The sequence below is a fragment of the Erythrobacter sp. MTPC3 genome (assembly GCF_042854385.1).
In the GTDB taxonomy this organism is placed as follows: Bacteria; Pseudomonadota; Alphaproteobacteria; order Sphingomonadales; family Sphingomonadaceae; genus Erythrobacter.
This window is the reverse complement of the sequence record NZ_BTGP01000002.1, coordinates 282050-339720: the sequence shown is the minus strand read 5'-3', so window position 1 is coordinate 339720 and position 57671 is coordinate 282050. Positions and strand designations below refer to the sequence as shown.

At 58.7% G+C, this 57671-nt stretch carries 50 protein-coding genes and 2 tRNA genes (2 of these 52 running past the window's edge); 27 read left to right on the top strand and 25 right to left on the bottom strand.

Translation table 11 applies throughout. The features are described from left to right. The 7 genes from ACGHU1_RS04370 to ACGHU1_RS04340 form a co-directional block, all read right to left on the bottom strand. Nucleotides 1-755, bottom strand: the start of a protein-coding gene (locus ACGHU1_RS04370) for a solute:sodium symporter family transporter (protein WP_390583809.1). 949 nt of this gene lie to the left of the window's left edge; the window shows 755 of its 1704 coding nt (coding positions 1-755); the start codon lies at nucleotides 753-755; its stop codon lies beyond the left edge, outside the window. After that, nucleotides 752-1675, bottom strand: coding sequence for an NAD(P)H-binding protein (locus ACGHU1_RS04365; RefSeq protein WP_390583807.1), 924 nt, complete (start codon nucleotides 1673-1675; stop codon nucleotides 752-754). Before ACGHU1_RS04365 ends, ACGHU1_RS04370 begins: the two co-directional genes overlap by 4 nt. A gap of 52 nt (nucleotides 1676-1727) precedes the next feature. Continuing rightward, nucleotides 1728-3311 carry a sodium/sugar symporter gene (locus tag ACGHU1_RS04360; protein WP_390583806.1) on the bottom strand — a complete coding sequence of 528 codons (1584 nt, stop codon included), beginning with the start codon at nucleotides 3309-3311 and terminating at the stop codon, nucleotides 1728-1730. Nucleotides 3312-3376: 65 nt separating this feature from the next. Further along, nucleotides 3377-5776, bottom strand: coding sequence for a glycoside hydrolase family 3 N-terminal domain-containing protein (locus tag ACGHU1_RS04355; RefSeq protein WP_390583804.1), 2400 nt, complete (start codon nucleotides 5774-5776; stop codon nucleotides 3377-3379). A gap of 104 nt (nucleotides 5777-5880) precedes the next feature. Then, nucleotides 5881-7083: an MFS transporter gene (locus ACGHU1_RS04350; RefSeq protein ID WP_390583802.1), complete on the bottom strand. Its 1203-nt coding sequence runs from the start codon at nucleotides 7081-7083 to the stop codon at nucleotides 5881-5883. A 24-nt stretch (nucleotides 7084-7107) separates the two neighbouring features. Further along, nucleotides 7108-8160: a LacI family DNA-binding transcriptional regulator gene (locus ACGHU1_RS04345; RefSeq protein WP_390583800.1), complete on the bottom strand. Its 1053-nt coding sequence runs from the start codon at nucleotides 8158-8160 to the stop codon at nucleotides 7108-7110. A gap of 153 nt (nucleotides 8161-8313) precedes the next feature. Further along, complete coding sequence (locus ACGHU1_RS04340; RefSeq protein WP_390583798.1) at nucleotides 8314-11640, bottom strand: TonB-dependent receptor domain-containing protein; 3327 nt, start codon at nucleotides 11638-11640, stop codon at nucleotides 8314-8316. 264 nt (nucleotides 11641-11904) lie between these two features. Here ACGHU1_RS04340 and ACGHU1_RS04335 point away from each other — a divergent pair, with 264 nt between their 5' ends. The 5 genes from ACGHU1_RS04335 (at nucleotide 11905) to ACGHU1_RS04315 (ending at nucleotide 21213) form a co-directional block, all read left to right on the top strand. Continuing rightward, nucleotides 11905-13419, top strand: a complete 1515-nt coding sequence (locus ACGHU1_RS04335; protein ID WP_390583797.1) for a tryptophan halogenase family protein — start codon at nucleotides 11905-11907, stop codon at nucleotides 13417-13419. 108 nt (nucleotides 13420-13527) lie between these two features. After that, entirely contained in the window at nucleotides 13528-14655 is a 1128-nt protein-coding gene (locus ACGHU1_RS04330) for a hypothetical protein (protein ID WP_390583795.1), read from the top strand. A 93-nt stretch (nucleotides 14656-14748) separates the two neighbouring features. After that, nucleotides 14749-16026, top strand: coding sequence for an amidohydrolase family protein (locus tag ACGHU1_RS04325; RefSeq protein ID WP_390583793.1), 1278 nt, complete (start codon nucleotides 14749-14751; stop codon nucleotides 16024-16026). Between the two features lie 229 nt (nucleotides 16027-16255). Beyond that, the gene (locus ACGHU1_RS04320; protein ID WP_390583791.1) at nucleotides 16256-19552 is read left to right on the top strand and encodes a TonB-dependent receptor domain-containing protein; all 3297 of its coding nucleotides are present in this window, start codon (nucleotides 16256-16258) and stop codon (nucleotides 19550-19552) included. A gap of 128 nt (nucleotides 19553-19680) precedes the next feature. Further along, the gene (locus tag ACGHU1_RS04315; RefSeq protein WP_390583789.1) at nucleotides 19681-21213 is read left to right on the top strand and encodes a tetratricopeptide repeat protein; all 1533 of its coding nucleotides are present in this window, start codon (nucleotides 19681-19683) and stop codon (nucleotides 21211-21213) included. Nucleotides 21214-21323: 110 nt separating this feature from the next. Here the strand turns inward: ACGHU1_RS04315 and ACGHU1_RS04310 are convergent, their stop codons facing one another. Then, complete coding sequence (locus ACGHU1_RS04310; protein ID WP_390583787.1) at nucleotides 21324-21986, bottom strand: cistern family PEP-CTERM protein; 663 nt, start codon at nucleotides 21984-21986, stop codon at nucleotides 21324-21326. Here ACGHU1_RS04310 and ACGHU1_RS04305 point away from each other — a divergent pair. The 3 genes from ACGHU1_RS04305 (at nucleotide 21970) to ACGHU1_RS04295 (ending at nucleotide 26382) form a co-directional block, all read left to right on the top strand. Beyond that, nucleotides 21970-22320, top strand: coding sequence for a hypothetical protein (locus tag ACGHU1_RS04305; protein WP_390583785.1), 351 nt, complete (start codon nucleotides 21970-21972; stop codon nucleotides 22318-22320). The genes ACGHU1_RS04310 and ACGHU1_RS04305 overlap by 17 nt on opposite strands. A 42-nt stretch (nucleotides 22321-22362) precedes the next feature. Continuing rightward, nucleotides 22363-25725 carry an autotransporter domain-containing protein gene (locus ACGHU1_RS04300; protein WP_390583783.1) on the top strand — a complete coding sequence of 1121 codons (3363 nt, stop codon included), beginning with the start codon at nucleotides 22363-22365 and terminating at the stop codon, nucleotides 25723-25725. Between the two features lie 105 nt (nucleotides 25726-25830). After that, a complete protein-coding gene (locus tag ACGHU1_RS04295; RefSeq protein WP_390583781.1) occupies nucleotides 25831-26382 on the top strand; it encodes a pseudouridine synthase in 552 nt (183 codons plus the stop codon). Here ACGHU1_RS04295 and ACGHU1_RS04290 read toward each other — a convergent pair whose 3' ends face one another. Both ACGHU1_RS04290 and ACGHU1_RS04285 read right to left on the bottom strand, forming a co-directional pair. Then, nucleotides 26383-27537, bottom strand: a complete 1155-nt coding sequence (locus ACGHU1_RS04290) for a JmjC domain-containing protein (RefSeq protein WP_390583779.1) — start codon at nucleotides 27535-27537, stop codon at nucleotides 26383-26385. It abuts the gene before it with no gap. Beyond that, nucleotides 27534-27803, bottom strand: coding sequence for a hypothetical protein (locus ACGHU1_RS04285; RefSeq protein WP_390583777.1), 270 nt, complete (start codon nucleotides 27801-27803; stop codon nucleotides 27534-27536). The genes ACGHU1_RS04290 and ACGHU1_RS04285 overlap by 4 nt, the downstream gene beginning before the upstream one ends. 108 nt (nucleotides 27804-27911) lie before the next feature. On the opposite strand from ACGHU1_RS04285, the gene ACGHU1_RS04280 reads away from it, so the two are divergent. Continuing rightward, nucleotides 27912-29783, top strand: a complete 1872-nt coding sequence (locus ACGHU1_RS04280; protein WP_390583775.1) for an ABC-F family ATP-binding cassette domain-containing protein — start codon at nucleotides 27912-27914, stop codon at nucleotides 29781-29783. A gap of 1 nt (nucleotide 29784) precedes the next feature. On the opposite strand, the gene ACGHU1_RS04275 is transcribed toward ACGHU1_RS04280, so the two are convergent. Continuing rightward, nucleotides 29785-29860: transfer RNA gene (locus ACGHU1_RS04275), tRNA-Thr, on the bottom strand. Between the two features lie 26 nt (nucleotides 29861-29886). After that, nucleotides 29887-29960 (bottom strand) — tRNA-Cys (locus tag ACGHU1_RS04270). Between the two features lie 183 nt (nucleotides 29961-30143). Here ACGHU1_RS04270 and ACGHU1_RS04265 point away from each other — a divergent pair. Continuing rightward, nucleotides 30144-30923 carry an acyl-CoA thioesterase gene (locus ACGHU1_RS04265; RefSeq protein ID WP_390583773.1) on the top strand — a complete coding sequence of 260 codons (780 nt, stop codon included), beginning with the start codon at nucleotides 30144-30146 and terminating at the stop codon, nucleotides 30921-30923. A 9-nt stretch (nucleotides 30924-30932) separates the two neighbouring features. On the opposite strand, the gene ACGHU1_RS04260 is transcribed toward ACGHU1_RS04265, so the two are convergent. The 7 genes from ACGHU1_RS04260 to ACGHU1_RS04230 all read right to left on the bottom strand — a co-directional run bounded on the left by ACGHU1_RS04260 (nucleotide 30933) and on the right by ACGHU1_RS04230 (nucleotide 35482). Continuing rightward, nucleotides 30933-31751: a crotonase/enoyl-CoA hydratase family protein gene (locus ACGHU1_RS04260; protein WP_390583771.1), complete on the bottom strand. Its 819-nt coding sequence runs from the start codon at nucleotides 31749-31751 to the stop codon at nucleotides 30933-30935. An 80-nt stretch (nucleotides 31752-31831) separates the two neighbouring features. After that, on the bottom strand, nucleotides 31832-32236 hold the full coding sequence (locus tag ACGHU1_RS04255; protein ID WP_390583769.1) for a winged helix-turn-helix domain-containing protein: 405 nt from the start codon (nucleotides 32234-32236) through the stop codon (nucleotides 31832-31834). Then, nucleotides 32233-32655, bottom strand: a complete 423-nt coding sequence (locus ACGHU1_RS04250; RefSeq protein ID WP_390583767.1) for a JAB domain-containing protein — start codon at nucleotides 32653-32655, stop codon at nucleotides 32233-32235. Before ACGHU1_RS04250 ends, ACGHU1_RS04255 begins: the two co-directional genes overlap by 4 nt. Beyond that, the gene (locus ACGHU1_RS04245) at nucleotides 32652-33179 is read right to left on the bottom strand and encodes a hypothetical protein (protein ID WP_390583765.1); all 528 of its coding nucleotides are present in this window, start codon (nucleotides 33177-33179) and stop codon (nucleotides 32652-32654) included. Before ACGHU1_RS04245 ends, ACGHU1_RS04250 begins: the two co-directional genes overlap by 4 nt. 17 nt (nucleotides 33180-33196) lie before the next feature. After that, nucleotides 33197-33544, bottom strand: coding sequence for a hypothetical protein (locus ACGHU1_RS04240; protein ID WP_390583763.1), 348 nt, complete (start codon nucleotides 33542-33544; stop codon nucleotides 33197-33199). A 28-nt stretch (nucleotides 33545-33572) separates the two neighbouring features. Further along, on the bottom strand, nucleotides 33573-34097 hold the full coding sequence (locus ACGHU1_RS04235) for a hypothetical protein (RefSeq protein ID WP_390583761.1): 525 nt from the start codon (nucleotides 34095-34097) through the stop codon (nucleotides 33573-33575). Between the two features lie 185 nt (nucleotides 34098-34282). Next, nucleotides 34283-35482: an LL-diaminopimelate aminotransferase gene (locus ACGHU1_RS04230; protein WP_390583759.1), complete on the bottom strand. Its 1200-nt coding sequence runs from the start codon at nucleotides 35480-35482 to the stop codon at nucleotides 34283-34285. 169 nt (nucleotides 35483-35651) lie between these two features. On the opposite strand from ACGHU1_RS04230, the gene ACGHU1_RS04225 reads away from it, so the two are divergent. Further along, nucleotides 35652-37595 carry a PHA/PHB synthase family protein gene (locus tag ACGHU1_RS04225; RefSeq protein WP_390583757.1) on the top strand — a complete coding sequence of 648 codons (1944 nt, stop codon included), beginning with the start codon at nucleotides 35652-35654 and terminating at the stop codon, nucleotides 37593-37595. Nucleotides 37596-37647: 52 nt separating this feature from the next. Here the strand turns inward: ACGHU1_RS04225 and ACGHU1_RS04220 are convergent, their stop codons facing one another. Beyond that, complete coding sequence (locus tag ACGHU1_RS04220) at nucleotides 37648-38160, bottom strand: hypothetical protein (RefSeq protein WP_390583755.1); 513 nt, start codon at nucleotides 38158-38160, stop codon at nucleotides 37648-37650. On the opposite strand from ACGHU1_RS04220, the gene ACGHU1_RS04215 reads away from it, so the two are divergent. The 6 genes from ACGHU1_RS04215 to ACGHU1_RS04190 all read left to right on the top strand — a co-directional run bounded on the left by ACGHU1_RS04215 (nucleotide 38135) and on the right by ACGHU1_RS04190 (nucleotide 42724). Further along, the gene (locus ACGHU1_RS04215) at nucleotides 38135-38575 is read left to right on the top strand and encodes a phasin family protein (protein WP_390583753.1); all 441 of its coding nucleotides are present in this window, start codon (nucleotides 38135-38137) and stop codon (nucleotides 38573-38575) included. The two genes, ACGHU1_RS04220 and ACGHU1_RS04215, sit on opposite strands and share 26 nt — an antisense overlap. Before the next feature lie 211 nt (nucleotides 38576-38786). Continuing rightward, entirely contained in the window at nucleotides 38787-39194 is a 408-nt protein-coding gene (gene clpS, locus ACGHU1_RS04210) for an ATP-dependent Clp protease adapter ClpS (protein WP_390583751.1), read from the top strand. A 15-nt stretch (nucleotides 39195-39209) separates the two neighbouring features. Next, a complete protein-coding gene (locus tag ACGHU1_RS04205; RefSeq protein WP_390583749.1) occupies nucleotides 39210-39716 on the top strand; it encodes a DUF427 domain-containing protein in 507 nt (168 codons plus the stop codon). 135 nt (nucleotides 39717-39851) lie between these two features. Then, a complete protein-coding gene (locus ACGHU1_RS04200; protein ID WP_390583747.1) occupies nucleotides 39852-41096 on the top strand; it encodes an LptF/LptG family permease in 1245 nt (414 codons plus the stop codon). A gap of 15 nt (nucleotides 41097-41111) precedes the next feature. Beyond that, nucleotides 41112-42209 (top strand): LPS export ABC transporter permease LptG, encoded by a 1098-nt coding sequence (lptG, locus tag ACGHU1_RS04195; protein WP_390583745.1) that lies wholly within the window; start codon nucleotides 41112-41114, stop codon nucleotides 42207-42209. Next, nucleotides 42206-42724, top strand: coding sequence for a GNAT family N-acetyltransferase (locus tag ACGHU1_RS04190; protein ID WP_390583743.1), 519 nt, complete (start codon nucleotides 42206-42208; stop codon nucleotides 42722-42724). Before lptG ends, ACGHU1_RS04190 begins: the two co-directional genes overlap by 4 nt. Before the next feature lie 19 nt (nucleotides 42725-42743). On the opposite strand, the gene ACGHU1_RS04185 is transcribed toward ACGHU1_RS04190, so the two are convergent. Then, the gene (locus ACGHU1_RS04185) at nucleotides 42744-43847 is read right to left on the bottom strand and encodes a fatty acid desaturase family protein (RefSeq protein WP_390583741.1); all 1104 of its coding nucleotides are present in this window, start codon (nucleotides 43845-43847) and stop codon (nucleotides 42744-42746) included. A gap of 143 nt (nucleotides 43848-43990) precedes the next feature. On the opposite strand from ACGHU1_RS04185, the gene ACGHU1_RS04180 reads away from it, so the two are divergent. Both ACGHU1_RS04180 and ACGHU1_RS04175 read left to right on the top strand, forming a co-directional pair. Next, nucleotides 43991-45151, top strand: a complete 1161-nt coding sequence (locus ACGHU1_RS04180) for an N-acetyltransferase (protein WP_390583740.1) — start codon at nucleotides 43991-43993, stop codon at nucleotides 45149-45151. A gap of 383 nt (nucleotides 45152-45534) precedes the next feature. Further along, a complete protein-coding gene (locus ACGHU1_RS04175) occupies nucleotides 45535-46329 on the top strand; it encodes a response regulator (RefSeq protein WP_390583738.1) in 795 nt (264 codons plus the stop codon). A gap of 10 nt (nucleotides 46330-46339) precedes the next feature. On the opposite strand, the gene ACGHU1_RS04170 is transcribed toward ACGHU1_RS04175, so the two are convergent. Further along, nucleotides 46340-48076, bottom strand: coding sequence for a CHASE domain-containing protein (locus tag ACGHU1_RS04170; RefSeq protein WP_390583736.1), 1737 nt, complete (start codon nucleotides 48074-48076; stop codon nucleotides 46340-46342). Nucleotides 48077-48215: 139 nt separating this feature from the next. Between ACGHU1_RS04170 and ACGHU1_RS04165 the strand changes: the two genes are divergently transcribed. Together ACGHU1_RS04165 and ACGHU1_RS04160 are read left to right on the top strand one after the other, a co-directional pair. Further along, a complete protein-coding gene (locus ACGHU1_RS04165) occupies nucleotides 48216-48425 on the top strand; it encodes a NepR family anti-sigma factor (protein WP_390583734.1) in 210 nt (69 codons plus the stop codon). Continuing rightward, nucleotides 48425-49048: a sigma-70 family RNA polymerase sigma factor gene (locus ACGHU1_RS04160; protein ID WP_390583732.1), complete on the top strand. Its 624-nt coding sequence runs from the start codon at nucleotides 48425-48427 to the stop codon at nucleotides 49046-49048. The genes ACGHU1_RS04165 and ACGHU1_RS04160 overlap by 1 nt, the downstream gene beginning before the upstream one ends. Here the strand turns inward: ACGHU1_RS04160 and ACGHU1_RS04155 are convergent. Then, nucleotides 49045-50322, bottom strand: coding sequence for a dicarboxylate/amino acid:cation symporter (locus ACGHU1_RS04155; RefSeq protein ID WP_390583730.1), 1278 nt, complete (start codon nucleotides 50320-50322; stop codon nucleotides 49045-49047). The two genes, ACGHU1_RS04160 and ACGHU1_RS04155, sit on opposite strands and share 4 nt — an antisense overlap. 102 nt (nucleotides 50323-50424) lie before the next feature. On the opposite strand from ACGHU1_RS04155, the gene glmM reads away from it, so the two are divergent. Genes glmM through thiD form a run of 3 tightly spaced genes read left to right on the top strand, consistent with a single transcriptional unit; the run spans nucleotide 50425 to nucleotide 52806 of the window. Next, nucleotides 50425-51762: a phosphoglucosamine mutase gene (gene glmM, locus ACGHU1_RS04150; RefSeq protein WP_390583728.1), complete on the top strand. Its 1338-nt coding sequence runs from the start codon at nucleotides 50425-50427 to the stop codon at nucleotides 51760-51762. A 19-nt stretch (nucleotides 51763-51781) separates the two neighbouring features. Further along, on the top strand, nucleotides 51782-52006 hold the full coding sequence (locus tag ACGHU1_RS04145) for a DUF1272 domain-containing protein (protein ID WP_390583726.1): 225 nt from the start codon (nucleotides 51782-51784) through the stop codon (nucleotides 52004-52006). After that, complete coding sequence (gene thiD / locus ACGHU1_RS04140) at nucleotides 52003-52806, top strand: bifunctional hydroxymethylpyrimidine kinase/phosphomethylpyrimidine kinase (protein ID WP_390583724.1); 804 nt, start codon at nucleotides 52003-52005, stop codon at nucleotides 52804-52806. Before ACGHU1_RS04145 ends, thiD begins: the two co-directional genes overlap by 4 nt. Nucleotides 52807-52819: 13 nt before the next feature. Here the strand turns inward: thiD and ACGHU1_RS04135 are convergent, their stop codons facing one another. Together ACGHU1_RS04135 and ACGHU1_RS04130 are read right to left on the bottom strand one after the other, a co-directional pair. Next, nucleotides 52820-53692 carry an LOG family protein gene (locus ACGHU1_RS04135; protein ID WP_390583722.1) on the bottom strand — a complete coding sequence of 291 codons (873 nt, stop codon included), beginning with the start codon at nucleotides 53690-53692 and terminating at the stop codon, nucleotides 52820-52822. Nucleotides 53693-54498: 806 nt separating this feature from the next. Beyond that, complete coding sequence (locus ACGHU1_RS04130) at nucleotides 54499-54870, bottom strand: hypothetical protein (RefSeq protein ID WP_390583720.1); 372 nt, start codon at nucleotides 54868-54870, stop codon at nucleotides 54499-54501. Between the two features lie 74 nt (nucleotides 54871-54944). Here ACGHU1_RS04130 and ACGHU1_RS04125 point away from each other — a divergent pair, with 74 nt between their 5' ends. The 3 genes in view from ACGHU1_RS04125 to ACGHU1_RS04115 are tightly spaced (each overlapping or abutting the next) and all read left to right on the top strand, a layout consistent with a single transcriptional unit that may run on beyond the window. Then, nucleotides 54945-56513, top strand: a complete 1569-nt coding sequence (locus ACGHU1_RS04125; protein ID WP_390583718.1) for a recombinase family protein — start codon at nucleotides 54945-54947, stop codon at nucleotides 56511-56513. Further along, entirely contained in the window at nucleotides 56510-57394 is an 885-nt protein-coding gene (locus tag ACGHU1_RS04120; protein WP_390583716.1) for a plasmid partitioning protein RepB C-terminal domain-containing protein, read from the top strand. Before ACGHU1_RS04125 ends, ACGHU1_RS04120 begins: the two co-directional genes overlap by 4 nt. Next, nucleotides 57391-57671 carry the start of a plasmid partitioning protein RepB C-terminal domain-containing protein gene (locus ACGHU1_RS04115; protein ID WP_390583714.1) on the top strand. The gene runs 622 nt beyond the window's last position, so the window shows 281 of its 903 coding nt (coding positions 1-281); it begins with the start codon at nucleotides 57391-57393; its stop codon lies beyond the right edge, outside the window. The genes ACGHU1_RS04120 and ACGHU1_RS04115 overlap by 4 nt, the downstream gene beginning before the upstream one ends.

The window sequence follows — 57671 nt, the reverse complement described above, 5'->3', positions numbered from 1 at the left end:
GTGAAGATCGTGCCGAACGGCGTCGGGTCGGATGCCGAACCGATGGCATTCAGTTTTTCCGTGTTTTCGGTGGTCAGCTGCGTCAGGCCTGCACCGAAGTCTCCGCCCCCCAACGCGATCAGGCCAAACACCGGGACAAGAATGCCGATGATCAGCAGTCCTATGCCGTTCAGCGTATCCGAGATTGCAACCGCTCTTAGCCCGCCGAAAACCGCATAGATTGAACCGGTCACTCCGATCACGACCACCATCGCGACCAAAGCCTCAAAATCTCCGAGCCCGGTCAGGGCGGGCACATCGAACAGTGCGATGACCGCAAGGCTGCCTGAATAAAGCACGCTGGGAATGGTGACGAGGCCGTATCCCAGCATGAACAGCACCACAGACATTCGCCGCACAGTCGGGTCGAAACGGTCATTGAGGAACTGCGGCAGCGTGGTGAAAGCGCCAGCAAGATATCTGGGCAGGAAGACCAAAGCCATCGCGATGGTCGCCACCGCTGCCGTCACCTCCCACCCCATGCTAGACATGTTGAACCCGTACGCCGATCCGTTCAGCCCGATCAGCTGTTCTGCCGAAAGGTTCGTCAGCAGCAGGGACCCTGCGATGAAGGTCGCCCCCAGGCCGCGCCCGGCGAGGAAATAGCCGTCTTTCGTATCTGCGGTTCCGCGCGTTTTATACCAGCTGATCCAGCCGACCAGCCCCATGAAGAACGCGCAGCTTGCCAGCGTGAAAATAAGGTTGTCACCGGTCACGGCCTGTCGCCCTCGTCCAAATCCGCAAGCAGCGTCTCGTAATGCTCACCGAGCGTGTCTTCGCCAAACTCGGGCGTCAGTTCATCGCGGTATGTGCCGGTTTGAGAATCGAACACAAGCATGCTTTGGGTGGCGTAATATTTGGCGATCCGCGCATATTCCGCCTTTTCAGCGAACCAGCCTGAAAACGGCGCACCAATCGACAGCAGCCGCGCTGCCGCATCAAACATGGCGGGCGAAATCGACCGGAATTTCGGCTCAAGGCCAGCCTTGGCAAAGATCAGCTCGCCCTGTTCTCGAAGCGAAATCGCCGGTCCGGGTCCGCCAATTGGGAGCACCTGATTGCGCGAGGCACTGCCGGAAACGCAATCTGCAACGAAGCGAGCAAGGTCGCGGTCACTGATCGGCTTGCACCGTGTCAGCTCTCCGTTGCCGAAAAGCAGAAAGGCTTTTCCCTTTGCGACGCGCGCGACCTGACCGGAGAGTGATTTGAAATATGCCGTGGGGCGAACGATGGTGTGGTCAATCGCGCTCGCGATCAGTTCTGCCTCGAATGCAAGTTTGGCATGTTGAAACGCGAGCTGCGGTTTCTGCACACAGATTGCAGACAGCAGCACGAAATGCTGCGCGCCGCCCGCCACGGCAGCGCCCAGCAGGTTGGCGTTGGCCTGATAATCAACTGCGAGCGCATCTTTTGGGGAGCCACTGCGCGAAGCGATGCAGGATACGACCGTATCGATATCGCCGATCTGTAATCCATCAGACAGCTCTGAAAGAAAAACATTCGCCCCAGCTTTTTCCAGCGATTCTGCCGCCGCGCGGCCCGATGCGCTGTCGCGCAAAATGCAGGTCACGGCGTGCCCATCGGCCAGCAACGCGGCCGCCGTCGCCCGGCCAATCGTGCCGCTGGCTCCGGCCACCAAAACCCTAAGATGCTGCGCCCCGTCCTTCACGGGACGAGGCCTTAGCGCATCACCACAGGACGATATAGAGGCCGACGAGAATCGCTACTGTGGTTGCAGCGAGCGTGTTGAACAGCGGAGTTGTGCCAAAGGCGATATCTTTGAGCTGCACGGTCCGTTCTTCTTCCGGCGCGCCTGTCATCCGCGACACGATTGCCGCAGTAACGATGCCGACAACGAACACGATCCATATCCGCACCACGAATGGCAGATCAGGGAACGCCGCATTGACGATAAGGTTGAGCACGACCGAGCCAACGAGCGCGGTGTAAGCACCGACGGTGTTGGCCTTTTTATCAAAGAAGCCCAGCAGGAAGACAATGACGATGCCCGGTGCGATATAGCCGGTGTATTCCTGAACCGTCTGGAACGCGCTTTCAAAACCGCCGATAAATGGACGCGCCAGCACCAGCGCAATCGCCATCGCTACAAAAGCGGAGATCCGCCCGACGGTGACGTAATGCTGTTCGGCGCGGTCTGGCCGCGCGCTGCGATACAAATCCATCGTGAAGATCGTCGAGATCGAATTCATCATCGATGCGAGCGAGGAAACCACGGCGGCAATCAACGCCGCGAACACCAGTCCGCGCAGACCCGCTGGTGCAAAGCCCATCAGTTCACCGTAAGTCCGGTCCGATGAAGCAGAAAGCGCGGCTGCATTGAGATCGCCCTGCTGCGCAAGGATCACCGCAGCGATGCCGGGAACCACCACGATAAATGGCACCAGCAGTTTTAGAAACGCGGCAAATGCCAGCCCCTTTTGCGCCTCGCCAAGGTTTTCTGCGCCAAGCGCGCGCTGGATGATATACTGGTTGAACCCCCAATAGCTGAAATGCAGCACCCACAATCCGCCCAGGATTGTCCAGATACCCGGCAGGTCGAAATAGGCCGGATGGTCCTCATCCAAGATCATTTCAAAATGGCCCGGCATTTCCTGCATCAGGAACGCCATGCCCCCGGCAGCGCCATCTGCTGGCAGCGCGTCGAGCGCAAACCACGTGATCGCCAGACCGCCGATGATCAGAATGACCACCTGAATAATGTCCGTGAGCGCCACCGCTTTCAGCCCGCCATAGAGCGAATACAGCGCAGCGAACGCCGCCAGCGCCATCATCGATCCCATGACGCCCCAGCCGGTGAGCGAGTCCACTGCCAGCCCGCCGAGCCACAGCACTGTTGTAAGGTTCACGGCCGTATAAAGCGCGACCCAGAACACGCTCATGAGGTTTTTCACACCCTCGCCGTACCTCTGGTTGAGGAATTGCGGCATGGTGTAAATCTTGCGTTTCAGAAAGATCGGAAGGAAGTATTTCGCCACAATCAGCAGGACGATCGCCGCCTGCCATTCATACGCTGCAATCGCGACGCCAACGGCAAACCCCTGTCCAGATTGGCCAATGATCTGCTCTGCCGAGATATTGGATGCGATCAGCGATGCACCGATAGCCCACCACGGCAGCGCGCGCCCGGCGAGGAAGTAATCTTCCGTGTTCTTTTCATGCCCCGCAGGTTCGCGGCTTACGAATAGCGCTATGCCCAGCAATGCAAGCGCATAGCCCGCAATGATGATGATATCGATGGTCTCGAGTGTCACGTTGCATACTCCCCCACAGGCTCTGGCTCTTTGCGGCCCTCACCCGATCCGTTGTTATTATCAGCTCAGAATGAGCATTCTGCCCCCTCGGCAGCGTCTTCCTGGGCAATCTCGTAAACCTGCATGGCGAACGGCGCATCGGACCGGATCGTCAGCGCATTGCCAAGCCCCGCGATACAAGCTGGCGTCAAAACCATTTCGCGCCAGCCCTTACCCGCTGCGACGGAGAATTCCTGCGTCACGTCCAGGGTGCTGCCGCCGCTGGCAATCACAACCGGGCCTGCCGGGCGCTGCTGCACCTGATAGGTGATACGGAATGCATTGCCGCCTTGCGGGCCGCTTAGGTCGAGTGCGGTTCCGGGACCGAAAGTGATGGCGCGCGCATCTTCCTGCGCGTTGCGGTCAATCCCGCGCGCGGCGATGCCGCCAGCCTCTCCGCGAAGATCGGGAAGTTCGGTGCCTTTGGACAGCGCCTTTACCCGGTCGGCAAGCCGGCCTGCGGTGAACCAGTCCGATCCGCCGCCAGCCGTCAGCGCAGCGCATTCTTCGCTGAGCATGGGCAGCGGCGCGGCGCTATCCAATGATGCGCCAAAACCAACCGGGAATAGCGCGCCTTCTGCGCTGTTGAGCGGGGCGCCGTTGCAATCGGAAGGCCAGCTGAACGAAAGTTTGCCTGTGGCCGGCACATTGCCAAACAGCACGTCGGCCACCCCTGCGCCTTCGCTGCCGGGCAGCCATGCCGCGACGAACGCATCGGCCACGTTAAGCTCGCGGTTGACCCACATCGGGCGGCCCGAGAGGAACACCGCGACGGTAGGCACGCCCTCAGCCTTGAACTTGCGCAGCAATTCCAACCCTTCGGCGTCGCGGTAAGCCAGGTCTTTCCGGTCACCGACAAATTCTGCGTAGGGTTCCTCGCCAAAGATGACGATCGCCGCGTCCGGCTTGGCCGAACCGGCAATCTCGCCATCTTCTGCAAGGAACGCGCTGCTGCCGCCTTGCGCTGCGACATCCTTGATCCCTTGAAGGATGGATGTCGCGCCGGGGAAGCTGGCATTGGTCAGCTCGCCGCCGCCTTGCCAAGTAATGGTCCAGCCGCCCGATTGCTGCGCGATGCTATCGGCTGCGCTGCCCGCAACAGCGATGTTCGCCCCGCTTTTCAGTGGGAGCACGCCGGTGTTTTTGAGCACGACCATCGATTTCGCTACCGCTTCGCGCGCAATCGCGCGGTGTGCGTCGGAACCAAGCAAATCCCAGCGTCCGCCATATGTTCGCTGCGACGGCGCGACCTCTCCGCCCAAGATACCGGCGCGCTGTTTCAGCCGGAGAACGCGCCCGACCGCCTCGTCAATGCGCGCAAGCGGGATTGTCCCGTCACGCACCTGCGCCAGAGTGTTCTCGTAAAGACCTTTCCAGTCTTCGGGCACCATGTAGACATCCAGCCCGGCGATCATCGCCTGCGGACAATCGGTGTTCGTGCATCCCTTGATCTGTCCGTGACCGTTCCAGTCCCCGACGACCAAGCCTTCAAATTGCATTTCATCGCGCAGCAAATCTGTCAGCAAAGCCTTGTTGCCGTGCATCTTCTTGCCATTGATCGAGTTGAAGCTGGCCATCACCGACCCCAGCCCCGCTTCGATTGCGGGCGGATAGGGCGTTACGTGAATGCGTTTAAGATCCTCGATATTGCCGTTGACTTCGCCCTGATCGACGCCTTGCGCTGTGCCGCCATCGCCAAAGAAATGCTTTGCCGTGGCGATCACATGACCATCACCCAGAAAGCCTACCGTACCCGGCTGGCCCTGCAACCCTTCCACCATGGCGATGCCCATCTGGGCAACGCGCGCGGGGTCTTCGGAATAGCTTTCGTAGGTCCGGCCCCAGCGATCATCGCGGGCCACAGCCACCGTCGGAGCGAACGTCCAGTCGATGCCCGTTATTTCGATTTCGAGCGCAGTCGCCGCGCCGATGCGGCGGATGAGATCGGCATCGCCCGTCGCGCCAAGGCCGATATTGTGCGGAAAGATCGTCGCACCGATTACGTTCGCGTGGCCGTGCACCGCATCGGTGCCCCAGATCGTGGGAATTACCGGCTCGTCCCCGTCCAGTGGGCCTGTCGAGGCCTCCCAGAACTCGTCAGCCAGTTTCAACCAGTCTTCGGCAGGGGCAAAATCATTGTTGTAAGGGCCGGAATTGCCGCCGTTCAGAACCGTGCCAAAGCGATATTTTTCGACATCGGTTGGCGTGATCGAGGAAATGTCAGGCATGATGAGCTGCGCGACTTTTCGCTCCAGCGACATGCGCGAAAGCAGGTCCGCGATTTGCTGCTCATCGGCGGATAGCGCCGTATCGGGTGGCGAAGTGTTCGCCGCTGCGCCCGCCGAGGTTTGAACCGGGGTTCCGGCGCATGCAGAAAGCAGCCCAACACTGGCACTTGCAGCCAGCAGCCGCACAAAAGTACGCATTTCGGTAGTGTCCCTCCCAAGACATGGCACGTTCTTCGAAAACCCGATATGAGAACGTTCACAATATCGCTTTGGTCGCATGCGTGAAAGCAAAAATCAAGACTTCATGCACGTCTGGAAACCGTTGCCAACAGGATCGCAGCAAGGCCAGCAAAACACGCAAACAGGACAAAAAGCGCGGAAAATCCGAAACCCGGCACCAATGTAAGGGTGAGCCACGGCATCACGATAGACGGGACGGTGTTGGTAAGGTTGAAAATGCCGAGATCGCGCCCGCGATGCTGCGGCAATGGCAGCACGCGCAAAGTCTGACTGGAATGCAGCGACAAGAACACCGACGCTGAAATGCCGAACAAGACATAGCCCACAATCGCCAGTGGCAGATCGGCGGCTCCTGCCATCGCCGAAAGGCCTACCCCCGCAAAAGCCGCACTCGCTACAAGCGGAGCAAGCGGGCGCTGCACCCGGTCGGACCAGCGCCCCAGAAGCAAGGTGAGCGGCACAGAAACGATCAGCACCGCGCTGAATATATTTGCAGCCGTGTTCTCATGAAAATCGGGCACGATCGAACGCAGCCAGAACAACAGGAAAGCGAACAACCCTGCCTCGGATATCTGCACCAGAAAGCGCGCAATCCACATCTTGCTTACTGCGGAGCGCGATGCGGCTTTTTGGTCCGTGCTCAGGGCTTTTGCAGCAACGGGCCGCATCAGCTCCTCCCGCTCCTTTCCCCGACCAAAAATGACCACGGGCAATACGAGAAGCGCCACCAGAACCACATTAGTCGGCAGCCGGTATTCTGTGGCCACCAGCATCTCGAAGGTGACAAGCGATCCGGCCATTCCGCCAAGTGCGGGCGCGATTGCAAACAATCCGCCTAGCAAACCTTTCTGGCTGTCAGGTACACAGTCGCCCGCCCATGCAAGCAGCGGCGCGAGCATCATGTTCAGCCCGATCTGCCACGCCATTACCAGAACGATCAGCATCTCAACCGATTGCGCCCGGCCAATCGCAACCAGCAATGCGCTGGATATAATCAGGCCGGTGACGATCCACGGAACCCGTGTTCGGGTGCGGTCGCTCACCATCCCGAACGCGATGTTTGCGATGCTGGCGATGATCGCGCCGAAAAACGTTACCCGCGCCAATGCCGGCACGTCTTGCGCGCCTATCAATCCGGTGATTTTCAGCGGCAAAAGGACGGTGAGCAGCGGCACGTAGGCAACCGCTCCGCCGCCCACCGCCAACGCAAGCAGGGCAAGAAACCAAAACGGCTGGCGATCATCGGGCGCGGCGCTGCCTGTCATGGTCACTGCCCGCGCGGCGCAGCGTCAGCCGCGAGCGACCGGTCCGGTAGAGGCGCGCTCCACCAGCTGCGCCGGCACATCGATAACGTCGGTGACCGGCGGCGCTTTACGGGAATTGATCAGGTGCTCCACCGCAATCGAAACCGTTTCTGCGATCGGTTGGTCCACCGCCGACAGCGGCGGCTGGGAAAACCGCACGATGGGTGTGTTGTCGAAAGAGATCAGCGATATATCGCGCGGCACGTGCATCCCGCGGTCACGCGCCACTTCCAACGCGGCGAGCGTCATCTGGTCGCTACTGCCAATGATGGCGGTCAGACCCGGCTCCCGGTGCAGCAACGTGCGCGCCGCCTGAGTGCCGGACTCGTATCCGAAATCGCCGGTTTCGCACAGTCCTTCGGCGCTAAGCCCGTGTTCTTCCATCGCACGGCGCCAACCATCGACGCGCCATGCGCTAAGGCTGTATTGATCCGGCCCGGCGATCATTGCGATCTTGGTATGGCCCAATTCTATCAAGCGCTTTGCCGCGTCGTAAGCTGCGCCTTCATCGCCCATGGTTAGGCGGATGCCCGGCCCGTCATCAGTTGATCCGATCCGGGCAAACGGGATGTTGCGCTGCGCCAGCAGACGTTTGATCTGCACGTTTTCCGAGTGCGGCGGGGTCAGGATTACGCCGTCAGGCTGCAATGCGGAAACGGTGGCGCCCAATTCGCGCTCGACATGATCCGCATGCGTATCGACCAGCTCCACAATCATGCGGTAGCCATGTTTTGAGCAGGTCAGCGTCCCGCCCAGCAGCATCTGGTCCACCCAGTCTGTACCGGTCCGTTCGCGCCAGTCCGACAAAGTGCGTTCGCGGTCATTGATCGCAAGGATCAGGTAGCTGCGCGACCCGCTCATCCTTTGCGCCGCGAGCGACGGAACATAGCCAAGGCGGTCGATCGAGGATTGCACCCGCTCGCGCATTTGCGGGCGGACATTGGGTTCATCGTTGATGACGCGGCTCACGGTTTGCAGGGACACTCCTGCATCCTCCGCAACTTCGCGGATCGTGACTGAATTGCGACGCCTAGCCATGAATGTCCCGTCAATTGCCGCCTTAACCAAACCCCGTCAGGGGCTATAGCAAGGAAATCTAGCCTTGCACGCGGCGACTGCAACTAAATGAGAAAGAGGGGACTCTGCCCCCTGCAAAGCCCCCTCCTCATCTCGTTCGCTTGGTCTCTCCCCTTAGAAATCGAAGCGAGCGAGGAAAGTGAACCGGCGATCATTACGGAACGCCGAGCGGGTGATGCGTGTCCCGTCAAAATCGACCACCTGGCTGGTTTCCGTGATCTCATCGAGCAGGTTCACACCTTGGACGCCCAGTTTGAGATATTCGGTCACCGAATAGAAGATCGAGGCATCGAGCTGCCCGGAATCTTCCTGCCAGATTGGCGAGAACGGGAAGATGTCATCACGCGGTGTGATCAGGAATTCCGACCGCCAGTTATATGCAGCACGCGCTGCGAACGGTCCTTTTTCATAAAAAACCGTCGCGTTGAACGAATGCTTCGAAATGCCTGCCAGCGGTTGCTGGTCGACAAACGCACCGCCGCCCAGTTGGTCAGACGCCGATGTGATGGATGATTGCCCCACTGCCGAAAGGTTCGGGTTGGAGAAATCGCTGCCATCGACGTACGTGTACGTGCCCTGGAAACCCAGCCCGTCGAGCGGGCCCGGAAGGAAATCGAAAGTTTGCTGGTAGGCAAGCTCGAAACCCTTCAGCAATCCGCTCTGCGCGTTGGTCGGCCCTTCGACGGCAACGACAACCGGCACACTCGCTTGGTAAGTAACCGTATCGAAATCGGTATCAATGAACCCGTCGACATCTTTCAGGAAGCCGGACAGGGTGATCGAACCCACATCGTCGAAATACCATTCGACCGACAGGTCGTAGCTCCAGATATCAACCGGAAGCAGGTTCCGGTTACCGGTCGAAAGCGCGAACAGCGGACCGTTTGCCAGCGCATCAGCGCCCGCATTTGCCAGTGCAACGGTGTTATCGCCAATCCCGCCGCCAGCTCGGAACAGCTGAAGATCGGGGCGTGCGATGTTACGCGAAGCCGCTGCACGGAACAGCAGCCCGCCACCTACATCAAGCTTGGCATTGAAGCTTGGCAGCCAATGATCGAAAGTGATGTCACGGTCATCGACTAGGACTTCGCCTGTAAATGCCGAGGCAAATTCAGCCAATCGGGCATCCGAAAGCGCACAAATACCGGCAAGGCTGATCGGCGGGGGAGCATTGCTTCCACCCGGGCTACAGCCGACGGTCAATTCCGACACCTGCACGACGCCATCACCATTGCCGCCGCCAACTTGCACGCCGTTTTCAATGACTGGTGTGTCAAAGCGGCTTGGGTCCGGCAGGCCGATCTGGCCCCGCGTGCTGATTTCGGTTTCGACATAGCGAAGACCGAAATTGCCCTCGAGATTCCAACCATTGTTGAAGTCATGCCCGAAATCGATCCGGGCGTAGGCTGCCTTGGTCGTCTCAGCAACGACCGACACTTCGCCGGGGCAGAACACGCCTTCGATATCACAAGGCACAACTTCGCCAGTCAATTCATCGGCAAAGAAACGGCCGTTGACGCCATAATTGAAACGCTCTGGCGACTGGCCGAATTCCTGGACTTCCGCGAATTGCTGATCGGTCAGGCCCGACAGATACTCGCCAAGGAAATCATCCCCGCCGAAATAGAACGCGCCGCCATTCTGGATCGGGACGGGCGAATTGCCGCGCTGGAAATTATCTCCGAACGGAGTGCGGTATTGCGAGAAGCCCGGGAATTCATCGACGAAGGCGCCGCCTGCAATCGCGGATTCCTGACCCGGCAGGCCGGTGTAATACCGTCCCGGAATGAAGCCGTTGCCGAACGGACCCGGACCGCTGGCACCGCAGCCAGACCCTTCACCCCATGGCGCACAGCCTGCGCGGCCCGCCCACGGAGCGGACAAGTTGCCCCAGGTGCTGAAATTGGTGTTGCGGGTGGTGCGATCACGGTCTGCCCAGCGCGCGCCGAAACGCGCAGCTTTGAAGAAGCCTTCGTCGCTGATGTCGTATTCGGCATCAAAACGCAGGCTGTCGAGGCCGCCCTCGTTCTGCTCTCGGCTATCAAGACCAAACCAGTAATAGGTGTTGAAACCGGACGTGAAGTAATCCGCCTCTGCCCCCGGAGGCGCGAGGAACTGGATGTTCGGAACGCTGCCAGTGAGGTCAAGATCGATGTTAGCCCAGGTGCTGAGAGCACCGAAGACGGAATCGCGCGAAAGATCGGAGCTGATGGTCTGCGCTTCAAAATTGACGCGGAAACGGTCCGTGACATTCCACTGCAGGTCGAGCGAGAAATCTTCCGTGGTGGATTCAAGTCCGCGCTGGAAACGCAGCGAGTCAATCGGAATACCGCCGCGGCCAAATGGCGTTGCATAGGCATCGCCGGGACGCTGCGTCAGGATGCCGCTCTGGAAGATACCGTTTTCGTCGAATTGCAGCGTGCTGCCATCGGCCGCGACCGGGAACAGCAATTCGTCATCGACACGCGCGATTAGCGCGAACTCGTCGGTATCGAATGTGGTATCAGAACGAAGCCATTCAAATGTAGCGATGAAATCGCCGGTCGGATCTTCGTATTGGACCACAGCTGACCATGCCTCGCGGTCACGGTCGAGATCGGTCGAGCGTACGCCAGCACCTTTCGGCACGAGGACCGACCCTTCTGGCGGGAAGTTCGACGCGTCGAAGTTCGAATCGCCAACAAAGCCGCCCGATCCGACGGAAAGAGCGCGCAGACATGGCCCGTCGAGCGAAGCGTCACGGAAACAAGGATCGGCGACCTGCGATGCGTCCGTGCGGCTTTTCAGCTCCGACTTGGCATAGGCAAGCTGGAAGCCGAGCGACCCGGCAGGGCTTTCATATGTGGTTGAACCAAGGACGGAAAATTCAGGCGACCACTCTTCGCGAAGATCACCGTAATTGTATCCGACCGTTCCAGCCAGACGCGTGCCGGGATTGTCGAGCGGCTTGCGCGTGACAAGGTTCACGGTGCCCGAAGGACCGCCCTCGACCATGTCGGCGGTAACGTTCTTGAACACTTCAACCCGGCCAAGCAGCTCTGGCGAGACATCGTTGAAGCTGAGCGTACGGCCGCCCGTTGCGGAAAAGATGTCGCGGCCGTTCAGTTCGGAACGGGCAAACGGCAGACCGCGAATGATAACGCCGGTACCTTCGACCGAGAAACGGTCAGGGTCGGTGGTCTTTTCAAAACGGCCGATCGTGATGCCGGGAATACGCTGAAGCGTTTCAGCAACCGAGCGATCCGGCAATGCGCCGATGTCTTCTGCGGTCACCGCATCGACAAAAGTATCCGAATCCCGCTTGATATTCTGGGCATTCTCAAGCGAAGCACGGAAACCGGTAACGATGATATCGCTGGAATAATCCGCTTCATCAGCAACCTCGGCCTCAGCCGGATCAGTCTGATCTGCATCCTGCGCCATGGCAGGAGCAGCGATCATGGCAGACATCGCTAGACCGGATGCCGTGCTCAACGCGAATAAGCGCCGCGTAGGCGCAATACGTGCCGTGTTCATGTAAGTTATTACCTCCCCAAGACCCCATTTAAGGGTTCATGCCCTTTATGAGCTGTTGCAGGCGTAGCGAAAAATGTTAGCGTTCACAAGAGTTGCAATATATTGTTCACAAAGCGGCGATGCAGTGTGGGATTTTCCCCACACCTGCGATGATGTAGAAGCATAAAAAAGCGCACTGATGAGGATCGAATGGCAATCAAGAATATCGTGATCGTGGGTGGCGGGACCGCCGGATGGATGGCAGCAGCGGCGCTTTCACGCCTGCTTAAAGGAAACCATCTGGCGGTTACCCTGATCGAATCGGAGCAGATCGGCACGGTCGGCGTGGGCGAGGCGACCATCCCTCCGTTCGTCGAGTTCAACGACCTGCTCGATATCGATGAACGCGAAATGCTCTCCGAAGTGCAGGGCTCTTTCAAACTCGGCATCCAGTTCGAAAACTGGAACAAGATCGGTGACAGTTACATCCATCCGTTCGGCGCATACGGCTATCCCATGGGCGGCATCTCGTTCCACCACCTGTGGCACAAACTGGCGCAGAGCGGCGACAACCGCCCTATTCAGGTCTTCAATGTCGAAACAATGGCAGCGTATTTCGGCAAATTTGCGCGGACAGAAGATTATTCGAAAGACCGCGGGGACCTGCCGCCAGTCAATTATGCCTATCACCTTGATGCCGGCAAATATGCAGCATTCCTGCGCAAATATGCAGAGCGTCGCGGGGTCGTGCGGCAGGAAGGCAAAGTCGGCGATGTCCAGCTTGACGGCGACACCGGCAACATTGCGTCGGTCACGATTGAAAACGGCCCGAAGATTTCAGGCGACCTCTTTGTCGATTGCTCTGGCTTTCGTGGATTGCTGATCGAGCAGGCGTTGGAAACAGGGTATCACGATTGGAGCCATTGGCTGCCGTGCAACCGCGCCGTCGCCCTTCCCTGTCAGCGCGAAGACGGTGGCCCGCCGCCGCCCTTTACCCGCGCCACGGCCCATAAGGCAGGCTGGCAATGGCAGGTTCCGCTGCAGCACCGCAACGGTAATGGCCATGTCTATTGCAGCGACTTTATGGAGGATCAGGAAGCCTTGGACATTCTGGTCGGAAACATTGCGGGCAAACCGCAAGCTGACCCGAACTTCCTGCGTTTCACCACCGGTCATCGCAAGAAATTCTGGAATAAGAACGTGGTGGCCCTTGGCCTGGCCGCAGGTTTTATGGAGCCGCTGGAATCCACCTCGATCCACCTGATCAACACCGGGATCGACAAGCTTGTATCAATGCTGTCGCTAACCGGGATCACACAGGCCCAGCAGGATACCTACAACCGCCTGACAGAGCGAGAATATGCGCGCATTCGCGACTTCCTGATCCTGCATTACAACGCGACATCGCGCGACGATTCCGAATTCTGGAATTACGTGCGGACTATGGATGTGCCCGATACGCTGACTCAGAAAGTCGAGCTGTTTCAGGCCAGCGGCCAAATCTTCCGCGAGGAAGATGAGCTATTCACCGAAACCAGCTGGGCGGCCGTCATGCTTGGCCAGGGCATCGACATGAGCGGCCATAACGCCATGGCAGATACTCTGCTGCAGGCTGGCACCCGCAAGGAAATCGACGAGATGGAACAGTCCATCAAATTCCTCGTGCAGCATATGCCGGGGCACGGCGATTACCTCGCGAAATATTGCCCCGCCAAAGCGGCATAGGGCCGAGGTTTGCGGGCCGCGTGATAGATGAAAGGCTTGAGAACGTTATCAAAACGGATTGAATGTGACCGCATCAACGCGGCACGATGGCGGGAGAGGGATGCCTCTATGAAATCGAAGTTTTTTGGTGCGGGCGCAGCCGCGATCCTATCGTGCACGGCAATCTTCGCACCGCCTTCCGCCGCGCAGGATGACGCTGCGATCCGCGCTCTGGATGACCAACTGCCCGGCGACCTCGTCAATGATCCGTCCCGCATTGACTGGCAGAGTTACGGCGCAGACCTTGAGGCAAGTTCGGTTGTCGATGAAAGCATCCCCGGCGGCGGCGCAGCGCGGCGGTTCGAGGTAAAGCGCGCCTCCGAACGCATCTACACCGCCGGGACCAACATCCCTTTGATCAGGAATGTGTCACGCGGCGACATCATTACGGTCGGTTTTTATGCGCGGACGCGGTCTGCCGATACCGAGGATGGGCGCGGCGTCGTGCGTGTTCGGTTTCAACGAAATGCAGAACCGTTCCCCGGGTTTGGCGAGCAAACGTTCACAATCGGGACGGAATGGGCGTGGTACGAAGTCTCCGCCGAAGCAGAGCAGAAACTTCGGACCAAGGACGGGATCATTGCCCTGCAATTTGGCCGGACGCGTCAAACGCTTGAAATCGGGCAGGCGATCGTCGTCACCGGAGCGCCGAAAATCGCCGATCAAGGCCTAGTCACCGTGGCTGCTGCGCGCGCCGATGTGCCCGATCTGGAAATGCCCGACGGGCTGGCGCAAACCGGCACCCTGCTTAACAATCCTGCGCAGGCTACATGGAAATTCGGCGGATCGGCGGGCACCTATTTCAACCGTGAAGAACCCGAAATCTGGATGATGAAAGCCACCCGCTTCGATGTCACAAGCCCCGGCACCGAACTGACCGATCTATATGCCACCGTGCCCATCGCACAGGCCATAACAAAGGGCGACAATCTCACCATTGCGATTGCCGCCAAGACGGTGGGAACGGATGCTGCTGATGGCAAAGCTGTTGCCGCGTCACGCATTCAAGGCACTGCGCCGCCATTCGAAGCTTTCGCCTCCAACCGTTTCAAGGTTGGCGAGAAATGGCAGCTCATCAAGATCAAGACGCAGGCGCCGCGTGACTACACGGCCGGCGGTGCGGAACTGCAGCTGTATTTTGGTGGTTCGCAGCAGTCGGTCGATCTTGGCCCTGTATACATTTTCCGCGATCAATAGCCCCTCATGCGAGGTCGATATTGCCGTTTACCGTAAAGCTGTTACGCCTTGGCCATTAGTCCAATACCCCAGCTTTTCACGGAGACTGCGATCTTGAAACCCGTCTGCCTTGCCCTCGCCTCGACTGCCCTCGCCCTTGTTCCGGCAGCGGCGCTTGCCGATACGGTGGTTTTGACCGCAGACGCGATGGTCGATGTGGAGCGAGGCGAGATCGTGGCCGATCCGGTTGTTACGATAATCGACGGAATAATCACGGATGTCGCCACGGGCGAAGCGCCGCAAATCGATGGCGCTGACTATATCGACCTTGCGGGCAAGACGATCCTGCCCGGCCTTATCGATATGCACGTCCACCTTACCAGTGACAGCGACCTTCACGGGTATAAACGGCTTTCTGTGTCGGACGAGGCAGCGACCATCACCGGGGTCGTAAATGCCAAGACGACGCTGATGGCGGGGTTCACCACGGTCCGCAATGTCGGCGCCGGCAGCTTCGGCGATGTGGCTCTGCGCGATGCCATCAACGAAGGCGATATCCCCGGCCCGCGTATGCTCGTCTCTGGCCCTCCCATCGGTATCACGGGGGGTCACTGCTCCGATAACAATTTGCTGCCACCGGAATACGAAGCATCGGGAGAGAACGTCGCCGATGGCCCGTGGGCGGCACGCTCCGCTGTGCGCAAGAACCGCAAATACGGTGTGGACCTGATCAAGACTTGTTCAACCGGCGGGGTGCTTTCCAAGGGGACCAAGGTGGGGGCGCCGCAATACACGGTCGAAGAATTGACTGCGCTAACCGAAGAGGCGCACAGCCACGGCCTCAAAGTCGCAAGCCATGCGCATGGCAGCGAAGGTATCGTCAACGCGCTGAAAGCGGGTGTCGATACGGTTGAACACGCCAGCTTTATCGATGATGAAGGTATCCGGCTCGCCAAGGAAAGCGGCGCGTATCTTTCCATGGATATCTATGTGACCGAATTCATTCTGGGCGAAGGTGAGGCGGCAGGCATTCTCCCTGAAAGCCTGGAGAAAGAACGGCTGGTCGGCCAGACCCAGCGAGACAATTTTCGCAAAGCGCATGATGCCGGTGTCAAAATGGTCATGGGCACGGATGCCGGGGTTTATCCGCACGGCGACAATGCCCGCCAATTATCGCGCATGGTGCAATTCGGCATGACCTCTGCCGAGGCAGTCCGCGCTGCAACGCTGAATGCCGCCGATGCTTTGGGATTGTCCGGCACAGTCGGCATCATCGCGCCGCAGGCTTCTGCCGATATCGTCGCGGTGGATGGCAACCCGCTGGCGGACATCTCAACCCTTGAAACCGTAACTTTCGTCATGAAACGGGGCGAAGTCTTCAAGAGTGAATAGCGCACCGCGAGTGTGCGAATGGCTCCGAAACCTTGAATAATCGGCTTACGTCTAACGTAATATAATTGCGCCAAGTCGATCTTTCTGTTCCGCCCTTGCGCAAAACACTGGTATATTTGCAACATAAGGCTTGGAAGCGTGATCCAAAACGCACTTTCCAAGGGCCGCGATATTGACTTCCACATTGCAGCGCAGCGAACATATTGCGTCGCAACAACAAAGGATCGTCATGTCCCCACTTACGAACACTGTCGCAATCAAGCTCTCTCGCAATGCTCTGCTGCTGGCCGCAGCGAGCGCAATGCCATTCGCTGCACACGCTCAGGAAGCTCCGCCTTCTGATGATGTGACCGAAGGCGAAGCCATCATCGTCACCGGCTCGCGCATCGCGGTCGATCCGAACATCGGCTCCCCTGCGCCGGTGATCGCAATCGATGCCGAAGCTTTGACACAAGCTGGCACATCCGATGTTGTTGATATTCTGCGAGACATTCCTGCCCTTTCGACATCCACCACGGCAGAAGGCTCAATCGACGGTGTTTTCGGTGAAGCGGTCGGTCAGTCGATCCTGAACCTGCGCGGACTTGGCGCCAACCGCACCCTCGTCCTCGTCAATGGTCGCCGCCATGTATCCGGTGTTGCCGGTGAGCAGGCGGTCGATATCAACTCAATTCCGACGGCTCTGATTGAGCGGGTCGAAACCCTGACCGGCGGCGCTTCATCGCTGTATGGTGCCGACGCTGTCACCGGTGTTGTGAACTTTGTCCTGCGCGAGGATTTTGAAGGGCTAGAAGGCAACGTCCAGTCGGGCATTTCATCCGAAGGTGACGCCTTCCGCATCAACGCAGACCTGACCTGGGGCACCAATTTTGCCGATGGGCGCGGTAATTTCAATATTTCCGGCGCATATTCCAAGGCAGATGAACTGCAGTTCGGTGATCGTTCGTTCTCCCAGAACAATGGAATTTTCGATGATCAGGGCAACCCTGCTCTGCGGTTCCAGACCGGAGACATCACTGCTGATACCCCGAACTTTGCAGGCAGCGCGCCCGGATCGCTGATACCCACAACCGATCTCGGTTTCACGCCGACTGCAGCCGAGCAGATTCTGATCGACCGTGCGGCAGGGGCAACCACGCGCTTTATCGCTACCGATCCGCGCTTCTCGCTTTCATCGGCAGGCGGCATTGTCGCACCGGGCGATATCGGCCTCAGCAATGGCCCTGACATCAACGGCAACGGGATTGCCGACTGCCTTGAATCAGCGGTCGGTTTCAACAGCACGTTCGAGCCAGGCGCATTCGGTCTGGCTGGCGGCTGCGCTGTCATCAATGGCGATGGCAGCCTGTCCGTTTACGAGGACGGCCTTGTCACCGGTATCTTCAACCAGTTTGGCGGCGACGGAATTCAGAACAATTTCGACGTCAATTCCCTGATACCGGAAACCGAACGCTGGTCGGTCAATGCCAACCTTACCTATGAATTTTCGGATGAGGCGACGTTCTTTTTCGAAGGCAAATACGTATCGAACTCGGCGGAATTTCAGGCTCAGCCGAACACCTTCTATGACCTTCTGACCATCCGGGCCGACAACCCGTTCATCACAGGCGATCTGGAGGATTTTGTTGCGCCGCTGTTCTTTGGCGACGGTGTTGAAGAAGGTCTCTATCTGACACGCGATCCGGCTGATCTTGGCCCGAACCGTGACCGCAACGAATTTGAAACCGTCCGCTTTGTCGCTGGTCTGCGCGGGGATATTACGGATCATTTCGCTTACGAGATCAGCGGGAACTACGGCAAATTCAAACAGACCACCTTCGATAACAACCGCGTTATCATGGACCGTTTCTTCGCGGCCATCGACGTGGTGAGCGACCCTGTTTCGGGTAATCCGATCTGCCGTTCGGACATTGATTCCACCCCGCCCGCCACCACGCCTTTCGGCATTCCCGTGGGCGATCCCGGCTTCTTCACCTTCAATCCAGGTGATGGCTCATGCGCGCCTGCCAACGTGCTTGGCGGAATTGGTGCGATCAGCGACGACGCAATCGATTTCATCACGGCCACCATCGAAAACGAATTCGAGCTGGAGCAATTGGTCTTCAGCGCGATTTTCACTGGCGACACCGGCGCGGTCCTTGAACTGCCGGGCGGCCCAATCGGTTTTGCGACCGGTTTCGAATTCCGCGAAGAGCAAAGCACGTCGAATTTCGACCCGCTGGTTCGCGGTGTTGTCCCGGTTACGACAGCCGATGCAAACGCCGGCGATCTGCTGCGTGATCTGGATAATCCCCAGAACTCGCTCGTGTTCGACCCGGAATCGATCATCAACAATTCGTCCGGCGAATTTACAGTGTACGATCTGTTTGCAGAAGTCCGTTTGCCGATCCTGTCGGGCGTCCCGTTCGCAGAGGCGTTCGAAATCACGGGTGCAGCGCGCTATTCGAACTATTCGACTGTTGGCAGCACGTTCACATGGAATGTCGGCTCCGTTTGGGCTCCGACAAGGGATATCCTGTTCCGTGGTAGTTACGCCCAGGCCGTGCGCGCGCCTAACATCAACGAACTGTTCGATCCGCCGCAGGGCACCACCTTCCGCCCTATCGATCCATGCGATGTGGATGAACTTGCGACCGCAGATGATCCTGCACTGCGTCAGGCAAATTGCACCGCGTTTTTCAACACGCTCGATTTCGATCCGACGTTCGGCACAGGCACATACACCTATGTCGATCCGCTGACCGCGCGTTTCTCCGGTTCGATCGCGGGCAACCCCGATCTTGAAGAAGAAACGGCAACCACATGGACGGTCGGAACGCAAATCACGCCGCGCTTCCTGCCCGGCTTCATCCTCAGCGTCGATTACTACAACATCGAAATCGAGGATGCGATCGACCCGGTGGGATCACAGGATATCGTCGATAACTGCGTCGATAGCTCGACCATCGATAACGAATTCTGCGCAGCAATCGACCGGCGCGAAGACAATGGCGGGTTTTCTTTCCTGCGTCAGGTTCCACTGAACTTTGCGCGCCTTGAAACCTCTGGCGTCGAAGTGTCGGCTGCATACCGTTTCGATATTGGCGAGCACGGCTTTACCCTCAATGGCAGCGGAACCTGGGTGGAAAAGCTCAATTCGTTCTTCGACCCGAGCGACATCACCAAAGTCGATCCGGAACTGGGCGAATTGCAGCGTCCCGAATGGGCAGCCCGGGCATCCGGGACGTGGGATTATGACCGCGTCAGCTTCACCTGGAGCACGACCTTCCTCGACAGTCAGGGCCTGCGCTCTGTCGAAATCGAGTCCGTCGGTGTTGGCAACACGTTCCAGTTCACCGAAGAAAACGGCATATCCAGCAATGTGTTCATTCACGACATCGCGTTTGATTTCGAAGCGAGCGACATGCTGAATGTCTATGGCGGGGTGAACAACGTGTTCAACCGTAAGCCGTTCGTGACCGAGCAGGGTTATCCAGTCAGCCCGGTTGGCACACTCTTCTTCCTCGGCGCGCGCGTTACCCTTTAACCGCACCTGTCGGAGGCACACCGGAAAGGCGGGGCGGCACATCGCTGCCCCGCCTTTTTCGTGCCCGCTGCATTTTTGAATGCGGCAATTTAGCGAACTTTCATCAAATCGCGCTAACCGGTGCAGCCATGAAACGTGTTTGCTCCATATTGCTGCTTGCCCCCCTTGCGCTTTTGGGAGCATGCGGCCTTGCGCCCGAAGAGAAACTTGCAGAGGCGCACGGCAGCCTTGCCGAGCATGATTACACCGGCGCAAAAGTCTACTTGGTCTCTGCGCTCAAGGATTTGCCGGGCGATACAGATGTGCTGGTTTTGCTGGCGAAAACACAGATCGCAATGGGCGATGGTGACGGCGCGCTGGCATCTCTGGATCAGATCGACCGGCAAGCTGTGCCAGCTGGATCAAACGATCAGCTGAGCTCGCTTCGCGCCGAGGCTGAATTGCTGCGCGGAAACTTTACAAAGGCGCTTGATCAACTGGGCGAACCGGCAAATGCCGACACCGCCCGGATCGCAGCGTTAGCGATGCTGGGCCTTGGCGAGGTTGCGAAGGCCCGCTCAGCGGTCGAGGCGGACATGGAATTGCCGGGCAACAAAGCGGGGCTGTTAGCGGTTCTCGCGCGGATCCAGCTTGGCGAAGGTGACGTCGATTCTGGTCAGGAGACGGCGCAGGCCGCGCTCCGCGCCGATCCTGAAAACATCGACGCGCTGCTGGCATCGGCGGCGGCGGCACGCACCGCCTATGACATTCCGGCGGCGCTCGACGCGTTCGAAACCGCAAGCGCGCTATACCCGCAAAATCTTGCAGCGCGCATCGGTATCGTGGCCGCGCTTGCTGATATGGGCCGGCTGGATGATGCGGGGCAGGCCATCGGGCAATTGTCCGAAATGGCGCCCAAATCGATTGATGTCATTCACATGCGGGGCAAACTGGCACTTGCCGAGGGGGATTGGGAAAAAGCGCGCGCAGTGCTGCAACCGCATGAGCGCGCTCTCATCGAAAACCCGTCAATGCGCGCCACCTATGCAACCGTATTGCTGCGCGCCGGGCAGGCGGCACAGGCGCTGATCCTGCTGCAGGAACTGGTCGAGCAAAACCCGGCAATGCGCGAACCACGCACGCTTTTGGCGGAGGCGCAGCTGCGCTCTGGCGAACCCGGCGCGGCCCTTTCTACAATCAGGGTGCTGGCAATGCGTCCCGATGCGCGGCCAGAGGAACTCAAACTTGCCAGCGAAGCGGCAGCAGCGGCGGGCGACAGCTCGGCTAAACGATATGAGGGCCGGATCGCAGCAGCAACGCCCGAATGGATCGGGGGTGAACTGGCAAAAGCGGACGCCGCGCTACGCAACAAACAATGGCAGGTCGCCGCCGACAGTTATGAAGCGATCAACGATCGTTCGGCGCGGCCGAATGCGATGGTCCTCAACAATCTTGCCTTTGCGAAATCACAGATGGGGCAAAGCGAGCAAGCGGCCGAGATCGCGTTGCAGGCAGTAGCAATTGCGCCGGATCACCCCGCCATTCTGGATACCGCCGGCTGGCTGCTGGTCGACACCGGCAAAGACAAGGCGCGCGGCCTAGCGATGCTCCAGAAAGCGAGCGAACTGGCGCCTCAAAACACCGCAATCGCCCGGCGCCTCAGAATTGCCAAGAGCCGCTGATTGCGGCGCCCGGATACGGGTGAGGCCGCCCCGGTATTGCGCAATGCGCAGTGCCCGAGCGGCCTCTTGATCGAAGACTGAATACACAGCCTTGAACGGTAAAATGGAATTTAAGCGAACGCAGGTTGGCCCTCGAAAGCCGATGCTGCGCGCGGGCGGCGACGCACCAGGCCAAGGCCGAACAATGCGATGGCGAGCAATACGAGCATTCCGCCCGGTGCAGGAACAGGGGTCCCACCGCTGCTGGTGCCACCGCTGGTGCTGGTGCTGGTTTGCTGGCCGCTGGCCGAAGACACGTGGCCTGCTCCGGTGATCGACTGATAACGGACGAAGAAATCGTCTAGCGTCAGCGATGTTGGTGCGCTCAGGAAATTCAGCGTCAGCGAACCTGTTCCGGTTTCGCCGTTAAGGACGCCGTTCTTATTACCCGCACAAGAGCCTGAAAAAGCGGCCTTGAAGCATACATCGACCGAACCGATCCCGTTCGGGTAGTTCGATCCTGTCAATGCCGTGTCGAAAGCGCCTGTCGAGACCGCACTGCTAATGTCGGGGTCTGTATTAAACGCGAAGCTGGAAATGCGCGACGAAACACCGTCGCTTGACGTGTTGGTGACGGAATAATCGAATTCATAGGTTGTTCCGTCCACCCCTGTCAGCGTGAAGACCGTGAGCGCGGAAAGCCCATCAATCGTCTGACCGTCGGCAAAGCCATCATACTCGATAGTAAAGCTTTCACCGACATCGCCCGCCCCCAGCATGATTGGTTCGGCCATTGCTGGTAAAGCGAAAACTGCGCCTGCGAATGCGAATATTGCTGAAAGTTTTCTGATCATCATGCCAGTCACCCCGGTTCCGTCCTCAAAAAGGTTTACGAACATGAGAGCAAGTGCCGTGCCAAACGGGGTTTTGCTATTAGCACAATGGTTAACGCCGTTTCGGCCCAAGCTGAAGTGTAAAGAAATCCGACAACTCGAATTCAACCGCTCATCTGGTGCATTTAACCGAATTAAGTTTATTGCAAAAGAATCAACAACAGCCATGCGACAATCCATTTGCCATTTTTTAAAGAAAATGCGCATTGCCCACTTGCAGTTTGACTTGTTTTAGGATCACTCTGTCGCACGTTGATTCGTAGACAGGGGAAATTTCATGGGCAAACTTCGTTACCTCATCGGCACCGGCCTTATCGGTATCGCTGGCAGTCTGGCTGCCACACCAGCCTTCGCATCAGAAGCCGAGGAAGAAAATTCCGCCGAAACTCTTGCCCTGGAGGCGCGCGGCACATTCGACGGATTGTGGCTGGAGCCGCGACTGCGATCAGTTACCGCCCCTGAAATTGGCGTGATGCCCGATTTTTCGATCCCGCGAAATCTGGATGCGGAACTTACGCCGCCAACGCCTGAAATCCTCTCGCGCGATGATGTCGGTCTGTCCGGCTCCGTCGACGTGAACAACACCCAGCCATCTGTGGTGCAGATGTTCATCCAGGACAATGCGACCGGAGGCGTATTTTTCAATTGCACGGGTTCAGTGATCAATCCGCGCACTATCCTTACCGCAGCGCACTGTCTCAACAGCTCTTCCTCTGAATCATACGGAGTGCCGGGGACAGGCGATCAGGCGGTTCTCATTTCGACCGGCGTCGATAGTTCGGTGCGCTTGTTCAACTATTTCGGCACTGGCGCAAATTACGCTAATGGCGGCGTTGCGACGAGCACTGATGTGATTATCCACCCTTCGGCCAACCTTGATGATGGCGGGCTGGAATTCCCCTGGGCAGACGTTGCGCTAATCGCGGTCGACACCCCGATTACGGACGTACCTGCGCTGCCAATCCTGCTGACACCGCTCACCGAACTTACACATGTGGTGCAAGTCGGTTACGGCACGTTCGGCACGGCGTCTGATGGCAACCAAGGGATCGGTTTCCTGCGCCGGGTCGGTGAGAATATGCTGGGCGCAATCGCCTCGCCATCGGACCTTGGCGACAGCCTCTTCCCCGCATTCGCCCCGACTTCCAACTTCGGCTTCGAAACCCAGGCATATTATTTCACCGATTTCGACAACCCGGATCGCACAGAAGAGGAAATTGCAGGCTGCGTATTCTTGCCGGATGGCCCAAGCTGTAATAGCCTGGAGGCGGTGCGTGCGATCGACTATTTCGATGACGATGCGCTGCCAAACGAAGTTGCGACCGCTGGCGGTGACAGCGGATCTCCTCTGATTGTCGATGAACTATACGATTTCCCCATCGCCACTGCTGTTCTGTCGGGCGGTTTCGACTTTTTTGGCGTGCCGGAAGGGTACGGCGACATCAGCTTTTACAACCCGCTTTACCCGTTCTTCGAATTCCTGACCGAAAACACGCCGTATAAATACGTCTCCGCAGCAAGAGGCTCCGGCGTATGGTCCGATCCTACCCGCTGGACGCAGGATCTTGATCCGGGCTTCTTCATTGACGACGGCACCGGAACATTGGTCAATGGAATTCCCGAAGGCAGCGAACTTGGCGTTTACGAAGCCGGGCCGAAGCTGGGCACGATTGTCGGCATCGACATTTCGGGCAATCCAACCACACCGTCCCCGTTCCTTCCGCCAGAAGGCACACCGAATTTCGGCGGTGAGATCCCGGAAAGCTCTGTCCTGCTAGGCCCGGGTTCAACAGGCTTTGTGCCGCAAAATACCGAGGGCACACCGGGGACTTCATTCGAAAATCCGGCGCAATATTTCGACGTCATTCTGAACCGTGAAGGCGCGACCAAGGTCGACATGAACGTAGAAATCGACCGGCTGACACTGAACAATCGCGGTGCGGCGCTCTCCCTGCCCAAGGCATATACGTTCAACGCAATCATCGGCGTTGAGCAGCTCGCCGGGACAACGCGTATCGACGGAACGCTGGATACCGGCCTGTTCGCGCTGTTTGGCGGGACGTCGGGCGGTAAAGGGACAGTGCGCACAGACGCCTTCTTCAACGTGGCAGGCGGTGTCGCGCCCGGCCACATAGGGAAGATCGGCACCTTCACAATCGAGGGAGCTTATGTCCAGACGAGCAGCGCGGCGCTGGTTACGGATGCCAAGTTCCGCGGTAAGCGGGTTACGACCGACCTGCTGAATGTCGTCGGCGATGCCAGCCTTGGCGGCGCTTTGCTGATCGATGCGGCAGGTCGCCCACAATTCGGCACGCGCTACACCGTGCTCACCGCAGACACAGTTGTCGGCAATTTCGATGAAGTCTTCCTCGATGCGCCGTCGGTTGTGCTGGTTGCGTCGACCCGTGTGGATGGTGGCGATGTTATCGTAGAGATCGATGCGCGCAGGCTCGGTGATATCTTCCGGGACGAGCACACCTTGGGTTCGGTCGGCGCCGCGCTCGATACGCTTCGTTTCGACGGACGCTATTCGCAGTTCGCGGGCATTTTCGACATTGTCGACAATGCAGGCATCGACACCATTGTGCCAACGCTGACCACGCTCGCACCGCTCAACGCGTTCAGCCAATCGGCAATTGCCAATGGGTTTTCTCAGCGGTTCACAGGCCAGATTGCGCAGCGCACCCTCTCCCTACGCGGAGCGGGCAAAGGCGCAGCCGGGTTCTCCTCGGCGGGCAATGCAGCCTATGCAATTGCGGAAACCGGCCAGCAAGAGGCGGGCAAGCTGGGCTTTTTCAGCACCGCGAGCGGCATCTTCCTGACCGGCGGAGCGGACCGCAATTCCGGTGCGAATGCGCTGGAAGAGGCAGCCTTTACCCAGGCTGGCGAGCTGACCATGGGCGCTGATATGCGCGTGTCGGACAGCTTCAGCTTTGGCGTTGCCATGACCAATGTGCGCAACAGCGGCGCGAACGTAGGCACCTTTGCAAAACAGGAAGATACCAGCGTCGCCGGATCAGCCTATGGCGCAGCGCAGTTCGGAAAAGGCTTTGCCGATTTCTATGTCGGCTTCGCCGAGCAGAACTATGGTACGCAGCGTCAGGGACAGGGCGATTTTCTGGCTTTCTCCGCCGCACAGGGTTCTGCTGAAGGAAACCAGACCTTCGCCGGAATGCGGCTTGGTTACGCGATGAAAGTCGCACCGGGCGTGCAATTCGGACCGGTCGCCAGCATCGATTACGTGAAGAGCGAGATCGGCGGATATGACGAATTCGGCGCAAGCCAGTTCGGACTGTCAATCCGGGCCCGTACCTTTACATCGGTCGGGAGCAAGCTGGGCCTGATGGGCTCGCTTGATGCGCAGCTGGGTGAAACCGGCACGCTTAGTGCATTCGGATCGGTCGCTTATGCGCACGAGCTGGCCGATACGCAGGATATCGTGACAGCCAGCTTCATCGGAGCATCCGATGTGCCGTTCTCGATCATCAATGATCTGGACCCGCAGTGGGTTTCGATCAATGCAGGGGCTGAACTGTCGCTCGACAACCGCATGAGCCTGAGTTTGAGCGGGACGTCCGATCTGGGCCGCGGCGTGCTTACCAACAATCAGGCGCGCATGACGCTGAACTGGCGTTTCTGAGCCTGACAGGAGCCGGTCCTGCATCCACCTTGCCGATATGGAACAAGGACGGATCGGGGCCGGCGGCCTTGCTAGCCGCAACGTGATGCGGCAAACCCAGCGCCAATGGCGCGGCTTATTCTTTTCAACAAACCGTTTGGTGTGCTCTCGCAGTTTACTGACCGGGGCAGCCCAACACAGCGTCAAACGCTGTCGGATTTTATTGATGTGCCCGGTGTCTATCCCGCAGGTCGGCTGGACCGCGACAGCGAAGGGCTGATGCTGCTGTGCGATGATGGCAAGTTGCAGGCCCGGATCGCTGATCCGCGGTTCAAACTTTCCAAGACATACCTCGTTCAAGTCGAAGGCGAGCCGGACGAAGCTGCCCTCGATTTACTGTGCTGCGGGATAAAGCTGAAAGATGGCGTAACCCGCCCTGCCCACGCCGAGATTATCGCAGCGCCCGACCTGTGGCTGCGCGATCCGCCGATCCGAGTGCGAAAATCCGTAGCCGACAGCTGGATAAAACTGACCATTCGTGAAGGCAAAAACCGGCAGGTTCGCCGAATGACAGCAGCCGCGGGATATCCCACGTTGCGTCTGGTTCGGTGGTCAGTGGGTGACTGGGCGCTGGATGGCATCGCCCCCGGCACCTGGGCAGAAGGAGAGGCGCGCTGATCAGTCTTCGGCGATTTCGAACGCCGCACTGCCATCATTGATCAGGGTGTGCAGGAGATGTGCAATCCCGCTGCCTGATCCGGCCTTCATTTCGAAGCGAGGACCGCGGCACAGGCGCTGGGCAAAATCGCTTGCTTCGCCGGTGCAAACATGGCCCTTACCATCCACCATCAACGTTACACCGCCGTCATCGCGGCGGATAAATGCAAAACGGCTCGCCGGGTTTCGAAGCACCGTTTGAACAGTTGTCAGCGCCTCTACGACTTCGTGCAGATCAATGCTTTCTTCTGGCGCCCAATCGATATGGGCATTCTTTGGCTCAGTCGCGAAAGAGCCGAACCAAGTGCTAAAACGGTCTGCATCGCCAAGTTCGCGCATCACCATCGAATGCAGGCGCGCCAATGCGTCCGCCGTGATCTCTCCCGGATTGCCTTGCCGGGTAAGATCAGGATCGCCGTAGCGGTCATCTTCGCTCATGTCCTGAAGCAGGTCCGCAGCAAAGCCCTCGACCAATTCGCTGCGTGACGGTGCGCGAAATCCGATCGAATAGGTCATGCAATCGTGCCCGATGGCGGTGCCTTTATGCGCCAGGCCGGGCGGGATATACAGAATATCGCCCGGTCCCAGCACCCATTCCGCCGATGGTTCAAATTCGGCCAGCAGTTTCAGATCATCATGCGGCAATAGCGCCGTATTTTCATCGCACATCTGCCCAATTTCCCAGCGCCTTTGGCCCAGACCCTGCACCAGAAATACATCGTACTGATCAAAATGCGCGCCAACGCCGCCGCCATCGGTGGCAAAGCTCACCATGACATCATCAATCCGCCAGTTCGGAATGAAGCGAAAAGGCTCAATCAGATCAGAAACTTCGGCAGTAAAATGATCGACCGCCTGCACCAGTAATGTCCAGGGTGCGGTGCCAAGCTCTTCAAACCGGTTTTCAGCAAATGGCCCCTGCTCCAGCGTTAAAGTGTCGCTGGATTGAGCAACCACCCGCGATTCCACCTGCGGCTCGCACGCCAATCCGGCCAGCTCGTCAGGCTCCAAGGGATTTTGCCAGTCCCGCCACGGATTGCGCATGAAAAGCGGTTTTTTCTGCCAGTAATCCCGCAGAAACGCATCGACATCAAAGTTTTGAAACGTCGGTTTCACGGCGCCTCATCCGGTCCCGCCATCGCCGCCAAATCCATGAAATTGCGCGCCGCTTCGCGGTCGGCCTCATCATCGAACACCGTATCAAGCGCAGGAGCGGCATCCAGCATGAAAAGCAGGCTCCACAAGGCAAACCGTTTGCCGCGATCCTTTTCCAGGCCCAGATCGACCTGCATCCGGTCCGTCGCAGCAGGGATCGCATCAACCTGCACCTGATTGAGGTCGGTGGTGCCGAAATAGCGTTGCAGCAGGTGTTCCATATCCATGCCTACGCGCTAGCGTTCCTACCAGGGGATGCAAGCCCCGGCACCCTAGCGCACGCCGCGATACGATTGCATTTGGGCGTAGCGAGCAGACTTGCTAGGGGCGCCGCCATGCTCACCATCGACGACATCACAGTCCGGCTAGGCGGCCGGTCCATCCTTGAACACGCCAGTGCAGCGATCCCTCAGGGCGCGCGAGTCGGTCTGATCGGCCGCAACGGGGCCGGCAAGTCGACTCTGATGAAGGCGCTCATCGGTGAGATCGAGCCAGATGAGGGAGAGATTTCGCGCTCTTCCAAATTGCGGCTCGGCTATATCGCGCAGGATGCGCCCAGCGGTGATACGACACCGGAAGAAGTCGTTTTGGCAGCCGATACTGAGCGTGCGGCCCTGCTCGAAGAATCGGAAAACTGCGCAGATATGGACCGCCTCGGCGATGTGCATGACCGGCTGCTGGCCATTGATGCCTATAGCGCGCCCTCGCGCGCGGCGCGGATCCTGACAGGGCTCGGCTTTGACGAAGACATGCAGCGCCAGCCGCTCGACAATTTTTCAGGCGGCTGGAAAATGCGTGTCGCGCTGGGCGCACTGCTGTTTTCGCAGCCCGATATTCTGCTGCTTGATGAACCGTCAAACCACCTCGATCTCGAAGCGACTTTATGGCTCGAGAATTTCCTCAAGAGCTATCCAGCTACACTGCTGGTGATTAGCCATGAACGCGATCTGCTGAACAAGGTGGCAGACCACATTCTCCACCTGCAAGGCGGGCAGTTGACGCTGTATCCGGGCGGCTATGACAGTTTTGAAAAACAGCGTGCGGAGAGGGCCGCGCAGCTGGCGGCGGCGAAAGCGTCACAGGATGCGCAGCGGGCAAAGCTGCAGGATTATGTCGCCCGCAACAGCGCGCGCGCATCGACCGCCAAACAGGCCCAGTCTCGCGCCAAAATGCTGGCCAAAATGCAGCCAATTGCCGCGTTGATGGAGGACCCCTCGCTCAGCTTTGATTTTCCGAGTCCTAGCGAGATGAAACCGCCAATGATCACGATGGATTCAGCGGCTGTCGGCTACACCGAGGACTTGCCGATCCTTCAACGCATCAGCCTTCGGATCGAACCTGATGACAGGATTGCGCTGCTGGGCCGTAACGGTAACGGCAAGACGACCCTCGCCCGCCTGCTCGCCGCCCAGCTGCCCCTGATGGAGGGAGAGATTAATACGCCGGGCAAGATGAAGGTCGGCTACTTCACACAGTATCAGGTTGAAGAACTGGCGGGCGACGACACTCCGCTGGAGCACATGACCCGCGCCATGGAGGGCAAACCGGCCTCTGCCGTGCGCGATCAGCTGGGCCGGTTCGGGTTTTCCGGCAACCGTGCCACCAACAAGGTTGGCAAGCTTTCAGGCGGCGAACGCGCGCGTCTGGCGCTCGCGCTGATCACCCGCGATGCGCCGCACCTGCTCATTCTCGATGAACCGACGAACCACTTGGACGTCGATGCGCGAGAGGCGCTGGTCCAGGCGCTGAATGACTATTCCGGGGCGGTGATCCTGATCAGCCATGACCGGCACATGGTCGAATTGAGCGCAGACAGGCTTGTGCTGGTGGATGAGGGCACAGCCACGGAATTCACCGGCAGCATGGAGGATTACATCGATCTTGTGCTGGGCCAGAACCAGCCCAAAGAGAAATCGGGCTCTTCCGGCGTCAAAAAGCTTAAAGGCCAGTCAGCAAAGGATCGCGCCCGCATTCGCACGCTGCGTGCCGAAATTGGTGCAGCAGAAAAACGCATGGCCAAACTGCAATCGGAATGCACCGCGCTGGACCGCGCAATGTACGAACCTGCTAACGCCGCGCCCGCACTGGCTGACCGGCCGATGAGCGAATTGCTGTCATTGCGCGCCGGCGTAGCGGAAAAATTGGAAGAAACAGAAGCCGAATGGCTCGCGCTGGGCGAACAGTTGGAAAGCTTTGGTCCGGCGTGAATGGTGCCGCTTACGTGACTCGAACACGTGACCCCATCATTACGAATGATGTGCTCTACCAACTGAGCTAAAGCGGCAATTCAGCGCAGTTAAGCGCGGGAAGTGGAGGCCCGAGCCGGAATCGAACCGGCGTGCAAGGATTTGCAGTCCTCTGCGTAACCACTCCGCCATCGGGCCGAGCCATCTGCTGCACGCAACGCTTTGCAACAAACGGAGCGCGCGCACTAGCGATTCGGCGCGGTAAAGGCAATCCGCCATTCGCGTTTGTTTCTCGCCTGGTGAAAGAATTGCCAAAAGAGCACGCTGGCTTACGCAACGTCAGTCTGGACCGCGGCGTGATGAGACGGCAAACGGTGCGTCATGACTATTGCCAGCCTGTTAGAACCGATCACCGGAAAATCCGGCGCTGCCCGCCTGACCCATGCCAGCGACTGGATGCAGGGCCGCACGCTGTATGGCGGTGCATCAGCCCTTGTCGCTTTCACGATGGCGCAGCGCGCATTTCCCGATCTCCCCCCACTCCGCGCGGCACAGGTGGGATTTGTCGCGCCGGTAGGCGAAGAGATCGAGCTGAAAGCCGAAATCATCCGGCAGGGCCGCAATGTAACGCAGGTGCGCAGCGAAATATGGTCGGACGGGAAAACCGCGCTCACCGCTTTCTGGCTGTTCGCTGCCGAGCGGGATGCCAATGCGGTAAGGCCCGCAGACGGACCTGAAAACTGGCCAGGTGCGCCCGAGGACAACAGCCACGCGATGAAAGGACAAGGACCGGCTTTCATCCAGAACAATTTCGAGATCCGGTTTGGCCAGGCCAAGGACGAAGATCGCGGTGCGTGCATCCGCCGCTGGGCGAGATTAACCGAAGATCACGATCTCGACCCGGTCAGCAAACTTGTCCTGATGGGCGATGTGATGCCGCCGGGTGCCATGCGGATCATGCAGCGGCCCGGTCCGATCAGTTCAATCAACTGGTCTTTCAACGTACTCGACCCGCACACTGTATCCGAAGATGGATGGTACCTCTCCGAAAATGCGAGTCAGCATGCCGATAGCGGTTATTCATCCGAGCGATTGCGGATGTGGGACAGCAATGGGCGACAGGTGCTGGACGGGCTGCAATGTGTGGCGGTGTTCGGGTAACGCAGCGGATCAGACGTCGTCGAAATTGGCTATGCGTTTTTGCATGCCTGCCATCACCGCTTCCATCTGGTTTTTGGTCCGCATGATACCGTGCTGTTCGATGCTTTCCTCCATCAGGATCGCATCGGTGTCACGCTCCATCATCCCCGCCTGAAGACGTTTCGCAGCGCGGATCGCGTGCGGATTGCGGTTGGCGATTTCGCTGGCAATGGCGGTTGCCCGGGCAACCGGGTCTGCATCGACATGCGTCGCGAGGCCCAGTTGCTGTGCCTCTTCGCCGGAAAATTCGCGGTTGGTGTAGATCAGTTCGCGCAGCACATCATCACGCACCAGGCCGCGCCATAGGGCATAGCCGCCCATATCCGGCACCAAGCCCCATTTAAGCTCCATGATGGCCATCCGGGTTTCAGGATGCGCAACACGAATGTCTGCCCCGCTCGCAATCTGCAAACCGCCGCCGAAACATACACCGTGCATGGCCGTGATTACCGGCACGGGCAATTTGCGCCATTGCATCGCCACCTGCTGAAACTTGTTCGAGTTGCCGTAAGTCCGCTCTGTCAGTCCCGGTTCGTCGGGGCTGGGTGTCCGGCCGAAACTGGCCGTGTCCAGCCCTGCGCAAAATGCCTTGCCCTCGCCTGACAGAACGACGACACGCAAACCCTTCATCCGCTGCAGGACACTGCCAGCCTCGATGATGCGTTCGAACATTTCAGGGTCGAGCGCGTTCATCTTGTCAGGCCGGGTCAGCCGGACCTGTGCGACCCCGTCTTCCCCCAGATCAATCGAAATACGATCGTTTTTCGTCATCGTGTCGGAGAGCGGCATGAAACATCCTCGAAATGCGTTGGTGTCGGGTATAATGCCAAGACGGTAGCCAAGATCGCGGCGATGTCCAGATGCGACCCTTAATCCGCCTTTCCGGGACGCATTTCTCCGAAAGCGAAAACGGATTGGGCGGAGGGCACGTCGAGAAAATACCCGCGCTCAGGATGCGTTGCCAGCACACTCGCCAGCCCGAACCGGGCTAGCTTTGCCCGCACCCGCGCGACATGGACCGCCACGCTATTTGTCTCAGGCTCAAAATCGATGCGCCACACGTCGGACAGCAATTCGCGCTTGCTAAGCGGCTCCCCCGGCTGATCGGCCAGACGCCAGACCAATTTGAATTCACGCGGATGCAGCGCCAGCCAGCGGTCGGCAATTCGGCCATCGCGGTGAAACAGGTCAAGCACGATGTCACCGATCTCGCGGAAACGCGGGATCAGGATGTCGCTATCGATTGAATGACGGGCAGCGGCATTCGAATTCAAAGGTCGCCTCCTGCTCGCATGGAATACACCGAGCGTTGAGTGATTATGAGATGATCCACCAGCTCGATATCCAGCGCCTTCCCAATTTCGATCAGGCGGTGGGTAGACGCGATATCGTGGGCGCTGGGCTTGCAATCACCCGAGGGGTGATTGTGCGCGATAAGCAGCCCGCTGGCATTCACCGCCAACGCTCTGCCAAAAAGTTCGCGCATTCGTAAACTCAGTGCCGTCTGGCCGCCCATCCCCAAGCCGGCATCGGACAGGAAACGGCTCTGGTCATCAAGAAAAACGGCATGAAAATGTTCGCACCATACGCCGTGGCGCAGAACAATATTGCGCAGATATTTCACCATCGCAGCGGCGCGGGTTTCGCCGGTGCGCTCTGCGCGCAATGATAGTCCGTTAGCAGGTGCGTTCATGGCCGCGGGCCTCGTGGATAACGTGGAAGCTTCGTCAGCAGCGGAATGTTTATGGGAATGCGCCAATCGCGGTATGGCCCGTAACGCTCCTCCCGCTTGCGATGCATGAGGATGCCGATGCCGAGAAAAATGAGCTGAAACCAGCCGGGCGCCGCCACCATCGTGACATACGCGACCGGCGATATCGTATCCGCCAGACTGCGCGCGACATGGGCTGTCATGGCGAGAACCTGCATACTGGCAATGAGCAGCGTGTAATTGCGATTGGCATAGAGCGCGATGCCGATCCAGACGATCCCGGCCACGACATCGGTCGTGGCCAGGAATGCGTCTGTACCGGTCAGCCTTAGCCCATCTTCCGATACCGCCCTATACAGGCGGCCCGGCACTTCGAATACGAGCACCCAAGTGATCGCCACCAGCCGTTCGGGCGCCGATCCCCAAAAATAGGCGCCGATGCAGACCGCGATTGTAAGCAGGTCCTGCAGCATCGGCCTGTATTCGAAGAAGATGAGATCAAGCATTCATTTGCCCGCTACCATCAGGCAGCGACTGGTGCAGTTTTTTCTTCAGCTACAACCGGCGCGATCTCGGATTCGAGCGTTTCTGTAGGGATCGCATCATCGCCCATGGTCTCGCGGGAGATTTGGCTCAATTCGTCATGCACGCGAAGCAGGCTGGTCGACATGGCCATCGCCTGCGATTCGGCCTGATTGAGCCGCATCAGGGCGCGCTGTCCGGTTGCAACTTCGACGCCGGGGTTCTGGCGCGCTGTCAGCATGGCCTGTTTCAGGCGGGCAAACGCGATCATCGATTCGTCGGCGAGAGCTTCGGCTTCACGGATCAGTTTCTTCAGGTTGTAGGCGTCGTTTTTAATGCGGTCGGTCATGTCAAATCTCCGGCTCCGCCTCCGCTCGTCAGGAGAAGCCCTGTTCATCCACGGGGATGGTCGCCCTGCCATCCAGCGCCTCGCTTATCGCCATCGCGGCCGTGACGGTCAAAACCACCGCGGCCAGAAATCCGAACGCAACCCCAAGGATCGCAAGGAGACGGAACAGGACAGCAAAATCGCCATCAAGCACCCCGGGGACGACCTTAGGTTCGCCAGGACGCAGCCAGGGCGCCTGTTCGATTAACGGCAGAACATCGCTCATCACGAGTTCGCCGTGGTCGACCCGAGATCCGTTTTCGTCTGATTGCGTGCCGGTGTGGACCTGCCTTTTTTTGTATGAAGCTTCGCTCAAGTCCTTATCGGAATCTTCAGTAAGGCCTTCTGAAACAGCAGCTAAATCCGGGTTTTTCCCTAGGTCGGGCTGCTCAGGCAGGGTTGCGCGATACTGTTCGACTAGATCGCCCAGATTGTTCGCGTCGAAGATGTTCTTGAGCGCGCGGATGTGCTGATTGATCCGCGTTTCGGACACGCCCATTTCCTGCGCGATCACCTTTATCGGCATGCGCCGGTCAATTCTTTCGATCACGGCCTGCTGCCTTTCGGTCAACGGCCGCGCCCCTTGGGGCGACATCTCATCCTCCATATCAGCTTGCATTCTATAACGTGGTTAACGCTTATCGAACCCGATTGCTCCGAAATCGGGTCCGATCCCGGCTTATTATTTGATTTACCAGACTAAGACGATGGCGCGTTTATACCAAGTGAAGCCAAATACCGTTTTATGTTGCGTGCTGCCTGACGCAAACGCTGTTCGTTTTCGACCATGGCGATGCGGACATAACCTTCGCCCTTCTCGCCATATCCCACGCCCGGCGCGACTGCGACTTGTGCCTCGGTCAGCAATTGCTTGGAAAATTCGAGACTGCCCATATCAACCAAAGCGGGCGGAAGCGGCGCCCATGCAAACATCGAAGCAGACGGGGCAGGCACTTCCCACCCAGCGCGCCCGAAGGCCTCTACCATGACATCTCGGCGTTTGCGGTAGAGATCGCGGTTTGTTTCCACAATATCCTGCGGGCCGTTCAACGCGGCACAGGCCGCAGCCTGAATCGGAGTGAACGCGCCGTAATCGAGATAGGATTTTACCCGCGTCAGCGCCGCAATCAGTTCCTGATTGCCCACCGCAAATCCCATGCGCCAACCCGCCATCGAATACGTTTTGCTCATGCTCGTAAATTCGACTGCAACATCCTTTGCGCCTTTGACCTGCATGATCGACGGGGTTGGATTGCCGTCATAATATAGCTCGGAATACGCAAGATCGGACAGCACCCAGACGCGGTTTTCCTTGGCCCACGCCACCAGTCGCTCATAAAAAGCGAGATCGACGGTTTCGGCGGTGGGGTTGGAAGGATAGCTCACAACCAGAACGCTGGGCCGCGGAACAGTGTAATTCATCGCGCTTTCCAGCGACTGCCAATATTCCTCGTCCGGCGTTGTGGGAACAGCTCGGATCGTCGCGCCTGCGATGATGAAGCCGAACCAGTGGATCGGATAGGACGGATTTGGAGCAAGTACGACATCACCCGGGGCGGTGATCGCATTGGCAAGGCTCGCCAGACCCTCTTTTGAGCCCATCGTTACGACGACTTCAGTTTCGGGGTCGAGGTCTACGCCGAAACGCCGCTCATAATAGTTTGCCTGCGCCCGCCTAAGGCCTGGTATGCCTTTTGACTGGGAATAGCCATGCGCATCGGGTTTGGAAGCGACTTCGCACAATTTGTCGATCACATGCTGCGGAGGCGGCTGGTCGGGATTACCCATGCCGAGGTCGATAATGTCCTGCCCGTCGCGGCGCGCGGCGTGACGCATCGCGTTCACCTCAGCGATCACATAGGGAGGCAGCCGCTTCATACGGTAAAATTGTTCGTCCATTGCGTCTCATACCCTTGTCAGCGCAATCAATATGACTGGCCGCGCAAGAATGATACTACGTCATTTGCTGTCGATGTGTGAAGGCGTTTCCGCTAAAGTTGTTGTGATTAAAGGCAATCGGCAGCGTCGCACTTATCCCGCGATCAGGCACCTAAGGACAGATTCAGGCATGGCAAACGGCGACAACAACAATCCGTTCGGCGCGGGCGACCCCTTCAAGGCGTTTTTCGACATGCAGGGCGAAGCCATGCGGGACATGATGGCCAAAGCGATGCCGGATGGCGCCCAAATGCCCGAAACGCCAAGCGGACTGAAAGCCCTGATGCCGGCGGGTATGGATGCGGGCGATCTGGGGGACTGGGCCAAAGCGAGCGCCGAGCTTCAGAAAATCTGGTTGAGCTTCGCCGCGCATCAGGCAGGTTCAATCGCGCAGAATGCCAGCAAAGGCAAAAACCTGCTCGATCCTGCACAGTGGTTGATGATTTCACAAAGCATGGTGGACCAGTTTCCCAAAGGCGCGTTCGATGCGCAGGCAAAGCTGGCGCAGGATTCCTTCCAGCTGTGGAAAGGGGTGCTTGGCCGGTTTGCCGCCCCCACCGGCGGTGAAGGCGCTGTGGATGCGGCCGATCAGCCGGACCTTCCGATAAAGGACAGGCGTTTCGCGGACCCGGCATGGCGTGACCATCCCGCCTTTGCGCTGCTGCACCAGACATACCTGATGCTGACAGAATATTTCCGCCACTCGGCCCGCACTATGAAAGGGCTCGACAAGGAAAAGCGCAAGCAGCTCGATTTCGCAATCAGCGCGCTTTCAGAGGCGATGAGCCCAGACAACTTTCTGTTGACCAATCCCGTCGTGATGAAGCGGACGGTCGAGACGAAGGGGCAGAACCTGGTGCGCGGAATGCAGCACCTCGTGAATGACCTGAAGCGCGGGCAGCTGACGCATACCGATCCGAACGCCTTCACCCTTGGTGAAAATCTCGCCGCGACGCCGGGCAAGGTCGTGCATGAAACACCGCTATATCAGCTGGTCCAATACAGCCCGTCGACCAAGGACGTGTACGAGGTGCCGCTGGTCATCTTCCCGCCTTGGATCAACCGGTTCTACATCCTCGACCTGACGCCCAAGAAAAGCTTTATCAAATGGGCTGTCGATCAGGGGCTCAGCGTCTTCGTCGTCAGTTGGAAATCCGCTGATGACAGCATGTCGGACGTGGTCTGGGACGATTACATCCGCGCCCAGATTGATGCGATTGATCAGGTGCGCACGCGGCTCAACGTGCCATCAGTGCATGCCATCGGTTACTGCGTCGCAGGCACCACGCTGGCCGCGACACTCGCCCTGCTTGCCCGCCGCGATGAGGCCGACAAAGTAAAGAGCGCCACGTTTTTCACCGCGCAGGTCGATTTTGAAAAGAGCGGTGACCTCAAACACTTCATCGATGAAGGGCATCTCGACATGATCGGGAAGCTGTCGCCGGACGGATACCTCGACGGGCGGTATCTGGCGGCCACGTTCAACGCGTTGCGCGGCAAGGATTTGATCTGGAATTATGTCGTAAACAATTATCTTCTGGGGGAAGATTACCCGGCTTTCGATCTGCTCCATTGGAACGGCGATGTTACGAACCTGCCATCCAAATGGCACAATGATTATCTGCGTGATCTTTACCGAGACAACAAACTGGTCGTGCCCGATGCGCTGTCTGCGGATGGCACGCCGATTGACCTGACACAGGTAAAAACGCCCAGCTTTGTGCAGGCTGGAAAAGAAGATCACATCGCGCCAGCCGAAAGCGTATGGCGCATTACGGATCATTTTTCCGGCCCAATAGAATTCCTGCTCGCCGGATCAGGCCACATCGCGGGCGTTGTAAACCCGCCTGCGTCGAACAAATACCAATACTGGGTCGGCGACAGCCATGCCCATTCGCTCAAAGCCTATGTAGAAAGCGCCGAGGAACATCCGGGAAGCTGGTGGCCGCACTGGCTCGGCTGGCTGGAGACGCAGGACGATGCCCGTGTGCCAGCCACTGGCAAGCGTAAGCCGGGCGGGCGCGGTGATAAGATTATCGAAGATGCACCGGGCAGATATGTGAAAACCCGCTAGGCAGATTTTCCCTGCCAATCACGGAACCGCAATGCCGGTTTGCCATTATATTTCAATCGCAGAGCACGCTATTGTGCACTGCACAAAAATTCCTTGACTTCGCAATCGCAATCGCTATTTTGTGCACTGCAACATGAAGTGAGGAAATTATGGCAGACGCCAAGACAACTTCGAAAATCGATGCCGCTGCGGAACAGGCGTATGCCGATGCAGCTGCAAAAACGGCGAGCGCCGCCAAAGTGGCCGAGGCTGTTGAAGCCGGTGCCGACAAAGGCGCGCCTGAGGTGGCCGCGGTGAAGAAAGCCGTCGCAGCCCCGGCGAAAAAGCCTGCTGTAAAGAAAACGCCTGCGAAAAAAGCCGTAGTGAAGAAAATCGCTGCAAAGCCTGCCGCGAAGAAAGCGCCGGCTCGCAACACTCCTGCGAAAACCGCAGCCAAGAAAACGCCAGCCAAAAAGCCCGTCGCTAAAAAAGCGCCTGCGGCAAAAGCGGCACCCAAGAACACGAATTCAAACCCAATTACCAAACTCAAGGAAACCATCATGGCTACTGCAGAAAAAACCGACATCACCTCTTCCGCCAAGGAAATGGCTGCTGACGTTCAAGAGCGTGTGAAGACCGCTTACGCCAACGCTGGTGAGTTCGCCGGCGAGTTCGGTGAATTCAACAAGGCAAACGTCGAAGCTGCCGTGGAAAGCGGCAAGATCTTCATCGGCGGCGCACAGGAACTGGTTCGCGACAATGTCGAAACCGGCAAGACTGTGGTCGAGACTGTCACCGAAGACGCGAAGAAGATGGTTGCTGTAAAGTCGCCAACCGAGCTGCTCCAGCTTCAGGGTGAACTCGCACGCCGCAACTTCGACGCAGTCGTCAGCTACGGTTCTAAGCGCACCGAAGCATGGGTGAAGCTCTACAACGACGCCTTCGCACCGATTTCGAACCGCGTGAGCGTTGCAGCCGAAAAAATCTCGAAAGCTGCCTAAAACCAAGTTTCTAAGCCGGGCCTCTCCTCTCTCTCCCAATCCCGGCTTACGGAAGCGCGCTTAAATGCGCAGGGCCGGATGAACCATTGGTTCGTCCGGCCCTTTGCTATTTTGCGTTCCGGGCAATTTAAAGCAAAGTCTTTAGATGCATCGCCGCATGGGTCGCTTACGCCTCTTGCGATCACAGATACTAATCCCATAATGGAGCCTTATGGTTACGCCCCGCCCCACCCTTTCCCGTTCGGTCCCGACCATAATCGACCTCGCGCGCCCGCTTTGCGCAGGCGATGACGGACCGGGTAAAGACGACGATGGCGGCACCGACGAAGAGATCGGCGTAGCGACCAAGACGCGGACCAAGCCCAAAAAACCCAGCCAATATAAAGTGCTGCTGCTGAACGACGATTACACTCCGATGGAGTTTGTCGTGATGGTTTTGAAACGGTTCTTCTCGATGGATATCGAACAGGCGACGCAGGTCATGCTGCATGTCCACCAGAAAGGCGTCGGCGTGTGCGGCATATTCCCATACGAAGTCGCCGAGACCAAAGTGAATCAGGTGATGGATTTCGCCCGTCAAAACCAGCATCCGCTGCAATGCACGCTGGAAAAGGCGTAGCTGCGTGATCCTGCGATGAGGCAGCCCCACCACCCTGAACCCGACGCCGCTGGACCGGGGCAGGAAAGCGTGTGGGACTACCCTCGCCCGGCTATCGCAGAGCCTACGGACAGGCGAATACAGATCATCCACAAAGGCGTTGAACTGGTGGACAGCCGCAGCGCGTGGCGGACGCTCGAAACAAGTCATCCGCCGACCTATTACGTCCCTCAAACTGACGTGGCGATGCAATATCTTACCCCCAATCCGCGCCGGTCAATGTGTGAATGGAAAGGGCAGGCGCGGTATTGGGATATTACTATCAGCGGTGACACGATTGATGCCGGTGCGTGGTCCTACCCCTCCCCCACGGCAAGTTTTGCCGGCATCCGCGACTTTCTGGCGTTCTATCCCGATCCGCTCGATTGCTGCATGGTTGATGGTGAGCAGATCATTCCCCAACCCGGACAGTTTTACGGCGGCTGGATCAGCCAATACGAAGCGGGCCCGTTCAAGGGCGGACCGGGAAGCCGTTTCTGGTGACTGGCGCGCCAATTCAACGCGGCACATGACCGCGCGGGATTTTCGCGCTATGGGCGGCATTCAGGCAACGGCAGGCATTAATCTGCGAGCCCGACGATTTAGACCAAGAGCGATGCGAAGGCCGGATTTCCGAACGTGCTGAATGCCATTCCCAGTCTTGACCGGTATATATTCCGGCTGGTGATCGTGCCGATGCTGAGCGTCTTTGCGCTGGCGGCATCGCTGCTCCTGCTCGACAAAATGCTGCGGCTGTTCGATTTCGTCGCTGTCGAAGGCGGCCCCATCGGCGTCGTTTTCAAGATGCTGGGCGCTCTCATTCCTGAGTATGCGAGCCTCGCGATACCGCTTGGCCTGATGCTCGGCATCTTGCTGGCGTTCCGTAAGCTTGCAACCTCCAGTGAACTCGACACGATGCGAGCGGTGGGCCTGTCGTATTGGCGGCTGCTGCGCGTTCCCTATGCGATCACGCTGGTGCTGGTTGCGGTCAATGTCGCGCTGGTATTCTATGTCCAGCCGCTGAGCCGGTATTATTACGAGCAGATGGAGTACGAGCTGCGCTCCGGCGCGCTCGGCGCGTCGATCAAGGTTGGCGAATTTACGATGCTGGCAGACCGAATGGCGCTTAGGATCGAGGAAAGCGAGGATGACGGACGCCGCCTAATCGGCATATTTGCGCGCGTTTCGAACAGCCGCGATCAGGTGCTTTCGATCAGCGCGCGAGAGGGATCGTTCCTCGCCACCAATGATGATCCCAACACCATCATCCTGCGCCTAAGCGAAGGTACCATCATCCAGGATACCGGCGGCAAGAACCCTCGCGTCCTGTCATTCAGCCGCCACGACCTGCCCATCGACCTTCCTGCGATCGAGGAGTTCCGCGCGCGCGGCGATGCGTCCCGCGAATTCATATTGCCCGAATTGCTGCGCATCGGCTGGAGCGACAGTGCCGATACCGAGATACGCGATGCAAGCCAGGCATCGTTCAATTTCAGACTGGTCGAGGTGGTGATGATGTTGCTGTTACCGCTGCTTGCGGTGTCTCTCGCGATACCGCCAAAACGATCTACCAGCGCGCTTGGCGTGTTCGTTTCCATCGTGATGGTGGTCGCCTATCACAAGGTCAATCAATACGGAGAGGACGTCGCTTCTCTTGGTAGAATCGATCCGATCATCGCCCTGTGGGGGCCATTTGTGATCTTCGCCGCGCTGATCATCTGGATGTATTACCGCGTCGCGCATGTGCCCGGCGGTCAGGCAATCGGCGCGCTGGAAACAGCATTTGCCAAACTGTCCAAATGGCTCGGCAAAATTTTCCGCCGCAAAAAGGTAAAGCCTGTCATGGCGCCGGATGACGATGCGCGGCTGGCTCCGGCGGAATAGGCGATAGGGCAAGTCATGCAGCTCGATTTCTTCCCCTCGCGCACGCTCACTTTGTATCTGGCGAAGATGTTCGTTGTCAGGATCCTCGCGGTGCTGGTGATGCTGGTGCTGGTTCTAATGGCGTTGGACCTGCTTTCGGCAACCGGCGAAATCCTTACGCCAGAGGGCAACGGACAGGCCGAAATCATCCAGTATGCCGGGCTGCGCATTCCGCAGCTGATATCGCGGTTCCTTCCCTATTCGGTGCTGCTCGCGACACTGATTACCTTGGTGACGCTGAACCAGAACAGCGAAGTTGTGGCGATGAAGGCTGCGGGGCTTTCCGCGCATCAGGTGCTTGCACCGCTGCTGCTTACGTCAGCTTTGGTCGCGGTGATCAGCTTTGCCTTTAACGAGCGGGTGGTGACGCGGGCAAATGCGACGTTGAAAGCATGGGAGGCGGCGGATTACGGCCCCATTCCCAAAGCCAGCGGAACCCGGTCCAACGTGTATCTCACCGATGGAGAGAACATTCTGACCGCCGCCACTTTGAGCGGAGACGGAGAGGCAATTACGCTAAGCGATGTGACATGGTACAGCCGTGCGCCCGGCGGCATCATCCGCGAACAGATCAACGCACAAGGCGCGATTTACGCAGCCCCCGGATGGAAGCTGACTGATCCGGTTCGTTTCGATGTCGGCAGCGCGGAAACGCAGGAACTGCCCGAGCTCGTAGTGGGAGAGACCCTGACGCCGGAACAGATCGATCTGCAATCGGTCGATCCCGATGCGCAGTCTTTCTGGGAGCTGTCGGAAACCATCGACGCGTTTGAGGCTGCAGGGCGCCGCACAACAGAGATGCGCGCGAAATGGTGGCACCGGATATCAGGGCCGCTTTCCGCGCTGCTTATGCCATTGCTCGGCTCGGTCGCGGCTTTCGGACTGGCACGGTCCGGTCAGCTGTTCGTGAGGGCAGTGATCGGAATGGCGCTGGGTTTTGCGTATTTCGTGGTCGACAATGCCGCGCTCGCCATGGGCAGTTTCGGCGGATATCCGCCGTTCCTAGCCGCATGGGCGCCGTTTTTCCTGTTTCTGCTGCTCGGTGAAACCGTGCTTGTGCGGACCGAGGAATGAGCGATTTTTCAATTCGGCTCGCCCGGGCAAGCGACGCCGATGCTTTTTTCGAGATTGAGGATGACGCCGCAGGATTGCTGCGCAGCGCGCCATCGCTGCAAGGCATCCCGATCCCGCCAACCGCGACTGCGGACCAACATGCGAAAACCATCGCAAAGGGCCGATCTCTTGCGGCGCTCGTCGAGGATAAGCTGGTCGGTTTTGCCGCGTCAGCTTCTGCGGGAAGAGAGCTGCACCTGCACGAACTCAGCGTTCTGCGCGCGCATCAACAGCGCGGCATCGGCGCGACATTGCTTAGGGCGTTAAAGATCGACGCGCGCAATTCCGGCTTTCGCGCAATCACGCTCAGCACCTTTCGCCAGATCCCTTGGAACGCCCCGTTTTATGAGCGGCACGGTTTCGTCGAAGTGCAGAACTTCGAAGCGCACCCGCATTTACAGGAATCGCTCGAAGACGCGGTAAAGCTCGGCATCCCCGCAGAGCTGCGCTGCGCGATGATCCACTTCCTCGATTAAACAGCGGCGCTGGCGATTGTCAGCGGCGGACCATCGTGCTTTGCGCAATGCGGCCGACGAGGTTCGCCATGCCGGGATGGTTCGCGCCGTCATAGGTCGACCCGTCGCCCAATTCCCGCTTTAGACGGCGGTGAGCTTCGGGAAGGTCGTGATACGGCATGGACGGCATCAGGTGGTGCAGCGCGTGATAGCGCAGGCCCACAGGTGCCCATAACTCGGCCACTGGACCGGGCGGCGGCACGTTTACACTATCGAGGAATTGCGCGGTCACGGTCATCGCCTCGCCTTCGTTTTCCCAAAGGTGCGCAACCAGCGTGCGCAACTGGTTGAGGACAGCCGTGACGGAAAAGATCGCAAGCGCGATCAGGACCGGGCGCCAATCCAGCACCAACGGGCTTAACAGGATGGCAATCGCCCAGACACTCGCGGCGGTTTCCTGCCATAGCACACGCTTGCGAAAATCGCCGGTCGGGGCCTTGCGGCGAAATTCAGGGTTGATCGAAAGCGAGGAAAACCGCTCCCAGACAAATTTACGCACTGGCGGCAGGATCGCGCCCAGCGGCACGAGAATACCGAACCGCACGATCAGCGCGATGGGCGCGAGCAAAGCGACCAGCACGAACACAGGCAGGCTCCACGGCTTCATCAGCGCGAGCGGCAGGTATTCGGGGTCTTCGATTGTGCCATACTGCGTCCGCTTGTGATGGATCACATGGACGCCTTCGTACATGAAGCTGGGCGTCAGCATCGGCACGCCGACCAGCAGGTTCCAGCCAAGCCGAAAACCCGGCAACGCGCTTTTGCGGATGTGGGTCAGTTCGTGGATGAACATCAATGCACGGTACAGCGCAAGCGACGCCGCGACCCCGGCAATGATGCTGACAGCAACGTTACCGGACAGGATCGCGGTGGCGATACCGGCATATCCGATACCCGCAGAGATCAGCATGTCGGGCCAGTAAATCGTAGCCTTTGCCTCGCCCAGATCTTTCGTCAGGTCGCGGGCGGCGCGCAGCATGTCCTTATCATCTTGCGTCTGGAACTGTGCACGCGTGGCGCGGCCCTCCGGTCGGTTGACCAAAGGCGCAGGAGCGACGGGGACAGACGGCTGTTCAATATTCATAGTTTCAAACTCACGGACGCCTTACCGCAAAATTCGCGGCAACGCCAAATGGGTTATGTTGGCAAGAGTGATCGGTTGGCTTGCTTGTAAAACCCGTTAAGGGCCACAAGCGCATTGACACAAATCAATACGGGATACGCCGCGTGACGGATGCCAAAATAAGCATAGAAGCCATTCACGACAAGAAGGGGCGCACCCGCTTTGTCGATCTGGGCCGCGCGTTTGCTAGCAGGCTCCAAAACTCGGTCCCGCAGCTGCGCAGCGAACAGCTTGAATTGGTTGACCCGGACAAGAACCCTTTTTTCGAACATGCCCGTGCCCAGTTTTACATCGCACATCGCGGTGGAAAGCCGGTCGGGCGTATATCGGCCCACATAGATGAACTGGCGCTTGATATGCCGCCAGAGCAGGGATTTGGCCCCGGCACCGGCATGTTCGGTTATTTCGATGCAGAGGACGAAGCTGTCGGCAGCGCGCTGCTGACCCGCGCCGAAGAATGGCTGAAAGGCCAAGGCATGACGCGCGCCGTAGGGCCGATCTCCATGTCGGTCTGGGAAGAGCCCGGCCTGATGGTCAAGGGGCAGGATCACCCACCGATGGTCATGATGGGCCATCACCCGTCCGAATATCAGCAGATGATCGAAGGCGCAGGGTATAAGCCAGCGAAATCGCTCTACACCTACGATCTCGATATCAGCGGAGATTTTTCACCCCTGATCCAACGCATCGTGAAATCCGGCCGGCGCAACGAGCGGATCACCCTGCGCAAAGTAAACAAGAAACGCTGGGACGAGGATGCAGCCATCATCCTCGATATTCTCAACGATGCCTGGTCGGACAATTGGGGCTTCGTGCCGCTGACCCCGGCGGAGGTCGCGCATACGGGCGTCAAGCTGAAGCCGATCATCCACGAAGACCTTAACATGATTGCCGAGGTGGACGGGCGCCCGGTCGCATTCATGCTGACCTTTCCCGATTTGAACGACATTCTGGCGCGGATCGATGGCAAGCTATTCCCGCTCGGCTGGTTCCGGCTTTTGCGATGGCTGCGCAATCCCAAGGGGGCAGATATGCGCGTGCCGTTGATGGGCGTGCTGAAAGCGGTGCAGAATTCCCGGCTCGCCAGCCAGCTCGCTTTTATGATGATTTCCGACATCAAAACGGTCGCGAACGAAAACTACGCGTCGGTTCGCGGTGAGCTTGGCTGGGTGCTCGACGACAATCAGGGCATGAATGCAATTGCCGATACGATCGGGAGCACAATCAACAGTGAATACATAATCTACGAAAAGCCGTTGGGCTAAACGCTAGCACCACGCGGCTCGTGGCAGTTGAGAAAAAGAAAAAAGGCTCTCACTCAATCGAGTGAGAGCCTTTCGGGATCGTATCACCTGCCGCTTGGACGGGAGGGGGGTCTCAGCCGGTGATACAGATATAATGCTCACCTTTTGAAGCCGTTCCCAGCGGGCGAAACTTTTTATATGTTTTTTTTTCGAAGTGCGGATCGAAACTGCTTTTCAGGGGTAATCTGCATAACCGTTTCTCGCCCGAAGTCGGGCCGGGACCGGATTATATTGATATATTTGACAGACCAACCAGTTGGGGGCACGGACGCGGTTCAACGGTCCGGTTGTGCAATTTGCATGCACCTCCGCAGTGTGAGTCAACCGAAGAAAGCGAGTTCACGATGTCACTGGGTCAGCAAGTTGCAACCAATCTTCCTTTCCTGCGCCGGTATGCGCGCGCACTGTGCGGTTCGCAGTCTACCGGAGATGCATTCGTCCGCGCCACATTGGAAGCGGCGCTGGCGGATGATGATTTGAAAGCGTCTCTCGATGGCGGGCGCATCCCGCTATACCGCGCGTTCAACAAGGTCTGGGAAAGCGCCCATATCGAGATCGAGAAAATCGATAACGCCGCCGGCGAACACGAAGCGGGCGCACAAGGCAAGCTGGGCGCGATCACGCCGCTTAACCGGCAGGCGCTGCTGCTTACCACCCTCGAAGATTTCACGCCTGCCGAAGCGGGCCAGATCATGGGCATGGAAACCGCCGACATCGGATCGCTCGTGTCCGAAGCCATCTCCGAAATTGACCGCGAACAGGCCACCTCGGTTCTCATCATTGAGGACGAGCCGCTGATTTCGATGCAGCTCGAAGATCTCGTATCTTCGCTCGGTCATGAAGTGTGCGGCACCGCAGCGACGCGCACCCAGGCCCGCGAAGTGGTCGAGAAAGATACGCCCGGCCTTGTTCTGGCAGACATCCAGCTTGCCGATGGGTCATCCGGCCTGGATGCGGTGGACGATATTCTGGCGATTGCCACGGTGCCGGTCATTTTCATCACAGCCTATCCAGAGCGCCTGCTTACCGGCGACCGGCCAGAGCCGACCTATTTGGTGACGAAGCCGTTTCAGGAACAGACCGTGCGCGCGGCGATCAGCCAGGCGCTGTTCTTTGGATCGACCAGCCCGATCGATTGACCCGGCGCTGTTATTGAGCGGCTTCGCGGATCTGGAAATCGCCGCGCTGGCGCACCGGAATTCGTAAAGTGCAGCGCACGCCTTCCGGCTCGAAAACGAGTTGAACCGGCTGCCGTAATTCATGCGCAACGATCTTTTCGATGAGATCGGTGCCGAACCCGCGTTGGCGATTATGCGGGACTGCGGGGCCGCCGCGTTCCAGCCATTCGATCTCTGCCAGACCGTCGCCCACCATTTGCCAGCTTATATGCACCGCGCCGCCGGGCACGCTCAACGCGCCATATTTCGCCGCATTGGTCGCCAGTTCATGAATTGCCAGCCCGAATGATAACGCATCATTCGGAGCGATCTCGACCGGCGCACCCTTGATATCGATGATATTAATTCCACCGTTTGCGAAATGCTGCAATTCCGCCTCGACAATCGCGCGGATCGGGGTTGTTCCCCAATCAGTGCCCGTCAACAGGTCGTGGGTTGCGGATAGCGATCTGATCCGTCCTTCAAGGCTGTCGGCAAATTCATCGAGATTGCTGCTGCGGCGGCGCGTCAGTGAAATGATAGAAAGCACATTGGCGAGCGTGTTTTTGACCCTGTGATTAAGCTCCCTGCTAAGAGAGTTTCGGATCGAGTGCTGCTCTTCGAAAAATGTAAGCCGGGTCTCATCCTCATGCGCCTGCCGGGTCAGCAGCCGGGCCAGCAGCATGAGAAGGCTGGCCACCGCAAGGCCGAACAGCAGGGTGAGCATTGAAAGGGTATCAAGAAACATGGGGTCATCCCGGCCAATGACCAAGGTTAGCGACCGGTTGGCGATGGAAATAGGCTGTTCCAGCAAGTTCGCCCGATCGATTTCGCCAGGTATTTCCGCCAACAGGTTTCGTGGGAGGTTCTGCCCGTCATACAGACGCGCGCTCATGTCGGCTGGCGCGGCGCTCTCGATCGCGGCTTGGAGAAAGGCGTCCGCGTCAAAGGCCGTAAATACGAAACCTGACAAGCTGGACTCGCTATCGCGCAGGCTGGCGTCACCTGCATAGACAGGCATGAAGATATTGAACCCGTGCGCCGCATCCGGCGCGGCGGAGGGACTGGCTGCCAGATCGACCGCGCCCGATGCGATCGGGCTGACGGTGCGGCGGGCCTCGTCCATTGCCTCTGCACGGACCGGATCGGAATACATATTCAACCCCAACACAGCGCGGTTGCGGGGCGTGTCGGGATAGAAAAATGTCACAGGTGCCAGCCGCGGCAGGGCCGTGCCGGATTTTGGCCTGATCGCAGGAAAACCGGGCTGCTGAAGCCGGATCGTCTCGAGAAATTCCGCCTCGCTTGCGCGGGGCACGGCACTGATCCAGCCAATGCCCTGCGAACCTTTGCTATCGACGTTCAGGCGAAGCTCGCTCACAAATTGGTTGAATACAGTCGGCGTGACCTCGTCAACGCTGGAAAACAGCGCGGCTGCCGCACGCAGATATGCCGAAGAACTGTTGCCCCGCCGTTCCAGCTCCGACCCGATGGCCTGCGCATAAGTGCGCATCTGCGCGGTTTCTCGCTGCTCTACATTTCTTTCAATTGAATAGACGCTGAGGGCGGTGATTGCGGCGATGAGTGCGAAGATGCCCAGCGGTATTCCGCGCGGGTATTTCAGTAGCCAGCGGCGCACACGAAACCGGTTGGAACGGCGCGCAGGTTCACTGCGCCGTTCCACTTGGTATTCGGCATCCCGTTTTTCTGTTGAAATAGTATTACCCATCGTTCTCTATGCAGCGTTGGTGTAAGGACGGAACCAAACACGCATCGCATCGTTCCCAATGCACACTGATGCGCTCTCTGCAACATACTCGGGACGACGAGAGACGCTGAAAACCGATTTTTAGGAATTAAGGCAAACTATGCCGCATCAAAACGATAAATCAGCGCTGGATACCGGCCACGGGGCATCCGCCAAGAAGGACCGCCCGCCAGATTGGGCCAACGGATTGCGGAGTCTTTACGATTCCGTGGTCGATGAACCGCTGCCCGACAGCTTCAAGGATTTGCTCGCCCAGCTTGACGAGAGCGACGATGGTTCGCCCTCCTCTGGCGCGGGGAGCAATAATTGATGGCCGATAAAAAAGAGACACCGGTGCGCACCGCATCGGAAAAAGCGGCGTTCAAACGAGAGCTGACCGAAGTTGTCCCGCATCTTCGCGCCTTTGCGCGCGGACTTTGCGGACGCCCGGACATGGCCGACGATCTGGTGCAGGAAACCATGCTGAAAGCGTGGGCCGCGCAGGACCGGTTTGAACCCGGTACTTCGATGCGGGCATGGACATTTGTGATCCTTCGCAATGCCTATCTCACAGATATGCGCCGCAATCGTTTTCGCGGGGAATACGATGAGGGCGTGGCCGAGCGTATCCTGACGGCACCTGCCGGTCAGGAAGAACCGCTCCACCTCTCCGATATGCACCGCGCCCTGCTTACGCTTCCCCCGGAACGCCGCGAAGCTCTGCTTCTCGTCGGGGCGGGCGGGTTCTCGTATGAAGAAGCCGCGACCATTTGCGGCTGCGCTGTCGGAACCATCAAGAGCCGCGTTGGACGCGCACGCGCGACACTGAATTCCATGCTGGAAGATGGCGATATCCCGCAGCGAGCCATTGGCGATGCGGGCGCACATCGGGCCATCCTTGAAGAATTGGATGAAGTCGCCGCGGGACGAGGCGAAGCAGCAGCGAAAGCCTAGATCGGTTCAGCCTCGTTTGCTGACCGATCAACTACGGAAACCGCCGCCACATTCATCGTCACGTTGGCGAGAGTTCGCATGATATCGGGCAGCATTTCGACCGCCACCAGCAGTGCGAGCGGTTCAATCGGCACGCCCATGGCCAGCGCGATCGGGCCGATTGACACGACGAAGCTGATTGAACCGGGCAGGCTCACCGAACCGATGCTGATGATCACGGCGATAAGAATACCTACGACCATCAGGGCTGGCGGAACGTCGATCCCAGCCAGAGCGGAGACATAAAGCGCCACCGCCAGGTTCATCGCGACACTCGTCGCGCGGAAAATCGCAACCGCCAGCGGCAGCACAAATTCACTCGCTTCCGCGCGCAGACCAAGCCGGTTTGAACTGTCGAGCATGGCCGGCAGGCTGGCGAGCGAGCTTTGAGTGGAGACCGCCACCGCCTGCGCCGGTAAAACCGCCGAAGCGAACCGCAGCGGGCTGATCCCGCCCGCCGCCCAGGCAAGCGCATATGCCAGAACAAGGATAAATCCGCCCATCGCGGATACGATCAGGATGTAATGCGCAAGAGCCGCGAACGCACCGCCCCCGCTCCTGAGGCCGACGCCGAATGCGAGCGCAAGCACACCTGCAGGGGCAACCCACAGCACCCAGCCGATAATCATCAGCATGGCATTGGCGAGCGCGTGAAAGAACGCCAGTAGCGTCTGGCCCTGCCCCTTTGGCAATTTGGCAATCGCCACGGCAAACAGCGCGAAGAAGATCGTGAGCGGCAGCATCGCGGTATCCGCCGCCGCCGCGACCATGTTGGGCGCGATCAGCGATGCGGCAAAATCCAGTATGCCGGGCACTTGCTGATCGCCATCGGGCACTTCGGCCAGAAACCCGCTTGCCGCTGCCGGGATTGGAAAAGCCTCCAGGACCAGCGGCATTGCAAATGCGGTGAAGATGCCCCCTGCGATCAGCACCGCAAATACAATCGAAAGAAACCTTATCGCAGCCGCCCCCGCTCTTGCCGCCGCGATCATTTGCGCGATGCCCAGAACGAGCAGGCTGGCAACCAGCGGGATGATCGTCATCTGCAATGCGCGCAGCCACAATGTCCCGACCAGGGCGACACTGTCCTGCACCCATTGCGCCAGCGTTCCCCCGGAAAAGGCAACGCCCAATCCCAAACCGATCACAAGCGCGGCGAATGTCGCGGCAACCGGCAGGCGGATGGCGGTCAGTTCAAAGCCGCCGTCTCTGGCCTCGCCCGATGAAATGCTCAAAAAACGGCTCCTTTTGATGCCTGCAACCCTTCCCTTCGGGCGATAACCGCGCCAGAAGCGCCTGACAAATGGTCGCAGGCAATCGAAGGGGCAGCATCCACCATGGCGCGCAAGTTTTTTGGCACTGACGGGATCAGGGGCCGCACCAATGCCGATGTGATGACGGCGAAAACCGCGATGCGGGTGGGCCAGGCGGCGGGCAATTATTTTGTGCGCGGCACGCACCGCCACCGCGTTGTAATTGGCAAGGATACGCGCTTGTCGGGATACATGATGGAAAGCGCACTGGTCGCCGGTTTTACCAGTGTCGGCATGGACGTGATCATGACAGGCCCGCTGCCGACCCCTGCAATCGCCCTGCTGACACGCGAAATGCGCGCTGATCTGGGCGTCATGATCTCCGCCAGCCACAACCTTTTCGCCGATAACGGGATCAAGCTGTTCGGTCCTGACGGGTTCAAGCTATCCGACGAGGCAGAAGCTGAAATCGAACGCCTGCTGGACGAAGAACCGGCGCTGGCCGAGCCGGAGGCAATCGGCCGTGCCCGCCGGATCGAGGATGCGCGCGGACGATACATACACGCGGTCAAAAACTCGGTCGCATCGAACGTGCGCTTCGACACACTGAAAGTCGTGGTCGATTGCGCACACGGTGCCGCCTATCAGGTCGCTCCGTCGGCGATCTGGGAATTGGGGGCGGAGGTCATCACGCTTGGCGTTTCTCCCGACGGGACCAATATCAATGACGGAGTGGGATCGACTTCGATTGAGACGCTGCAGGCGCGCGTGGTCGAGGAAAAGGCAGACATCGGCATCGCTTTAGACGGGGATGCTGACCGGCTGATCGTCGTCGATGAAAAAGGGCAGGCTGTCGATGGCGACCAGATCATGGCTCTGATCGCGACCCGTATGCAGGAAAAAGGCAGCCTCACCGGCGGGGGCGTCGTTTCGACCGTGATGTCGAACCTCGGCCTGGAGCGATATTTCGAGAGCATCGGGCTGACGCTGGAGCGCACGAAAGTGGGCGACCGGTATGTGCTGGAACGGATGAAAGAAGGCGGCTTCAATGTCGGCGGCGAACAATCGGGCCACATGATCCTGCTCGACCATGCGACCACCGGAGATGGCACCGTCGCCGCGCTCAGGGTCCTCACCAGTCTTGTTCATGCGAAAAAACCGGCTAGCGAAATTCTGCACCTGTTCGACCCGGTGCCCCAGCTTTTGAAAAATGTGCGTTATGACGGCGATTCCCCGCTGGGCAACGAAACCGTGCGCGGCACCATCGCCGAGGTAGAGAAGGAGCTGATCGGCAAAGGCCGCCTTGTCATCCGGCCATCCGGCACAGAGCCTGTCATCCGCGTGATGGCGGAAGGCGACGATGCCGCACAGGTCGAGGCGGTCGTGGACCGTGTGTGCGATGCTGTGCGCAGCGCCGCCTGATTCAAGGAGGCAAGGCCAGATGCTTGACATGCGCCCCGATTGCGAACGCTGCGGCGCGGACCTTCCCGCAGAACAGCCGGGCGCGTTTATTTGCAGTTTTGAATGCACGTACTGCGCGCCCTGCGCAGAAAAACTGGATGATCGCTGCCCCAATTGCGGGGGCGAATTGATGGACCGCCCCACCCGCTCCGCCGACCTTCATGCCAAATACCCCCCTTCTTCAGAGCGGAAATTCAAAGGATGAGCGACCGCAAACCGCCGCGCGTGCTGGCCATTGCAGGATCGGATTCATCCGGTGGCGCAGGCATTCAGGCCGACATTAAAACCATCACGATGCTGGGCGGCTATGCGATGACCGCAGTGACCACCATCACCGCCCAGAACACCGTCGGCGTTCAGGCCATTGCGCCCATGTCTGGCGAGGTCGTGGGCCAGCAAATCTCCTCGTGCATTGATGATATCGGCGTCGATGCGATCAAGATCGGGATGCTGCACGATGCCGACATTATCTCACACGTGGCCCGCGCACTGACCGGTGTGAAGGCTCCGATTGTGCTTGATCCGGTGATGATTTCGACCAGCGGCGCGGCCCTTATCGCACCAGAGGCTATCGAGGCGATGCGCGAACAGCTTTTCCCCATGGCGCAGCTGGTGACACCCAACCTCCCCGAGCTTGGCCATTTGCTGGAACGCCACCTGACAGACAGCTCGCAAATGGCGGATGCGGCTGAGGAATTGTCCCGCAAAACCGGCGCCGCCGTCCTCGCAAAGGGCGGACATACCAGTGATGCACGGATAATCGATATTCTCTATGTGCCGGGCGAACGCGCCGTTACTTTCAACCACGCTCGCATCGATACCAAGCATACGCACGGCACCGGCTGCACGCTGTCATCGGCCATCGCCGTGCTGCTTGGACATGGCCAGCCGCTGGAGCACGCGGTGCGCCTGGGACGTAATTTCGTGCTGCGAGCAATCGAGCAAGCGCCTGGATTTGGCGCAGGCAACGGCCCGCTTGGCCACCAGGCCGTCCGCAAATTGTAAGCGGCGTTAAACCCTAGCTGCCAAGATCATAAAACTCGGCGATGTGCGCCCACGCCTCCTCGGCGGTTTCGCACCAATGGAACAGGTCCAGATCCTTCTTCGAGATCGTGCCTTCTTCGGCAATGGCTTCAAAATCGACCACGCGCGTCCAGAAATCTTTGCCGAAAAGCAGGATCGGAATGGCTTTCATCTTGCCAGTCTGGATCAGCGTCAGAAGCTCGAAAAACTCGTCGAAAGTGCCAAAGCCGCCGGGGAAGACCGCAACCGCGCGGGCGCGCAGCAAGAAATGCATCTTGCGCAGCGCAAAATAGTGGAAGTTCAGCGAAAGATACGGCGTAACATAGCTGTTGGGAGCCTGCTCATGAGGCAGGACGATATTCAGCCCGATGGATTCGCCGCCCGCATCGCTCGCGCCGCGATTGCCAGCCTCCATGATTGATGGGCCGCCGCCGGTCGTGACGACGAACTGGCGTTTGCCATTTTCGATGATCGCTTTTTCCGAAACCAACCGCGCCAGCTTATAGGCCTCTTCGTAATACTTGGCCTTGTCTGCGAGCCTTTCAGCGACCTTCTGTTCGTATTCAGTGCCGTTCTGTGCGGCTTCAATCTTGGCCTGCGCCTGTTCTGGCGAAGGAATTCGGGCAGAGCCATACATGACCATCGTCGATCCGACGCGCGCTTCGTCTAGAAGCATTTCAGGTTTCAGCAGCTCAAGCTGAAAGCGGACCGGCCGCAGCTCGTCGCGCAGCAGGAAATCGTGGTCCCTAAACGCCAGCGTGTAGGCGGGATGTTCTGTCTGCGGAGTGCGATCAGGCGCTTCCTCGGCAAAACGGCTTTCTTCGCCAGCACGGTAAAACTTGCGATCTTCTAGGTCTTTGTCAGTCATGGGCGCCGCTCTAGGCGCAGCGCATGACATCGGCAAGGCGGCGCACGTTTATGATTTGAGGTGTGTCCTTTGACAGCAAAGATGGACTCAGAGCGCCAGAACAAATCGTGATTTGTCAAAACCGAGTGACAACGGTTTGGACCGATCCCTGCAATTTTTGACAGACGGCATGGCCGATCACGAAAAATCAACCGCTTAGGCAGCTAGGGATTTGCTGCGGAACAATTCGCTTCACTTGCGAATTTCAAGCCTAAACGCTCACCAACTGCGACGGCGGCATCCAACACGACTACTAATGGCAGCTTCCGCCCCAATCAAGAAGTGCGCGGCCGCGCCATCTTGCTGCCCTCGTAATCCACCTGCGCTACGCGTTGCGTCTCTTTGGCTCGGTCAACAACCAAAGTTCAGGCGTCAGCAGCGCCTCTTCAGTGCGACAATGGAATCAAGCAAAGGCCGTCCGGACAAGCGACTTAATGGGCCCTGAGCCTAATCAAGCGCTAGAGTGCGGCCCGATCAATTCTGCCGCAAATTCAGGCTGCGCGAGCATCTCCCTTAGCCATTTGTCTCTGATACGCACTAGCCCGAGGTATTCGTCGCGCGACAATACGACGTGGGTTGGCTCGCTCGTGCCGTCATCGCAAAGCCCAACCGGTCGGATAATTGCGCTATTCAACACCGCGCCTAAATCCTCGGCAGCACTTTCGACGCTAAGCGTCTCATAAACAATCCGTCTGCGCGTCACGAGCAACTCGCTCCTTGTTCTGGTCGGCCTCTTGCCAACCATCATAGGCGGACTGTTGCCGACCTCAACCGCCTTGCACCTCATCGATGGCAGATAGTACGTCCACCAATTGAGCCCGAAGGCCTGAAAGGCCAACTGCAAGCATAAGATCGCGCCGATCCGACAGTTCAAGCACGGTCCGCAAGATCTGGTCCGAATGCCGCATCAGGATGACGAGATTGTCCGCGCTGGGACTGTTCTTTCCATCAAACCAGTTTCGTACTGCCCGCTCGTTGGAGTTGGTCAGCTTCGCAACCGTCTTGACCGACGATGGCAAAGCACCGAATTCCTGTTTGAGCGCAAGTGCAAGCGCCTCGCTTAATGCCGATGGCGACAATTCCGGAAAAGCTTTTCCTGATTTTGACTGAAAACTTCGGTCCTTCTTCGTGAACGACATACCGCCGAACTCCCAATAAATATTCGATGGAATCGAAGGGTGTCATTCTGTGAGAAAATGAAAGTATCGGGCAGATGCAGGCGGCCGAACAAGGACAAGACAAAGACCATGAAGGGCCGCTAGTTCGAGCCGCGCAATATGTGCGGATGTCGACCGAGCATCAGAAATACTCGACCGAAAATCAGGCCGAGATCATCGCGCAATACGCTGCCCGGCGTGGCTTCGACATCGTCAAAACCTATGAGGATTCCGGCAAGAGCGGGCTGAAGCTCGAAGGTCGCTTGGCACTACAGCAGCTGATCGAGGATGTTCGAACTGGGCGAGCCGACTTCGAGGCTGTGCTCGTCTACGATGTGAGCCGCTGGGGCCGCTTCCAGGATGCCGACGAAAGCGCCTATTACGAGTTCATCTGCCGCGAAGGCGGCATCACCGTCCACTATTGCGCCGAGCAGTTCGAGAATGACGGAAGCCTGAGCGCCACGATCATCAAGAGCATGAAGCGCGCGATGGCCGGTGAGTACAGCCGGGAACTATCCGCAAAGGTATTTACCGGGCAATGCCGCTTGATACGTCTGGGCTACCGCCAGGGTGGCACCGCGGGTTTCGGTCTCAGGCGCGTGCTGGTCGATGAACATGGCGGAGTGAAGACCGAGCTCGCTCGCGGCGAGCACAAGAGCCTGCAAACTGACCGTGTCATCCTGCAACCGGGGCCGCCTGAAGAAGTCGAGACGGTCCGGCGCCTCTATCGCATGTTCGTGGTGCAGCAGCGCAGTGAAAGCGAGATCGCCGACGTTCTTAACGCCGAAGGTCTCCGAACCGACCTCGGCCGGGAGTGGACACGCGGGACTGTCCATCAGATCCTGACCAACGAGAAATACATCGGCAACAATGTCTACAACCGCATTTCCTACAAGCTGAAAGCGAAGCGGGTCGCCAATCCGCCCGATATGTGGGTGCGGCAGGATGGCGCTTTCGAGCCGATCGTCGAACAGGACTTCTTCGACGCAGCCCAGCGCATCATACAGGAACGCTCGCGGCGCTTTACCGATCAGGAACTGCTCGACCGCCTGTCACAGCTGTTTGCCGACAAGGGGTGGCTGTCGGGCGTTATCATCGACGAATTGGAGGACATGCCGTCGAGCTCGACCTTCCGGCATCGCTTCGGGAGCCTCACCCGCGCATACGAGCTGGTCGGCTACACACCATCGCGCGACTACAGCTATATCGAGATCAACCGGGCGCTGCGAGCCATGTACCCCGAGATTGTTGCATCGGTGATCGGCGACATCGAGGCGCAGGGCGGCACTGTCGAGCGCGATCCCTTGTCCGACCTGCTCCGGGTCAATGAAGAGTTCACCGTCGCACTCGTGATCGCCAGATGCCACGTCTCGCCGGCAGGCGGGTTGCGCTGGCAGGTGCGGTTCGACAGTGGCCTTGGTCCTGATCTGACCATCGCCATCCGGATGGAGGACGACAACCAGACGGTGCGCGACTACTATTTGTTTCCATGGTTGGACCTCAACCGGACACCGAAGCTTCACCTCGCTCCCGACAATGGCATCCTGCTCGATGCTTTCCGCTACGACAGCCTCGACGCGTTCATCGAACTGACCCGCCGCACCTCGCTGAGGAAGGCGGCATGAGCGACGTGAGCACCGAAATCCGTCAGGTTCCGATCGATCTCATCACCGTGCTCAATCCGCGTGTGGGCAACAAGCGGGTGTTTCAGGAACTGGTCGATTCCATCGCCGCTCTTGGCCTCAAGAAGCCGATCACAGTCAGCCAGCGACCGGGCAAGAACCGCTACGATCTGGTCTGTGGTCAGGGCAGGCTCGAAGCATTCATCGCGCTCGGTGCATCGGAGATCCCGGCCATGATTGTCGAAGCAAATGAAGAAGACTGTTTCGTCATGAGCCTCGTCGAGAATTTGGCCCGGCGCCAGCACAGCCCGCTCGAACTTGTTCATGGCATCGGAGAGCTGTCACAGCGCGGCTATTCGCACGCGGAAATCGCCAAGAAAGTCGGGTTCTCGATCGACTATGTCGCAGCCATCTGTGTGCTGCTCGAGCAGGGCGAGGAGAAACTGATCAACGCGGTCGAGCGCGGCAACATTCCGCATTCGATCGCGATGGAGATCGCCAGAGCCAAGGAAGGCGAGGTTCAGAAGGCACTGGCCGAGGCATACGAGCAGAACAAGCTGCCTGGCAATCAGGTCCTCGCAATCCGGCAGATAATCGAGCAGCGCAAGGTGAGCGGCAAGCAGGTCCATCGTGGCTCGGGCAAGGACGCTCGGACGCGGCGGGTCAGTTCGGAAAGCCTTATCCGTTCCTACCAGCGCGAGACCGAGCGCCAGAAGCTCCTGATCAAGCGCGCCTCGCTGGCGCGCAGCCGCCTGTTGTTCGTGTCCAACGCGCTTCGCCGCCTGCTTGCGGATGAGCATTTCGTGACCCTGATGCGAGCAGAAGGCATAACCTCGTTGCCCGAAGCTCTGGCCGAGCGTGTAGGTACGGGGGTCTCCCAATGACCACGCCGATCAAGATCGCTTTCGATCAGGACGTGATCACGCTTTCGATTGAGAAGCTGCTGCCGACAAAGACGCTGCCGAAAACACTGCAGCAGAGCGTCAAGTATAGCCGTATTGCCGCTTCGATCGCCGAAGTCGGCATCATCGAGCCCCTGTCGGTAGCGCGTCAGAAGGGTGGAGCCTATCTCCTCCTCGATGGACACGTGCGGCTCGCGGCACTGCGTGAGCAGGCGATTAGCGAAGCGCCCTGCATCATCGCGCATGACGACGGATCCTT

Bases quoted from the DNA above. Each gene is read 5' to 3' on its own strand.
- ACGHU1_RS04355 (WP_390583804.1), bottom strand. From the start codon at position 5,776: ATGCGTACTTTTGTGCGGCTGCTGGCTGCAAGTGCCAGTGTTGGGCTG.
- ACGHU1_RS04350 (WP_390583802.1), bottom strand. From the start codon at position 7,083: ATGACAGGCAGCGCCGCGCCCGATGATCGCCAGCCGTTTTGGTTTCTT.
- ACGHU1_RS04345 (WP_390583800.1), bottom strand. From the start codon at position 8,160: ATGGCTAGGCGTCGCAATTCAGTCACGATCCGCGAAGTTGCGGAGGAT.
- ACGHU1_RS04340 (WP_390583798.1), bottom strand. From the start codon at position 11,640: ATGATCGCTGCTCCTGCCATGGCGCAGGATGCAGATCAGACTGATCCG.
- ACGHU1_RS04335 (WP_390583797.1), top strand. From the start codon at position 11,905: ATGGCAATCAAGAATATCGTGATCGTGGGTGGCGGGACCGCCGGATGG.
- ACGHU1_RS04330 (WP_390583795.1), top strand. From the start codon at position 13,528: ATGAAATCGAAGTTTTTTGGTGCGGGCGCAGCCGCGATCCTATCGTGC.
- ACGHU1_RS04320 (WP_390583791.1), top strand. From the start codon at position 16,256: ATGTCCCCACTTACGAACACTGTCGCAATCAAGCTCTCTCGCAATGCT.
- ACGHU1_RS04315 (WP_390583789.1), top strand. From the start codon at position 19,681: ATGAAACGTGTTTGCTCCATATTGCTGCTTGCCCCCCTTGCGCTTTTG.
- ACGHU1_RS04305 (WP_390583785.1), top strand. From the start codon at position 21,970: ATGATTGGTTCGGCCATTGCTGGTAAAGCGAAAACTGCGCCTGCGAAT.
- ACGHU1_RS04310 (WP_390583787.1), bottom strand. From the start codon at position 21,986: ATGGCCGAACCAATCATGCTGGGGGCGGGCGATGTCGGTGAAAGCTTT.
- ACGHU1_RS04300 (WP_390583783.1), top strand. From the start codon at position 22,363: ATGGGCAAACTTCGTTACCTCATCGGCACCGGCCTTATCGGTATCGCT.
- ACGHU1_RS04295 (WP_390583781.1), top strand. From the start codon at position 25,831: ATGGCGCGGCTTATTCTTTTCAACAAACCGTTTGGTGTGCTCTCGCAG.
- ACGHU1_RS04285 (WP_390583777.1), bottom strand. From the start codon at position 27,803: ATGGATATGGAACACCTGCTGCAACGCTATTTCGGCACCACCGACCTC.
- ACGHU1_RS04280 (WP_390583775.1), top strand. From the start codon at position 27,912: ATGCTCACCATCGACGACATCACAGTCCGGCTAGGCGGCCGGTCCATC.
- ACGHU1_RS04265 (WP_390583773.1), top strand. From the start codon at position 30,144: ATGACTATTGCCAGCCTGTTAGAACCGATCACCGGAAAATCCGGCGCT.
- ACGHU1_RS04260 (WP_390583771.1), bottom strand. From the start codon at position 31,751: ATGCCGCTCTCCGACACGATGACGAAAAACGATCGTATTTCGATTGAT.
- ACGHU1_RS04250 (WP_390583767.1), bottom strand. From the start codon at position 32,655: ATGAACGCACCTGCTAACGGACTATCATTGCGCGCAGAGCGCACCGGC.
- ACGHU1_RS04245 (WP_390583765.1), bottom strand. From the start codon at position 33,179: ATGCTTGATCTCATCTTCTTCGAATACAGGCCGATGCTGCAGGACCTG.
- ACGHU1_RS04240 (WP_390583763.1), bottom strand. From the start codon at position 33,544: ATGACCGACCGCATTAAAAACGACGCCTACAACCTGAAGAAACTGATC.
- ACGHU1_RS04230 (WP_390583759.1), bottom strand. From the start codon at position 35,482: ATGGACGAACAATTTTACCGTATGAAGCGGCTGCCTCCCTATGTGATC.
- ACGHU1_RS04225 (WP_390583757.1), top strand. From the start codon at position 35,652: ATGGCAAACGGCGACAACAACAATCCGTTCGGCGCGGGCGACCCCTTC.
- ACGHU1_RS04215 (WP_390583753.1), top strand. From the start codon at position 38,135: ATGGCTACTGCAGAAAAAACCGACATCACCTCTTCCGCCAAGGAAATG.
- ACGHU1_RS04220 (WP_390583755.1), bottom strand. From the start codon at position 38,160: ATGTCGGTTTTTTCTGCAGTAGCCATGATGGTTTCCTTGAGTTTGGTA.
- clpS (WP_390583751.1), top strand. From the start codon at position 38,787: ATGGTTACGCCCCGCCCCACCCTTTCCCGTTCGGTCCCGACCATAATC.
- ACGHU1_RS04205 (WP_390583749.1), top strand. From the start codon at position 39,210: ATGAGGCAGCCCCACCACCCTGAACCCGACGCCGCTGGACCGGGGCAG.
- lptG (WP_390583745.1), top strand. From the start codon at position 41,112: ATGCAGCTCGATTTCTTCCCCTCGCGCACGCTCACTTTGTATCTGGCG.
- ACGHU1_RS04190 (WP_390583743.1), top strand. From the start codon at position 42,206: ATGAGCGATTTTTCAATTCGGCTCGCCCGGGCAAGCGACGCCGATGCT.
- ACGHU1_RS04185 (WP_390583741.1), bottom strand. From the start codon at position 43,847: ATGAATATTGAACAGCCGTCTGTCCCCGTCGCTCCTGCGCCTTTGGTC.
- ACGHU1_RS04175 (WP_390583738.1), top strand. From the start codon at position 45,535: ATGTCACTGGGTCAGCAAGTTGCAACCAATCTTCCTTTCCTGCGCCGG.
- ACGHU1_RS04170 (WP_390583736.1), bottom strand. From the start codon at position 48,076: ATGGGTAATACTATTTCAACAGAAAAACGGGATGCCGAATACCAAGTG.
- ACGHU1_RS04165 (WP_390583734.1), top strand. From the start codon at position 48,216: ATGCCGCATCAAAACGATAAATCAGCGCTGGATACCGGCCACGGGGCA.
- ACGHU1_RS04160 (WP_390583732.1), top strand. From the start codon at position 48,425: ATGGCCGATAAAAAAGAGACACCGGTGCGCACCGCATCGGAAAAAGCG.
- glmM (WP_390583728.1), top strand. From the start codon at position 50,425: ATGGCGCGCAAGTTTTTTGGCACTGACGGGATCAGGGGCCGCACCAAT.
- ACGHU1_RS04145 (WP_390583726.1), top strand. From the start codon at position 51,782: ATGCTTGACATGCGCCCCGATTGCGAACGCTGCGGCGCGGACCTTCCC.
- thiD (WP_390583724.1), top strand. From the start codon at position 52,003: ATGAGCGACCGCAAACCGCCGCGCGTGCTGGCCATTGCAGGATCGGAT.
- ACGHU1_RS04135 (WP_390583722.1), bottom strand. From the start codon at position 53,692: ATGACTGACAAAGACCTAGAAGATCGCAAGTTTTACCGTGCTGGCGAA.
- ACGHU1_RS04130 (WP_390583720.1), bottom strand. From the start codon at position 54,870: ATGTCGTTCACGAAGAAGGACCGAAGTTTTCAGTCAAAATCAGGAAAA.
- ACGHU1_RS04125 (WP_390583718.1), top strand. From the start codon at position 54,945: ATGCAGGCGGCCGAACAAGGACAAGACAAAGACCATGAAGGGCCGCTA.
- ACGHU1_RS04120 (WP_390583716.1), top strand. From the start codon at position 56,510: ATGAGCGACGTGAGCACCGAAATCCGTCAGGTTCCGATCGATCTCATC.